This window comes from Pedobacter segetis, from assembly GCF_016623585.1.
Lineage (GTDB): Bacteria > Bacteroidota > Bacteroidia > Sphingobacteriales > Sphingobacteriaceae > Pseudopedobacter > Pseudopedobacter segetis.
On record NZ_JAEHFY010000001.1, the window covers coordinates 230,687 to 288,357 of the forward strand.

Annotated in this window: 54 protein-coding genes and 1 pseudogene (2 of these 55 running past the window's edge); 18 read left to right on the forward strand and 37 right to left on the reverse strand. The window is 36.6% G+C overall.

Translation table 11 applies throughout. From position 1 onward, the window contains the following. Positions 1-873 carry the 3' portion of an ABC transporter substrate-binding protein gene (locus tag I5M32_RS00995; protein ID WP_317193081.1) on the forward strand. It extends 771 nt beyond the left edge of the window, so the window shows 873 of its 1,644 coding nt (coding positions 772-1,644); its start codon lies beyond the left edge, outside the window; the stop codon is at positions 871-873. Positions 874-1,037: 164 nt separating this feature from the next. Here I5M32_RS00995 and cysS read toward each other — a convergent pair whose 3' ends face one another. The 5 genes from cysS to mutL form a co-directional block, all read right to left on the reverse strand. Continuing rightward, entirely contained in the window at positions 1,038-2,498 is a 1,461-nt protein-coding gene (gene cysS / locus I5M32_RS01000; RefSeq protein WP_200584052.1) for a cysteine--tRNA ligase, read from the reverse strand. Positions 2,499-2,536: 38 nt separating this feature from the next. Continuing rightward, complete coding sequence (locus tag I5M32_RS01005) at positions 2,537-3,652, reverse strand: endonuclease/exonuclease/phosphatase family protein (RefSeq protein WP_200584055.1); 1,116 nt, start codon at positions 3,650-3,652, stop codon at positions 2,537-2,539. Further along, positions 3,633-4,490, reverse strand: a complete 858-nt coding sequence (locus tag I5M32_RS01010) for a rhomboid family intramembrane serine protease (RefSeq protein ID WP_234461822.1) — start codon at positions 4,488-4,490, stop codon at positions 3,633-3,635. Before I5M32_RS01010 ends, I5M32_RS01005 begins: the two co-directional genes overlap by 20 nt. Positions 4,491-4,606: 116 nt before the next feature. Next, positions 4,607-5,428, reverse strand: coding sequence for a rhomboid family intramembrane serine protease (locus tag I5M32_RS01015; RefSeq protein WP_200584061.1), 822 nt, complete (start codon positions 5,426-5,428; stop codon positions 4,607-4,609). 6 nt (positions 5,429-5,434) lie between these two features. Next, positions 5,435-7,309: a DNA mismatch repair endonuclease MutL gene (mutL, locus tag I5M32_RS01020; protein WP_200584064.1), complete on the reverse strand. Its 1,875-nt coding sequence runs from the start codon at positions 7,307-7,309 to the stop codon at positions 5,435-5,437. A gap of 476 nt (positions 7,310-7,785) precedes the next feature. Here mutL and I5M32_RS01025 point away from each other — a divergent pair, with 476 nt between their 5' ends. Next, a complete protein-coding gene (locus tag I5M32_RS01025) occupies positions 7,786-8,964 on the forward strand; it encodes an ATP-binding protein (RefSeq protein ID WP_200584067.1) in 1,179 nt (392 codons plus the stop codon). A 20-nt stretch (positions 8,965-8,984) separates the two neighbouring features. On the opposite strand, the gene I5M32_RS01030 is transcribed toward I5M32_RS01025, so the two are convergent. The 3 genes from I5M32_RS01030 to I5M32_RS01040 form a co-directional block, all read right to left on the reverse strand. After that, complete coding sequence (locus tag I5M32_RS01030) at positions 8,985-9,728, reverse strand: lysophospholipid acyltransferase family protein (RefSeq protein WP_200584070.1); 744 nt, start codon at positions 9,726-9,728, stop codon at positions 8,985-8,987. 14 nt (positions 9,729-9,742) lie between these two features. After that, a complete protein-coding gene (locus I5M32_RS01035; RefSeq protein ID WP_200584072.1) occupies positions 9,743-10,291 on the reverse strand; it encodes an NUDIX domain-containing protein in 549 nt (182 codons plus the stop codon). Positions 10,292-10,557: 266 nt separating this feature from the next. Then, entirely contained in the window at positions 10,558-11,046 is a 489-nt protein-coding gene (locus I5M32_RS01040) for a hypothetical protein (RefSeq protein ID WP_200584075.1), read from the reverse strand. 381 nt (positions 11,047-11,427) lie between these two features. Between I5M32_RS01040 and I5M32_RS01045 the strand changes: the two genes are divergently transcribed. The 3 genes from I5M32_RS01045 to I5M32_RS01055 all read left to right on the forward strand — a co-directional run bounded on the left by I5M32_RS01045 (position 11,428) and on the right by I5M32_RS01055 (position 13,680). Continuing rightward, complete coding sequence (locus tag I5M32_RS01045) at positions 11,428-12,723, forward strand: DEAD/DEAH box helicase (protein ID WP_200584078.1); 1,296 nt, start codon at positions 11,428-11,430, stop codon at positions 12,721-12,723. 63 nt (positions 12,724-12,786) lie between these two features. After that, positions 12,787-13,224, forward strand: coding sequence for a low molecular weight protein-tyrosine-phosphatase (locus I5M32_RS01050; protein ID WP_200584082.1), 438 nt, complete (start codon positions 12,787-12,789; stop codon positions 13,222-13,224). A gap of 33 nt (positions 13,225-13,257) precedes the next feature. Beyond that, on the forward strand, positions 13,258-13,680 hold the full coding sequence (locus tag I5M32_RS01055; RefSeq protein WP_200584085.1) for a hypothetical protein: 423 nt from the start codon (positions 13,258-13,260) through the stop codon (positions 13,678-13,680). Positions 13,681-13,684: 4 nt separating this feature from the next. Here the strand turns inward: I5M32_RS01055 and I5M32_RS01060 are convergent, their stop codons facing one another. The 13 genes from I5M32_RS01060 to I5M32_RS01120 all read right to left on the reverse strand — a co-directional run bounded on the left by I5M32_RS01060 (position 13,685) and on the right by I5M32_RS01120 (position 26,254). Further along, positions 13,685-14,818, reverse strand: a complete 1,134-nt coding sequence (locus I5M32_RS01060) for a Fic family protein (RefSeq protein ID WP_200584088.1) — start codon at positions 14,816-14,818, stop codon at positions 13,685-13,687. Between the two features lie 247 nt (positions 14,819-15,065). Continuing rightward, entirely contained in the window at positions 15,066-15,875 is an 810-nt protein-coding gene (locus I5M32_RS01065) for a hypothetical protein (protein ID WP_200584091.1), read from the reverse strand. A 101-nt stretch (positions 15,876-15,976) separates the two neighbouring features. Next, positions 15,977-16,801, reverse strand: coding sequence for a menaquinone biosynthesis family protein (locus tag I5M32_RS01070; RefSeq protein WP_200584094.1), 825 nt, complete (start codon positions 16,799-16,801; stop codon positions 15,977-15,979). A 1-nt stretch (position 16,802) separates the two neighbouring features. Beyond that, on the reverse strand, positions 16,803-17,444 hold the full coding sequence (gene mqnB / locus I5M32_RS01075; protein ID WP_200584097.1) for a futalosine hydrolase: 642 nt from the start codon (positions 17,442-17,444) through the stop codon (positions 16,803-16,805). 237 nt (positions 17,445-17,681) lie between these two features. Then, positions 17,682-19,070, reverse strand: a complete 1,389-nt coding sequence (locus I5M32_RS01080) for a cytochrome b N-terminal domain-containing protein (RefSeq protein ID WP_200584101.1) — start codon at positions 19,068-19,070, stop codon at positions 17,682-17,684. 1 nt (position 19,071) lies between these two features. Continuing rightward, positions 19,072-19,581: a QcrA and Rieske domain-containing protein gene (locus I5M32_RS01085; protein WP_200584103.1), complete on the reverse strand. Its 510-nt coding sequence runs from the start codon at positions 19,579-19,581 to the stop codon at positions 19,072-19,074. Further along, entirely contained in the window at positions 19,559-19,786 is a 228-nt protein-coding gene (locus tag I5M32_RS01090; protein WP_200584106.1) for a hypothetical protein, read from the reverse strand. The genes I5M32_RS01085 and I5M32_RS01090 overlap by 23 nt, the downstream gene beginning before the upstream one ends. Beyond that, complete coding sequence (locus I5M32_RS01095) at positions 19,783-20,607, reverse strand: cytochrome c oxidase assembly protein (protein WP_200584109.1); 825 nt, start codon at positions 20,605-20,607, stop codon at positions 19,783-19,785. Before I5M32_RS01095 ends, I5M32_RS01090 begins: the two co-directional genes overlap by 4 nt. A 2-nt stretch (positions 20,608-20,609) precedes the next feature. Continuing rightward, positions 20,610-21,164, reverse strand: a complete 555-nt coding sequence (locus I5M32_RS01100; protein ID WP_200584112.1) for a cytochrome c oxidase subunit 3 — start codon at positions 21,162-21,164, stop codon at positions 20,610-20,612. After that, positions 21,154-22,812: a cytochrome c oxidase subunit I gene (ctaD, locus tag I5M32_RS01105; protein WP_200584115.1), complete on the reverse strand. Its 1,659-nt coding sequence runs from the start codon at positions 22,810-22,812 to the stop codon at positions 21,154-21,156. The genes I5M32_RS01100 and ctaD overlap by 11 nt, the downstream gene beginning before the upstream one ends. Further along, positions 22,812-23,756 carry a cytochrome c oxidase subunit II gene (gene coxB, locus I5M32_RS01110; RefSeq protein ID WP_200584117.1) on the reverse strand — a complete coding sequence of 315 codons (945 nt, stop codon included), beginning with the start codon at positions 23,754-23,756 and terminating at the stop codon, positions 22,812-22,814. Before coxB ends, ctaD begins: the two co-directional genes overlap by 1 nt. Positions 23,757-24,137: 381 nt before the next feature. Next, positions 24,138-24,845, reverse strand: a complete 708-nt coding sequence (locus tag I5M32_RS01115) for an SDR family oxidoreductase (RefSeq protein WP_200584119.1) — start codon at positions 24,843-24,845, stop codon at positions 24,138-24,140. Between the two features lie 152 nt (positions 24,846-24,997). Continuing rightward, the gene (locus I5M32_RS01120) at positions 24,998-26,254 is read right to left on the reverse strand and encodes a polysaccharide deacetylase family protein (RefSeq protein WP_200584121.1); all 1,257 of its coding nucleotides are present in this window, start codon (positions 26,252-26,254) and stop codon (positions 24,998-25,000) included. A gap of 388 nt (positions 26,255-26,642) precedes the next feature. On the opposite strand from I5M32_RS01120, the gene uvrB reads away from it, so the two are divergent. The 3 genes from uvrB (at position 26,643) to I5M32_RS01135 (ending at position 30,055) form a co-directional block, all read left to right on the forward strand. Next, complete coding sequence (gene uvrB / locus I5M32_RS01125) at positions 26,643-28,676, forward strand: excinuclease ABC subunit UvrB (protein ID WP_317193082.1); 2,034 nt, start codon at positions 26,643-26,645, stop codon at positions 28,674-28,676. Between the two features lie 53 nt (positions 28,677-28,729). Beyond that, positions 28,730-29,008 (forward strand): DUF4834 family protein, encoded by a 279-nt coding sequence (locus I5M32_RS01130; protein WP_200584123.1) that lies wholly within the window; start codon positions 28,730-28,732, stop codon positions 29,006-29,008. A gap of 474 nt (positions 29,009-29,482) precedes the next feature. Next, complete coding sequence (locus tag I5M32_RS01135) at positions 29,483-30,055, forward strand: 5-formyltetrahydrofolate cyclo-ligase (protein WP_234461823.1); 573 nt, start codon at positions 29,483-29,485, stop codon at positions 30,053-30,055. 31 nt (positions 30,056-30,086) lie between these two features. Here I5M32_RS01135 and I5M32_RS01140 read toward each other — a convergent pair whose 3' ends face one another. Beyond that, the gene (locus I5M32_RS01140; RefSeq protein ID WP_200584125.1) at positions 30,087-31,043 is read right to left on the reverse strand and encodes an acetyl-CoA carboxylase carboxyltransferase subunit alpha; all 957 of its coding nucleotides are present in this window, start codon (positions 31,041-31,043) and stop codon (positions 30,087-30,089) included. 270 nt (positions 31,044-31,313) lie between these two features. Between I5M32_RS01140 and I5M32_RS01145 the strand changes: the two genes are divergently transcribed. Continuing rightward, positions 31,314-31,727 carry a response regulator gene (locus I5M32_RS01145; RefSeq protein WP_200584128.1) on the forward strand — a complete coding sequence of 138 codons (414 nt, stop codon included), beginning with the start codon at positions 31,314-31,316 and terminating at the stop codon, positions 31,725-31,727. Here I5M32_RS01145 and I5M32_RS01150 read toward each other — a convergent pair. Continuing rightward, entirely contained in the window at positions 31,717-32,493 is a 777-nt protein-coding gene (locus I5M32_RS01150) for an MBL fold metallo-hydrolase (RefSeq protein WP_200584131.1), read from the reverse strand. The genes I5M32_RS01145 and I5M32_RS01150 overlap by 11 nt on opposite strands. Positions 32,494-32,595: 102 nt before the next feature. Between I5M32_RS01150 and recJ the strand changes: the two genes are divergently transcribed. From recJ to I5M32_RS01170, 4 genes are all read left to right on the forward strand, one after another. Beyond that, positions 32,596-34,296, forward strand: a complete 1,701-nt coding sequence (recJ, locus tag I5M32_RS01155) for a single-stranded-DNA-specific exonuclease RecJ (RefSeq protein ID WP_200584134.1) — start codon at positions 32,596-32,598, stop codon at positions 34,294-34,296. A 4-nt stretch (positions 34,297-34,300) separates the two neighbouring features. Further along, positions 34,301-35,035 (forward strand): LPS export ABC transporter ATP-binding protein, encoded by a 735-nt coding sequence (gene lptB / locus I5M32_RS01160; RefSeq protein WP_200584137.1) that lies wholly within the window; start codon positions 34,301-34,303, stop codon positions 35,033-35,035. A 183-nt stretch (positions 35,036-35,218) separates the two neighbouring features. Beyond that, positions 35,219-36,730 carry a GH3 auxin-responsive promoter family protein gene (locus tag I5M32_RS01165; protein WP_200584140.1) on the forward strand — a complete coding sequence of 504 codons (1,512 nt, stop codon included), beginning with the start codon at positions 35,219-35,221 and terminating at the stop codon, positions 36,728-36,730. 12 nt (positions 36,731-36,742) lie between these two features. Beyond that, on the forward strand, positions 36,743-37,666 hold the full coding sequence (locus I5M32_RS01170) for a hypothetical protein (RefSeq protein ID WP_200584143.1): 924 nt from the start codon (positions 36,743-36,745) through the stop codon (positions 37,664-37,666). Here the strand turns inward: I5M32_RS01170 and I5M32_RS01175 are convergent. Next, a complete protein-coding gene (locus I5M32_RS01175; RefSeq protein ID WP_200584145.1) occupies positions 37,663-37,950 on the reverse strand; it encodes a YtxH domain-containing protein in 288 nt (95 codons plus the stop codon). The genes I5M32_RS01170 and I5M32_RS01175 overlap by 4 nt on opposite strands. A 413-nt stretch (positions 37,951-38,363) precedes the next feature. Between I5M32_RS01175 and trhO the strand changes: the two genes are divergently transcribed. Next, positions 38,364-39,293 carry an oxygen-dependent tRNA uridine(34) hydroxylase TrhO gene (gene trhO, locus I5M32_RS01180; protein WP_200584148.1) on the forward strand — a complete coding sequence of 310 codons (930 nt, stop codon included), beginning with the start codon at positions 38,364-38,366 and terminating at the stop codon, positions 39,291-39,293. Positions 39,294-39,332: 39 nt separating this feature from the next. On the opposite strand, the gene I5M32_RS01185 is transcribed toward trhO, so the two are convergent. Both I5M32_RS01185 and I5M32_RS01190 read right to left on the reverse strand, forming a co-directional pair. Next, positions 39,333-40,976, reverse strand: coding sequence for a PspC domain-containing protein (locus I5M32_RS01185; protein WP_200584150.1), 1,644 nt, complete (start codon positions 40,974-40,976; stop codon positions 39,333-39,335). 11 nt (positions 40,977-40,987) lie between these two features. Next, positions 40,988-41,332, reverse strand: a complete 345-nt coding sequence (locus I5M32_RS01190; protein ID WP_200584152.1) for a PadR family transcriptional regulator — start codon at positions 41,330-41,332, stop codon at positions 40,988-40,990. Positions 41,333-41,693: 361 nt separating this feature from the next. Here I5M32_RS01190 and I5M32_RS01195 point away from each other — a divergent pair, with 361 nt between their 5' ends. The 3 genes from I5M32_RS01195 to I5M32_RS01205 are packed head-to-tail and all read left to right on the forward strand — an operon-like array spanning position 41,694 to position 47,020. Then, positions 41,694-44,771, forward strand: coding sequence for a SusC/RagA family TonB-linked outer membrane protein (locus I5M32_RS01195; RefSeq protein ID WP_200584155.1), 3,078 nt, complete (start codon positions 41,694-41,696; stop codon positions 44,769-44,771). Positions 44,772-44,783: 12 nt separating this feature from the next. Beyond that, the gene (locus tag I5M32_RS01200) at positions 44,784-46,187 is read left to right on the forward strand and encodes a RagB/SusD family nutrient uptake outer membrane protein (RefSeq protein ID WP_200584158.1); all 1,404 of its coding nucleotides are present in this window, start codon (positions 44,784-44,786) and stop codon (positions 46,185-46,187) included. Positions 46,188-46,198: 11 nt separating this feature from the next. After that, positions 46,199-47,020, forward strand: a complete 822-nt coding sequence (locus tag I5M32_RS01205) for a hypothetical protein (protein WP_200584161.1) — start codon at positions 46,199-46,201, stop codon at positions 47,018-47,020. A 111-nt stretch (positions 47,021-47,131) separates the two neighbouring features. On the opposite strand, the pseudogene I5M32_RS17055 reads toward I5M32_RS01205, so the two are convergent. From I5M32_RS17055 to I5M32_RS01250, 10 genes and pseudogenes are all read right to left on the reverse strand, one after another. Next, positions 47,132-47,535: pseudogene (locus I5M32_RS17055) on the reverse strand (IS1634 family transposase); the annotation flags it as partial. 13 nt (positions 47,536-47,548) lie between these two features. Further along, on the reverse strand, positions 47,549-47,794 hold the full coding sequence (locus I5M32_RS01210) for a hypothetical protein (protein ID WP_200584164.1): 246 nt from the start codon (positions 47,792-47,794) through the stop codon (positions 47,549-47,551). 589 nt (positions 47,795-48,383) lie between these two features. Continuing rightward, positions 48,384-50,060, reverse strand: coding sequence for a tetratricopeptide repeat protein (locus I5M32_RS01215; RefSeq protein ID WP_200584167.1), 1,677 nt, complete (start codon positions 50,058-50,060; stop codon positions 48,384-48,386). Positions 50,061-50,082: 22 nt separating this feature from the next. Next, positions 50,083-50,976, reverse strand: a complete 894-nt coding sequence (locus I5M32_RS01220; RefSeq protein WP_200584169.1) for a PstS family phosphate ABC transporter substrate-binding protein — start codon at positions 50,974-50,976, stop codon at positions 50,083-50,085. 238 nt (positions 50,977-51,214) lie between these two features. Beyond that, positions 51,215-52,036 carry an energy transducer TonB gene (locus tag I5M32_RS01225; RefSeq protein ID WP_200584172.1) on the reverse strand — a complete coding sequence of 274 codons (822 nt, stop codon included), beginning with the start codon at positions 52,034-52,036 and terminating at the stop codon, positions 51,215-51,217. A 47-nt stretch (positions 52,037-52,083) separates the two neighbouring features. Then, a complete protein-coding gene (locus tag I5M32_RS01230; RefSeq protein ID WP_200584175.1) occupies positions 52,084-52,632 on the reverse strand; it encodes an ExbD/TolR family protein in 549 nt (182 codons plus the stop codon). An 18-nt stretch (positions 52,633-52,650) separates the two neighbouring features. Continuing rightward, a complete protein-coding gene (locus I5M32_RS01235) occupies positions 52,651-53,262 on the reverse strand; it encodes an ExbD/TolR family protein (protein ID WP_200584178.1) in 612 nt (203 codons plus the stop codon). 79 nt (positions 53,263-53,341) lie between these two features. Next, on the reverse strand, positions 53,342-54,166 hold the full coding sequence (locus I5M32_RS01240; protein WP_200584181.1) for a MotA/TolQ/ExbB proton channel family protein: 825 nt from the start codon (positions 54,164-54,166) through the stop codon (positions 53,342-53,344). 348 nt (positions 54,167-54,514) lie between these two features. Then, positions 54,515-54,874: a translation initiation factor gene (locus I5M32_RS01245; protein ID WP_200584184.1), complete on the reverse strand. Its 360-nt coding sequence runs from the start codon at positions 54,872-54,874 to the stop codon at positions 54,515-54,517. Between the two features lie 10 nt (positions 54,875-54,884). Next, the gene (locus I5M32_RS01250) at positions 54,885-55,757 is read right to left on the reverse strand and encodes a diacylglycerol/lipid kinase family protein (RefSeq protein ID WP_200584187.1); all 873 of its coding nucleotides are present in this window, start codon (positions 55,755-55,757) and stop codon (positions 54,885-54,887) included. Between the two features lie 200 nt (positions 55,758-55,957). Here I5M32_RS01250 and metK point away from each other — a divergent pair, with 200 nt between their 5' ends. Beyond that, a complete protein-coding gene (gene metK, locus I5M32_RS01255; protein ID WP_200584190.1) occupies positions 55,958-57,211 on the forward strand; it encodes a methionine adenosyltransferase in 1,254 nt (417 codons plus the stop codon). Positions 57,212-57,343: 132 nt separating this feature from the next. Here the strand turns inward: metK and I5M32_RS01260 are convergent, their stop codons facing one another. After that, positions 57,344-57,671, reverse strand: partial view of a nucleoside-triphosphatase gene (locus I5M32_RS01260; RefSeq protein WP_200584193.1) — the 3' portion only. Its footprint extends 173 nt past the window's final position; 328 of the gene's 501 nt are visible here — the last part of the coding sequence; its start codon lies off the right edge, out of view; it ends in the stop codon at positions 57,344-57,346.

Sequence of the window (57,671 nt, forward strand, 5' to 3'; positions counted from 1 at the left end):
AAAGACTTAGATTATTTTAATAGTATAGACGGCAGCTACCGAGATGATATATTGACCAAAAGCGGCAACATGACCTCTAAATACAAAGGTAAATTTAAGTTGGTAAAGGGCCCTTATTTGAATACCGAATATTTAGGGATGTTGGTAGATAGCAATTTAGCGATTGTAAAAGACTCGCCCTTAAAATACAAAAAAGTAAGGCAAGCAATTAATTACGCTATCAATAGAGAAAAATTGGTAAAATATTTACGAAACGGGATAGGTATCCCCGGAACAGCTGGTTTTATACCTGCCGGGATGCCCGGTTTTGATGCCAAGACGGTAAAAGGGTACGATTATAACCCTGAGAAGGCCAAAGAACTATTAAAAGAAGCGGGTTTCCCGAACGGAAACGGTATGAAAGAATTGACGTTAAGCACCACTACTACTTATAAAGATTTGATCGAATTTATACAGGGCGAATTGAATAACGTTGGCATTAAATCTAAGATTGAGGTAAACCAAAGCGCCTCTTTAAGGGAAACGATCGCAAAACGCCAAACCAATTTTTTTAGGGGAAATTGGATCGCCGATTACGCAGATGGCGAAATTTATCTTTCTATGTTCTATTCTAAAAATTATGTGCCGATAGGGCCAAATTATACCAATTTTAACAAGCCAGAATTCGATAAAATGTTTGAGCAGCTCAACTATGTTAAAGATGATAAAGAACGTTATAGGCTTTATCAGAAAATGGATCAATTAGTGATGGCCGAAGCGCCGGTTGTTGTTTTGTTTTACGATCAATCGGTTAATCTTATCCAAAATAATATTAGCGGTTTGGGGCACAATGCCCAAAATTTATTGGTGTTAAAGTACGTAAGGAAGAAGTAAGTTTTTTTTTGGCACAAACACACTAGATATATACTTTAGCTAACGCACATCCATCTTCTGTTTCAATTATCTTTAACATAGTTGGTTTCTTTAATGTTAAAGTTTTCATTTTCAGGATGAGTAACGCCCAAAATATAAAATTGATTTAAGATAGCGATTAGATCCTACTCTTTCGCCCAGCTGCTTCCTTCTTTTCCGTCTTTAACTTGAAACCCTATTTCGTTTAAACCAATCCTAATTTTATCTGAGGTAACATAATCCTTGTTCGCTTTGGCTTCGGTCCTTATTTTAAGTATAAAATCCATCACGGGTGCCAAATCATCGGTGGCCTGTAAATCATTTTTTAGGCCTAAAACATTTAGTATAAAAGCGTTCATCACATCTTTTAAAGAATCTAAAGATGATTGATCTATTTTTGTTTTGCCATCATAGATAGAATTGATGATTTTTGAGGCTTCAAAAAGCTCTGCAATTAAAACGGAGGTGTTAAAATCATCATCCATGGCGGCCCTAAACCTAGCTTCTAATTCTGCAACATCAACCTCAGAAGTATCGCTCGTTTTTAATTTCTCTAAAAGCTCAAAGGCGTTCATTAACCTTTTAAAACCTTTTTCACTTGCCTCTAAGGCATCATTAGAAAAATCTAGGGTGCTTCTGTAATGTGCTTGTAACATAAAAAAACGGATCACCATTGGGCTATGGCCCTTATTTAACAAAGGATGCTCGCCAGAAAAAAGCTCATGGGGTAAAAAGCTGTTCCCTAAAGATTTAGACATTTTTTGCCCGTTAACCGTTAGCATGTTGGTATGTATCCAAAAGGTTGCGGGTTGTTTTCCGCAGCAAGCTATATTTTGGGCAATTTCATTGGTGTGGTGTGTTGGCACTAGATCTATCCCACCCCCGTGGATATCAAATTGTTCGCCCAGGTATTTATTGCTCATGGCAGAACATTCTAAATGCCAGCCCGGAAATCCTTTTCCCCATGGCGAGGGCCATTGCATCAAATGTTCTGGATTGGCTTTTATCCAAAGCGCAAAGTCTAACTTGCCTTTTTTCTGTTGCTGCCCGCCAAGATCACGGGTGTTATTGATCAAATCTTCTAGTTTCCTGCCGTTTAAAACGCCGTAGTTCTGTGTTTCGTTATATTTCTCTACGTCAAAATAAATACTACCATCTACTTCATAGGCATAACCGCTTTTTAAAATGACTTTTATCATCTCTATCTGTTCTATGATGTGACCAGTTGCGGTTGGTTCTATACTTGGTGGCAATGCGTTAAAAGCTTGCATCATCTGATGAAAATCTACACTATATTTTTGTACGATTTCCATTGGCTCTAAAGCCGCAAGTTTTGCTTTTTTAGAGATTTTGTCCTCGCCTTGATCACCGTCATCCTCTAAATGCCCGGCATCTGTAATGTTTCTAACATATCTTACTTTATAGCCCAAATAAGTTAGGTACCTAAAAACCACATCAAAAGAAACAAAAGTGCGGGCATTGCCTAAATGCGCATTGCTATACACCGTTGGGCCGCAAACATACATCCCTACGTAGGGTGGGTTTAAGGCTTTAAAAACTTCTTTTTTTTTACTTAATGTGTTATATATGGATAGCGAATGTTGCATGGCGCAAATTACAAATTTTGATGATCGTTTTTAATGGGCTAGTTAACCAAGCATACGTTTGATCTTATTGGATAATGATCAGACAAAGACTTTTTGATGATTTGGTAACTATTGATATTGAATTGGGGGCTTGCTAATATGTAATCTATCTGAAAATTTGGGAAATCTCCGTTGTATGTAATTGCCAATCCCCTACCTTTTTCTTGAAAGGCGTTTTTTAGGCCTTTATTCATCTGGGTTAAGGCAAATGAAGCCGGGGTATCATTAAAATCGCCCATAACTATGTAAGGGGTTTTACAATTATTCATGTGCTGCTTAATTATTTTTACCTGATTACTTCTTTTGATAAATGCGGTTTTTAATTTTTTCACGATCCTTTTAGACGATATTACATCCTTACTTGATTTTATATCAGACTTAACCTCATTCAAGAAATTATAATCTTCTGGCTGGAAAGAAATGGAGGCTAAATGGACGGCATAAACCCTAAAAACTTTCTCGCCTTTCTTAACATCGGCAAAAACACCTTGATTTCCGGTATCCAAGCTATCCAAAACAATATCGCCTGTTTTTATTATCGGGTATTTGCTAAATATGGCAACCCCGGTAGATTCATAATCGTTATCAACCGCTGTGCTATAATAAAATTCTTTGGTGTTTAAAATCTTTAAAAGAGAATCCTTAAGGTCGTACTTTCCTTTCTTTCTGGTAAAAAACTCTTCAAAACCGATTATATCTGGCTGTTGTTCTTTTATTAACCTAAGTACTTTAGAACGGGTTGTGGTATCTAGATCATAACCGAACTTTTTAAAGTAATGCACATTATAAGACATCAATTTAATGGTATTGGTATCCATATCAAAGGTTTCAGATTTGCTTAACCTAAAACCAAAAGTGCGGGTAAGTGGTTGGTAACCAATTAAAATAAAGATTAAAGAATACATAAAATACCATCTTTTTAAAAGTAGCCAGATTAAAAAGAACAATAAATTGCTAAGTAAGATAAAAGGGTAGGCAAGGCCAAAAAGCGTAAAATACCAAAGTTTCTCTGGATCCACAATGGTTGCTAAATAGCTTAAGACGAGGCAGAATATAGCTAGAAAATTAAAAAAAAGAATTGCTTTTTGCAGCAAGCTATTTCCCTTTTTCTTCATTGCTTTTACTGGCGTTAAATAAAATGTTTTTCTCTTTGGCAGTAAGATTGTTGTAGCCAGATTGTGAAATCTTATCTAAAATTTGATCAATTACTTCTTGGTTTGGCACTTCATTCCTTTGGCGAATATTAACGTTTTGGTTTTTAGAAACCACTTTTAATTTCGGTTTTGGTTTAAAAATGTTTTCAAAAGGCTTGCACCAATCATTACCGCTTTGTAAGGCTTTAACAAAGAAGAAGCCAAATATACCGCCGCCCAAATGCGATAGATAGCCACCAGAATTTGGGCCGGCCACGTTAATCAAATCTAGTATAATGAAGGCCAATACCAGCCATTTTAGTTTTACCGGGCCTATAAACAATAGCCCCATTGTATAATTTGGTAAAAGTGTTGCCGTTGCAACCATTATTGCGGTAACAGATGCGGATGCGCCAACGGCCACAGAGGCTAGTTTTGCCTCTTCAAAAGCCGGGAAAATATTATAACAAAAAATATAAAATGCAGCTCCGGCTAAACCGCCAGCTAAATAGACAAAGGTAAATTTTTTAGCGTTTAAATATTCCTCAAAAATTTGCCCCATCCAGTATAGCCATAACATGTTAAATAAGATATGGAAAAAGCCCGCATGAAGAAACATATAAGTAAAGGGTGTCCAGAAGCGATAAAGCAGTTGGGGCAGATAAGTTGGCACCGCAAAATAATTGGTTACAAGGGCATCAATATCAAAGGGTAACCTAAACAAGAATACGAACAGGCTTAGTAAGCCCGTTAGCACAAAAATAAATACGTTGATGCCTATAAATAGCATTACCCTACTTCCAGAGCTGAACATTTTCATTTTTATCTCGTCAAAAAACCCCATTCTACCTTTAATGTATCGTTAGAAAAAAATGTAAATCAATTACAAATATCAATTTTGCTTTAGTTTTTAATTTTTTGCTCTCGGCCTAAAAGCTAACCAAACTGATTTGGTCTTTTAATATCCCAAATCTTCAATAAGATAAATCCTATCAACATCCCCCCCAAATGTGCAAAATGCGCTACATTATCTCCGGGGTTGTTTGCCACACCATTGTATAACTCAAATGCCCCATACAATATTACCAAGTATTTGGCTTTCATTGGGAAAAAGAAATAAATATAGATCAACGCGTTTGGGAAAAGCATCCCAAAGGCCAGTAAAATCCCAAAAACAGCACCAGAAGCACCCAACGTTGCAGAATCTACTTTGCTATCGGCATAAAAGTTAACCGCTTTTATACTTGCAGATTTAGCCTCAGGGTCATCAGGATGGTTTTTATAGTAGCTCAGCATATCGTTGTACTGCGGCTGGTTATTCTCATCAACGTCTTTACTCACAAAATTATCGAAAGCTTGGTATCTTGGGTTTGCCTCATATAATTCGGCATGTTGTTGTACGGGGTTTATCTGCAAATATTGTACGCCCATAAACAAAACGGAAGCAAAAATACCGGTTAATAAATAATACTGCAAAAACCGCTTTGATCCCATGTAATTTTCTATGATTGCCCCAAACATCCACAAAGCAAACATATTAGAAAATATGTGCATAATGTTGGCATGCATAAATAAATGGGTAACCAATTGCCAGATCCTAAACTTTGGCGAACCAAAATAATACAAGTCTAAATATTGGTTTAGGTCAATCCTGCTTTGAAATACATAAGTGGCAAAAAACATGATCCCGTTAATGATCAAAAGGTTTTTTACAACCGGGGGGAAAAGGGTGTTGCCTAAAGGTCTAAATTCTTTCATTCGTTTTTAAAAAGTTCCGTTTTTATTAAACCTATCGGCCAATTCTAACAGGGTTATTTTAGTGATAATTTGTTTGCCATTAATTGCCGCATTTGGCATTTCGCAGGCAAAAAGTTGATCGATCAAATTGTTCATTTCATCAATCTCTAATGTTGTGCCAGCTTTAATCGCGGCGTTTTTGGCTAAAGTTTTAGCTAAATTATCCCGTTTATCAAGCTTTAAAATGGTATGGTTGTTCTTAAAACCCTCTATCAATTCTTCTAGCATGGTGGCTAAATCGTTGTTTTCTGGGATGTCTGCCGGTACGCCTTCAATCACAAGGGTGTTTTTCCCAAAATCCCTTATCTGAAAACCCAAGGCATGAAAATATGGCAGCAACTCGTTAGCCAAGGCAAAATCGGTAGTGTTAAGCGTAACCGTTTGTGGAAACAAACTTTGCTGGCTGGCACCTTTATTTTGATCCAGCTGTTTTAAGAATCTTTCGTACAAAATACGCTCATGGGCCGCTTGCTGATCTACCAGCATTAAGCCTTGTTTTATTTGTGTGATGATATATTTTTGGTGCAACTGAAAAACCTGCCTACCTCCCAGGTTCTCTAGTTTATCATCATCAATAGAAACACTGCTTGCCTTATTTAGTTCAAAAGTGCTTTGTTCATTTTCTCTCTTGTGCGCAATTTGATAAAGCGTATCCCAATTCTGTGGAATTCCTTGTTGCTTTTCACCAACGTTACGTAAATAGGGGATTTCCTTGGTTGCTGCCCTCCCTTCAAAAAACGGGTTAAAACTTGGGTTAAAATTAATAGAAGGCGGCGTAATCTCATCCAAGGGTTTTTGGCTTAACATCGCTTCAAAAGCAGTTTCTTGATCAAAATCTAAAGTAGGGGTAATGTTGTACTTGCCCAAAGACCTTTTTACAGCCGATCTAATAATGGCATAAATGGCTTTTTCATCCTGATATTTAATCTCCGTTTTAGTTGGGTGAACGTTGATATCAATTTTTGCGGGATCAATCTCGATAAACAAAACATAAAGCGGGAAACAATCTTCGGGCAATAATTGCTCATAAGCGATCATCACGGCATGGTTCAAATAACCATCTTTTATAAAACGATTGTTCACAAAAAAGAACTGATCGCCACGTGTTTTTTTGGCAAAGGCGGGCTTGCCAATAAATCCTTTTACCTGTATAATACTAGTTTCTTCATCTAAGGGCACCAATCTTTCGTTATAATTATTGCCCAATAAATGGATGATCCTTTGCTTTAATTGCGCCGGTGGTAAATGATAAACCTCTTGCCCATCGTGGTGCAGGGTAAAATGAATCTCTGGATGCGCCAACGCCACACGCTGAAATTCATCAATGATATGCCTGGTTTCTACGGGGTTGCTTTTTAAGAAATTACGCCGGGCCGGGATATTGTAAAAAAGATTCTTTACGCTAATAGAGCTGCCAGAAGCGGTAGAGCAAGGCTCCTGGCCTATCACCTCTGAAGCCTCGATCTCTAATCTTGTACCAAGCTCGTCCTCATGCCTTTTGGTTTTCAGTTCTACCTGCGCAATAGCGGCGATAGAAGCCATCGCTTCGCCCCTAAAACCCATTGTTCTAATGGCAAAAAGATCCTCTGCTTTATTTATTTTAGAGGTTGCATGGCGTTCAAAGCACATCCTTGCATCTGTTGCGCTCATCCCACAACCATTATCTATAACTTGGATAAGGGCTTTTCCCGCATCTTTTATGATCAACTGAATTTTATCGGCACCAGCATCTATGGCATTCTCTAACAGTTCTTTAACGGCAGAAGCAGGCCTTTGCACTACCTCGCCGGCCGCAATTTGGTTGGCAACAGAATCTGGCAAAAGTTTAATTATATCTGGCATCAGCTACAAAAGTAGCAAAATTTCAAGGGCAAAACAGACGCGGTTTACAATTTAACCTTGTTGTGATTTTTAATTTATAGGCAGTTAAGGGATATAGGTTTTATGGCAACCTTAATGGCTCTTTTCTTTAAGCTTTTTGCATTTGGTTTCTTACAACAACAACAATGATGGCGCTCCTTTTCCCAAAGCACAAATCCAACACACAGGTCAGGCTGCTTCGGGGTGCCGTAATTTTGGTTAGTGAAAAAAAGCACTAACCAAAATGTACCAAGCCCTGCGCATCCTTAGCGCAAAACCTGTGCTATTTATATGGTTTTCTGCAAAAGCCCATTTAACTAACCAAGCATAAAAGCATAAACCAAAATTATGCAAATTGGTAATAGAACTTATGTATATTGTAAATATAATCTATGTAAATTGGCAATGAAAATTATGTAAATTGTAAATAGAAATAATTATTTTATTACATTTGTAGCATGAGTAGTTTAATAAAACGGCGCATTACCAGTTTGGTAGCCTCTCAAAAGACTAAATTCCCGATATTGGCCTTAACCGGCCCAAGGCAATCTGGTAAAACAACTTTATTGAAAGAAATTTTTGAAAATTACCAATACGTAAGTTTAGAAAACCCCAACAACAGGCTATTTGCTAAAGAAGACCCGCTCGGTTTTTTAAACCAATATCATGAAAAAGTGATACTAGATGAAGTGCAAAGAGTCCCTGAGCTTTTTTCTTATTTGCAAGAAAGGGTGGATAACTCAAAAATAATGGGACAATATATTTTATCGGGCTCTCAAAACTTTCATCTTTTAAACAGCATTACGCAAAGTTTAGCAGGCAGGGTTGCGCTATTTAAACTTTTACCTTTAGATTTTTCAGAGCTAAAAGAAGCTAACCTACTTCCAGAAACCTATATCGCAGCCGCAAAAAAAGGCTTTTATCCTGCAATTTATGATAGGGATATAGAACCTAACATATTCTATAAAAACTACATCCAAACCTATATAGAGAAAGATGTTACCGAACTCTTGAACATCAAAGATCTAAAGCTTTTTCGTACATTTTTAAGTTTGTGCGCAGGCAGGGCAGGGCAACTGTTAAATTTTAGCGCATTGGCAAACGAATGTGATATTTCCCGCAATACCGCAAAAGCTTGGTTATCTATTTTAGAAAGCAGTTATATTGTTTTTCTTTTACAACCTTATCACAATAACTTTAACAAAAGAGTGGTTAAGAGCCCTAAGGTATATTTTTATGATACGGGTTTGTTAAACTATTTATTGGGGATCAAAACCGAAGAAGCATTAATTGAGAATAGGTTAAAAGGAAATATTTTTGAGAATATGATCATTGCCGAATACCAAAAGATGAACCATCATTTATATTTAGATCAAGAATATTATTTTTGGCAAGATAGCAATAGAAACGAGGTGGATATGCTAATGAAAAACGACAGTGGTTTTTCTATATTTGAAGTAAAGGCTACACAAACCGTAACCAGCAAATTATTTGAGAAGATGGATTTGTTTGAGAAAGTTGCTGCCCCTGCAAAAATTGGGAAAACATTAATTTATGGTGGTAAGAAAGACGAAAATAGAACTAAATATAATGTAACAAGCTGGAAAAATATTTTTGAGGATGAGGAGAACAAATAAATCTTTAAATGGCTATATTTTTAATCTAAATCTTTCTCAACTACATTCTTAACCGCTATTTCTAATTCTTTTACCAGCTCAACTATATCTTTGCCAGCAGGTTCTATTGGTGTTAGAACCGTAAATTTTAATGGTATAAAGGCATTGAGCCAAAACAATCCGTAGCGCACCATTTTCCAAGAGTTTTCAATCGCTATTGGGACAATTAAAGCATTAGGAGCTTTTTTTAAGATAGTAGCTATGCCCCCAATCTGAAATTCTTTCATCTTACCCGTTTTAGATCGGGTACCTTCTGGGAAAATAACGGTACTCCAATTGTTGTCCCTCATCCTTTGGCCAAGCTTCATGATCTCTCCCAAAGATTGCTTTTTATCGCTTCTGTCAATATTTGCACCTCCGCCATATTTCAAGTTAAAAGAAATAGAAGGGATGTTTTTTGTCAGTTCTATTTTAGAGATAAATTTAGCATGGTATTTTCTCAAAAAATAGATCAACGGCGGGATATCGTACATACTCTGATGGTTAGCAACAAAAATAATTGGTCTATCGATTGGTAAATTTTGTTCATTTTTAAAACTGATAAAATCAAACACAAAATAATAAGGGATCAAGAGAAAAAAATTCATGATATCTACGGATGATTTGTGCGCTTTGTACCCTCCAAGCTTATAGCAAAGCCACTGTATGGGCTGAAAGATGATCAAAACCAAAAAAAAACCAAGGTGGTGCAAGGGGCTAAAAATATGTCCGATGATTCTTTTCATTGCGCAAATATAAATCAAAAACCTTCTCTCATCAATTTAACCCTCATAAGCCCTGCAACGGTTAAAGAATCGGTAATTTTACCATTTATAACCATTTGGTAGGCATCTTCAAAAGGCATTTTTTTCACTTCCAGTTGTTCCGTTTCTTCTGGCTGGGCTTCAAACTGTTCAAAATCTTTTGCTAAATACAAAATCCCCAATTCATCGCTAACAGAATTAGAAAGGTGCATGCGCAAAACCTCTTTCCATTCTTTGGCAACCAAACCGGTTTCTTCCAACAATTCTCTCTTCGCAGAACCTAATGGTTCTCCATCCAAAGGGCCGCCACCTTCGGGCAATTCCCAAGTATATTGTTTAAGCGGAAAGCGGTATTGGCCTACCAGAAAAATCATATCGTCCTCATCAATAGCGATAATCCCTATGGCATAATTCTTAAAATGGATCTCTCCATAGATCCCTTTTCCGCCAGATGGATTGATCACCTGGTGCTCTGTTAAACCGATCCATGGGTTATCGTATATTTTTTTACTGCTAAGGGTTTTCCAAGGGTTTTCTTGATCCATTATTATAAAGAATAAAGCCTGTTAAAGGCTGATACTAATTTTTTTGCTTCACTTGGTTTTACTTTCTCCATAGCGTTAATTTGTTCTTTGTAACCCGGGCCCATGGCAGCAAAATATTGGCTTTAGAGATTTCTTGCATACTTGTTTTATTTCGTTTATAGGGATAAAATTGATAGTAAGGGCTTCTTGAAGTATATCTAAACATCTCGAGGATTGTTTTTTTTGAGGAAATAGTTTAAAAAATTGATAAGTATTATTGTAAAGCTTCAAAACGTGATTTTTAAGACTAACCCGTTATCAGATATGTTAAAATTATAGATTGGTTTATTTATGCTTGTTTGCATTAAGCCCTCATTATAAATTAAAACGGCTTTTTTAACGTGTTTGGCTCTTCCAATCTCAAATGGGATAGATAATCCGGCTAGAGCAGTTGCAGCACTAAGCGCTACCCAATCTGGGGATGACCTACTATACCTAGTTGCAATTTGATTCCCGAAAATATATCCTGATGCGCCACCAAATATTGCGGCGAAAACCCAATTGGTTCTTATAATTGTTATTTCTGGGTAGTTTTTTGGGTTTGAGCTTAATAGGCGATGTAATTTTCTTCCGTTGTTAATGCTTTTTCCATCTTTTAAATAGATAGTACCAAATGTGCTTTTTTTTATTTTAATGGTATCTATGGCTGTTTGCGCATAAGCTATCCTTATGGCAACAATTAAAAAAAACAATAATATTGGTAAAACTTTTTTCACGGCGTAAATTTGATCGGAGCGTAAATATATCCAAAATTTTTTATGGATAAATTATTTTCGATTTGTAGTGTTTGCGCTAGGGATGCGGAGGGCTTGGTACATTTATTAAGCCTGTAAAACGGCTTAATAAATTACGGAACCCCAAAGCAGCCCGCAGCCAATTGCGTCGGGGTTTGTGTTTTGGGAAATTGGCAGAGCGCCCATGTTATTGATGGAATATAATCTTAAAAGGCTTAAGGGCAAGGTTTTAAAATGTAAAATAAGTAGGGTGCCATATTAAAAAAATCCCCAAAATAAATAAACGTACCTTTGCACAAATTTACAGAGGTTTGCTTTGCTTTCTAGTTGAAATGATATATGCTTTCCTCAAAAAAAACATATATGACATTTTCTGAATTAGAATTAATTGAGCCCATACAAAAGGCTCTAAAACTGCAAGGTTACGTAAAACCCACCCCTATACAGGCGCAAGCCATTCCGTTATTGTTGCAAGAAAAAGATTTACTGGGCTGCGCACAAACCGGTACTGGTAAAACGGCGGCTTTTGCTATCCCAATTTTGCAATTATTGCATTTAAGGGGCGCACAAAGCAAAGGGTCTAGGAAAATAAAGACTTTGATCGTTACGCCCACAAGAGAATTGGCGATACAAATTGGAGAAAGCTTTGCCGATTATGGCAAGTTTTTGCACTTAAACCATACCGTTATATTTGGCGGTGTGGGGCAAAAAGCGCAAACTGATGCTTTGCACAAAGGTGTAGATATTTTGATCGCAACACCGGGAAGGCTTCTGGATCTGATGAACCAGGGCTTCATCAGTTTAAAAGACGTAGAATTTTTTGTTTTAGATGAAGCCGATAGGATGTTGGACATGGGTTTTATCCATGATGTGAAGAAATTGATCGCTGCATTGCCGAAGCAAAGGCAATCTTTGTTTTTCTCTGCCACTATGCCGCCGGCTATTACCCAGTTGGCCAATACCATTTTGAAAAACCCGGTAAGGGTAGAGGTTACGCCGGTTTCTTCTACTGCAGAAACCATCAACCAGTTTTTATACTATGTAGATAGGAATAATAAATACGATTTATTGCTCCATCTGTTAGAGAGCAAAGAAATCAAAACAGCTTTGGTTTTTACAAGGACCAAGCATGGGGCCGATAAAGTGGTTAAAGTTTTGGCAAAAGAAGGGATTAAAGCAGCCGCCATCCACGGGAATAAATCTCAAAACGCCCGTCAGAATGCCTTAGAAAACTTTAAAAACCAAAGTATTAGGGTTTTGGTTGCCACCGATATTGCTGCCAGGGGAATTGATATTGATGAGTTGGCACATGTGATCAACTTTGAAATCCCCAACATTTCTGAAACGTACGTACACCGTATAGGCAGGACGGGTAGGGCCGGCGCAAATGGTACGGCTATTTCTTTTTGCGATGCAGAGGAAAAAGACTTTTTAAAGGATATCCATAAACTGATCAACAAGGATATTCCCGTAATCGAAGATCATCCGTTCCCTTTCCAAGGAACCAGATACGAGAAAAAACCTAACGATCAACGCGGCAGAAGAAACAACCATGGCGGTGGAGATAGAAAACCAAAAAGCGGCAACGCTAAAGGAGATGGCAGGCAAGGCGGAGAAAAGCCCAAGAAGAAATATTTTAAACAAAAGGAGAATCGTTAAGAAGTAATTTTAGCAAAAAGCTGAAGGCGATTTAATTTTGCTAATGATCGATACAAATCTTTTATGAAAATTTTGATGGTTTGTTTGGGTAATATATGCCGTTCGCCTTTGGCGGAAGGCATTTTACAACATTTAGCTAATGAACAAGGTTTAGATTGGCAGGTAGATTCTGCAGGCACAGGGAATTATCATATTGGCGGTAAGCCAGACCCCCGCTCTGTTAAAGTGGCTAAACAACACGGAATTGACATCAGCCGGCAAAGAGCTAGGCAGATTACCAGAGAAGATTTATCTGACTTTGACCATATTTATGTAATGGATAAAAGCAATTATAAAAATGTGGTTGCTTTGGCCAGTTCTGCCGATGAAAAGGAAAAAATAAAACTGCTCATTACTGGCGATGTTGTGCCAGATCCATATTATGACGATGCGTTATTTGAGCCAGTTTTTGATATGATTTATGCAGAATGTGGAAAACTATTAACATTCTTAAAAAAGTAAAAAGATAGCTTTATTCATCAAATCTTAAAACAGATGAAAAAGTTAATTACACTATTATTAGTTTGCTTTGCAGTTAGTGCATTTGCGCAAAAACAAGTTAAAGACCTAAAATATTATTACTACTACGCCAATCAGGATAAAGATTTTAACGCTTATTTGGCTGCTAGAAAAAGCTTCGACAATAAGAAATTCGATTTTAAATTGCCGGCATCTAAAGAAGCCGTTGCAGAATTACAAACAAACGAATCTAAAATTTTTAAGAACGAAAGAACCTATGCCGAGTTTTTGAAGCGCTATGGGATGAAAAACGCTGGGGATTATGCAAAACTTTGGTTTAACCAAATGGAAACATTAAAAGTTTTTATCAAGAAAAACCCAGAGTTTTATAGCCTAAGCCCAAAAGAACGCCAGAACGTGATTGATAAATGGTATTTTTCTGAGATTGCGGCTAATTAGGGGCTTAAGATTGATCTGTTTTAAATAAGGCTAAATAATCTTTAAAAACAAAAAGCCTATTTCTTTGCGCACCAGAGATTTCTGTGAGTATTTCTAATTTTTCTAAATCACTAATTAGCTTGTAAGATGTTACGTTAGATTTTCCTATCAGCACTTCTACCTTAGAAATATCGATAATAGGTTGTGTATAAAGATAATCGATGATGATTTTTGCATCACCACTTCTATTGCGTAATGTTTGCACTTTAGACTCTAGCTGTTTTTGTAGCTGTAAAATTCCATCAAAGGTGGCCACTCCTTTTTTTGCGGTTTCTATAACGCCCGTTAAGAAAAATTTTAGCCATTGATTGATGTTATTATTAGTTCTAGCTTGCATCAGGTTATCATAATATAGTTGTCTGTGGTTTTCAAAAAAATCTGACAAGTATAAGATGGGCTGTTTTAAAAGTCTTTTATTAACCAAATAAAGCGTTATCAATAAACGCCCAACCCTCCCATTACCATCTAAAAAAGGGTGTATGGTTTCAAATTGATAATGTATGATGGCAATCTTGATTAAATCTGGTAAGGGATTAATCTCGTCATTTGCAAACTTTTCTAAATCCGACATTAAATCATTAATGGAAGTATGCACCGGGGGTACAAAAGCCGCATCATTTAACGTTGCCCCACCAATCCAATTTTGACTGCTTCTATATTCTCCAGGCAATTTATTTTTTCCCCTTACACCCTGCAATAATATTTTGTGTGTTTGTTTAATTAAGCGAGAAGAAAAAGGTAAAGAGTGAAGCAATTTTACTGCCTCATTCATGGCGCTGATATAGTTTTGTACCTCTTCCCAATCGTCTCTCTTTTCTATTCCTATTTCTTCTTTCCTCAAAAAAGCTTCCTCCATATTGGTTTGAGTTCCTTCTATTTTTGATGATTGCGTAGCTTCTTTGGCAATATGCATCCTGATATATAAATCGATGTTTACATAATTAGAATACATATCCAACCTACCCAATTGCCTATCCGCTTTGCTCAACATCTGAATAATTTCCATATTATCCAATTGCCAACTCCTATTGATTTCGCTTGGCTGAAAGCTTTTGTAATAACCTTGATTAAGGTACTCGCCTGATTTATAATTGTTCATTTTATTTAGAAAACTTAAATAAAGATAACCTTATTTAAGAAAAACAGCAAAAAACTTAAATAAGGAATTTATTATTTAAGAAAAACAGCAAAAAACTTAAATAAGACAGGAAGTATTATTATAACAATACATCTATAGCATTGCATTAGGGGGGGGAAATAAAGAATTGTGAAAATTTTAATATCCTAACAAAAAAGCCTCACAAAGACCTAGGTCTTTGCGAGGCTTTTTTAGCGAACTCTAACCGTTACTGTTTTAAGGTAACGGTTCTTTCTACCATTGTATTGTCTCCGCTAACATCTTTTCCGTTAGCATCTTGTAATTGAATCTTTAATTTTAACTCGCCCATTGGTGCGTTTTTGATAAAATATGGTTGCCATTTATCAACTGTAAAAGTGGTATCCCCAACATCAACTTTAACTTTATAGCCATCAGAGGCTAAAGTTGCATTTTTAACATAAAAATCTAACAATAAATTTTGGGTGTCTTTACCGGCATATTCTCCTTTAGGTCTGCTGTAAAATAGCATCGGGGCCTTAGATTCTTCTAATTTTACATAATTTCCCTTTTCATCAATTTTAAAATGAACCAGCACAGCGGCGTTGGGAGATTTAACCGATAAATGATAAGATCGGGAAAGGAAACACAATAAATAATGTTCAGAATTTAAAGGTAGGGTAACCGTGTTTTCTGGTTTGTACAGAGCTTGGTAGGGCTTATTGTCCATAATAAAATGGATGTGCTGGCCTTTATCAGAATTAGCGCACTCACCAGAATTCATATCCATGGTCTGTTTAGTAAGTTCGTAATTGGCCACATCAAAATTGATCATCATTTTGGCAGAATCTGTACCCACCATTTCAGTTGATACATCTTTAACCGTTAATTTGGCCGTAGGGAAATCATCGGCTTCGGCCAATGGTGCAATGCTCATTTTTTTGTTAATGGTGCTATCAGCGTTGCTATCGGCGGTTTTGGTATTCTGGTTACAAGCGCCTAGGCTTGCTAAGGCAATTAAGCCAGAAAAAACTAAAGGGTAAGAAAATTTTAATTTCATGATTTTTAATGTTTTGTGTAAAATTTAAAAGCTAATTTATCTATTATCAATAAATAATTTTGATCTCTATTTTTTCCTCACAAATAATGCCATCTAATTATTTAGAGAAACAAATTTTTATTTACTTGGGGGATAATGCTGTTTTCTTGGGCTTGATCAAACAAAGTTTCCACTGCTTTTTTACCATCGGCACCTAAGCCAATGGAATATTTGTTAACATATAGATCTATGTGTTTGTACATTACGCTTTCTTCCATTTCTTGTGCATGGGATTTTATAAATGGCAAGGCCGATTTTGGATTGGCAAAAGCATATTCTACAGATTCCCTGATCAGCTGGTTTACCGTTTTTTTAATGGCTAAAGGTAAGTCCCTTTTAATTACGATACCCCCCAAGGGAATGGCGCAATTATTTTTTTCTTCCCAAAATTGCCCTAGGTCTTTCACTTTTTTTAAGCCTTTATCTTGGTAGGTAAACCTATTTTCATGGATGATCAAACCCAAATCTATTTCCCCATCAATCAGCATTTGTTCAATATCAGAAAAAACCATTTCTACCTTATTTTTTAGATGGGGATAGGCCAAGCCCAACAGAAAATTTGCAGTGGTAAACTTGCCGGGAATCCCAACTTTTAAATTTGGATCGCTTAGGTCTTGGTCTGTTTTACAGATCAGCATTGGGCCAACGCCAAAACCCAAGGCACTACCGGCATCTAAAAGCACATAATTATTAGTGCAATAAGCATAGGCATGGTAGCTTAGTTTTGTAATGTCTAAAACGGCACCAAATGCTTTTTGGTTGAGCGTTTCTACATCATCAAAAACAACTTCAAACGCTAGGCCTTGCGTATCTATTTTATTGTGGATGAGCGCATCGAAAATAAATGTATCGTTTGGGCAAGGAGAAAAACCTAAGGAAAGCTTCATTTCAAATATATTTTAAGCTGTTGATCAGCCAATCATTTAAGTTTTTAACAGCTAAACCCAAGTTCCAGTTTTCACGATTTCTCTTTTCTACGTAATTTGATATTGATCTTATCTGTAAAGCCTCTACTTGTGCTTCTTCGCAGGCATAGAAAAACGCTGCGCCTTCCATGGTTTCTATGGTTGGGTTTACCCTTTCCCTTATCTGTACAATGCTATCTTCATTGCCGTGAACGGTGTTTACGGTAATTGCGGTTACTTTTCTAAAACCCTCTCTTAAGATTATTTTTTCTGATGCCCTAAATTCTACATTTCCCATTTCTAGTTCTTCTAAAGAAATAAATTCCTCATCGTCTTCTGCGCCCAGTTCTGATAAAATATCTTCCCTAACCTCTACCAGCTGCCCTAGTTTTATGTTTCTGTAAAAACTGCCGGCAATACCAACGTTTAAAGCTAAATCAAAGGTTTCTAATGCCAAAATTTTACCCAAAGCATAGGCCGTTGAAACCATTCCCACCCCAGTAATCATAATTTTTATTTGATGATTATCAATTTCTATCAATTCATCGGTATTAAATTTTGGAGCATACTTTTTTATAAAAGGCTCTATTTCTTGGTAAGTAGCGGCCACTAATAATATTTTCATTGATTTTTCTTTTTCTTGATTTTTTGGGTTAGTGATAAAATCTGATTTTTTTTTATTACCGGGGCTTTATTGCCACTAGCTGAACCGAAGCCACCGATGAAGGATTGTGTAAAAAAGGGATACCCATCATTTGGTAGCGTTTGAATTAAAGTAATAAAACGTACAAATCATTATTAACCATTTAAAACAAAATTTTGATCATCCCCTTCCTTAAATCTTAGGGGTTTACCGTTACCATCAACGCAATGCCGCCAAATAATTTACCAATTGGTTTAACTCATCTTTGGTTAAAATGGAACCATAAGCGGGCATATTTTTATTGCCATTGATGATTTGTACTTTAAGCTGGTTTTTATCCCATGTTCTACCGATCAATGTTAGATCTGGGCCCTTCATCCCGCCATGCCCTTTTATTTGATGGCAATATTGGCAACCTTTTTTATAAAACAAAACCATTCCTTTTTCCATATCGGGGTTGTTGGTTTTTATTTGCTTGTAAATGGGTTTAGTATCAAACTTTGGCGACCAAGGTGCTTTTAAACCAATGTACAGGAGCGAAAAAACGAAGATCAAAACCAAGAATGTCCCAAAAACAGCCCAAGGCCTTCTCAACGGGCTACGTTCCCCGCTGTTTGATAAAAAGGGTAAAGCAAGCAATGCGAAAATAGTAACTAAAGGGCCAATCACAATTATATACGATTCTATTTTCGGGGGCATTAAAGCAAAAAGGGCAAAAATAGGAATCATGTACCAATCTGGTGATGGTGTGGTGGTGATAATAGATGGGTCTGGCGGTTGTGTTAATTTTGGTGCGCCAAAAAATATGGCCAAGCCCACAATACAGATTACTACAACTGCACCAAAAAGCGCATCTCGCCATGCGGCATTTGGCCAAAATGGAACACCTTTTTTAGCCAATAAATGTTGGTACCATTTTCTGTAAGTTTTAGGATCTACCAACCTGCCAGGTTTTGGTGGCTCAGAAATACCGTTTCTAAAAACCAAGAATAAATGAAAACCAACCAAAATAAACATCATTGCGGGAATGATAAAAACATGGTAAGAGAAAAACCGATTTAAAGTATGTTCTCCAATCGCTTGTCCTCCCAAAAGAACATCGGCAATGTATGTTCCAATAATAGGAACCCTGCTCAACTGTTCTGCGGCAACCACAGAAGACCAAACACCGTTAGCGTCCCATCGCAAAAGTTGGCCGGTAAATCCCATGGCAATGGTTAAAAACAAAAGGATAACCCCGCTTATCCAATTCATCTCCCTCGGGAATTTATAAGATGCGGTAATATAAACCCTGATCATGTGGATACCCACAAAAAGTATCATCCCAGAAGCACCAAAATAGTGTATGCCACGCAAAACGTTACCTAAGAACGCTTGGTTGGTAATATATTCTAAAGAATGATAAGCATTTTGTGAAGAAGGCTGGTACAATAAGCTTAACCCTATGCCGGTAGCAACCTGTAATATGAAACAGAACAAGGTTGCGCTCCCAAACACATAACTCCATTTGCTAGCAGGCGGCACTAAATGCTTCGCCAAAGGCATAATTGTTTCTGAAATACCAGAGCGATCATCAATCCAATTCCATATTTTTTTAAAAAAGCCCATATTATGCGGTGATTTTAGTTAGTGGGATAGGGGCGGTTTTAACTTCTACATTACCTTTATTTACCCTCACACTATATTGGGTTAAGCTTTTTGGAGGCGGACCGGCGGCTACGGTACCATCTTTATAATAAACCCCGCCATGGCATGGGCACATAAAAAGCTCCGCATCTTTTTCCCACCTTACTGGGCAACCCAGATGCGTACAGTTGGCAGAAAAGCATTCAAACTCTCCGTTTTCTTTATGGCGCAGCCAACCTGCTGATTTTGCACTAACTCCCGCCCAGGCATCTTCCTCTGCATTTCTAAATTTTATTAATTGGGTTTCTCCTTTGGCAAAGTCTGTAAGTTTACCAACCACACGCCATTTTTGTTCTCCTTTTTTAATGAGCGGCTGAAATAAAGCTCCTAAAATTGGGATACCCGCTAACAATGCGGCAATTCCTCCTAATCCTAAACTAAATTTCATTAAAAAGTTGCGCCTAGATTCGCTAATTTCTTTCTCTTGCTTCATTTCTTAAAATATTAATCCACATAAATAAAGAATATACCAATACTACAAAACCCGCAATAGATATTAGCCAGCTGGTTACAATTCCCCACATTAAAAAGGTTAAGCCCAAAGCAAAGAAAAATGGCCAATATGTAGGTTTTGGTAATTTCTTAGGCTTTGCAAAATTGCCTTTTTCAATTTCTATTTGATCATGATGTTCTTTCATGAATATCTCCTTTCCAACTTGTTATTTTCTATAACGATAGGTTTTTCTTTGGCGTTGATGTATTTAAAAAACAGCATCATGCAGCCGCTCAAGTAAATAAAACAGCAAGGCACCCACATCATTAAACCTGCCATTTGTTGATCCATTGCCCTATCAATTCCCCAATTATGTTTAATGGTAGAAGCAAAGCCAAAAGTATCTGCCATAAAATAATGATGGTACAGCGTAGGGGGGGCAAATGTGAGAAATAAGCCCAATATTGAACAACCCACACAGGCAGAAGCTAGATAAACCAGGCCAACCAAAGGATGCGCCCTTAATTCTTTATGTGGGCCTAAAATGGGCCAAGCGAAAAATATACCCGCCAAAAGTAAGGTTAACATGTGTAAAAACGCCAGTGGATAAAAGCCGAATAAACTTTGGCTTTTTGGAAAAGCGGCATCAAATATTTTTGGAATGTGCCAAAACCACATTAAACCAATACCTGCCAACCAGCCCATCCATGGGTAATTAAAAAAGAATACGGAGGTTTTTTTGATAGATGTATTGGGCGTTTCTTTCGGGATACCCATCAAAATGAAAGGCCCACAAATTAAAAGCAGCAAAATGTGCATTACCATATAAGCACTTAATAAATAGTGCATCCCAATAAAATGCAGTGGCGATAAACTTAAAACCAGCATTAAAAAGCAGCCAAAAAAATAAAAAGCAGCCCCCATTTTTAGTTTTCCTTTGGTAAGATAAAAGTAAAAAGTAATTAATAATATAAAGAGTAGGCTTGCGCCGAGGTTAAATTTCCATTGTGAAAATATGGTTTCCATAGCTATTTTAATAAATAAGGTAAAACATAAACCAATGTAAACACCAAGATCCAAACGATATCTACAAAATGCCAATACATCCCGATACTGCTCAAAGCGGTAGAATTGGGTCGGTCAAAATCGCCCGCAAGGGTTAAAATAAAAACAATGATCAACAATATTAACCCGATGATGACATGGAAAGCGTGAAAACCCGTTAACGTAAAAAAATTGGTGCTAAAAACATCTAAGCTGATATTAAAGTGATTATTCAATAATTTGAAATACTCTTTTGCTTGCCCAAAAAGAAAAACGCTGCCTAATACAATGGTTGCAAAAAGCCAAATTTTTAATTTTTTTATCTTGCCTTCGCTATAATTTTTTTCTGCTTGTACCAAAGTAAAACTGCTAGAAAAAAGCAAAACAGAAAAAATCCCGGTGCTTTTAATATCGAGATAATTAATGGATTGTTTGGTAAATCCCACGCTTAAATCAAAATAAACATAGGTAATCATCAAGGATATAAATAATATCGCTTCAGTAGCAATTACCAAACGCATCATCAATTTATTTTCCATGTTTGTTGTTTTTGGCGTTCTCTTTCAAATCCCTAAAAGCTCGGTAAGAATATATGGGTGGTAATTCTGTAAAATTCCTGATTTTTGGCGGTGAGGATACGGTCCATTCTAGAGTATAAGCGTCCCAAGGATCGTTGCCGGCTGGTTTCCCGATTTTATAGCTTTTATGGAGGATGTAAAACAGTAGCAAAAAGGAAAGGCTCATCAAAAATCCACCAATGGTAGAAAGCATATTCATCCATGTGTAACCCGGCAGATCAGGGTAGGTGTAAACCCTACGGGGCATCCCTTTTATCCCTAAAATATGTTGGATAAAAAATGTCATGTTAAAACCGATGACGAATAGCCAAAAGAACCATTTTCCTAATTTCTCACTTATCATTTTCCCGCTCATTTTCGGGTACCAATAAAACAAGCCCGCCATAAGGCCAAACAAACTGCCGCCCACAAAAACATAATGTAAATGGGCCACTACAAAATAGCTATCGGTTAATTGCCAATCTATGGGCACAATGGCAAAAGCAACGCCGCTTAGGCCGCCAATGGTAAACTCTACCAAAAAAGCCATTGCAAAAAGCATTGAAGTGGTAAACCTTAAAGAACCGCCCCACATGGTGCCCAACCAATTAAAAACCTTAACGCCCGTTGGCACACCAATAAGCATACTGCTTGCAGCAAAATAACTGTAAACCGTTAGCCCTAAACCAACGGCAAACATATGATGTACCCAAACACCAAATGCCAATAAAGCAATGGCAATACCCGATCCTACAATAAAACTATAGCCAAAAATAGGTTTGCGAGAATAAACCTGAAAAACCTCGGACAATATCCCAAAAGAAGGTAGTATTAAAATATAAACCTCGGGATGCCCAAAGCTCCAAAACAAATGCTGCCAAACAATTGGCGAGCCACCGCTAGTGTTATTAAAAAAATGGGTTTGTAGTTGCCTATCTAACAAAAGCATACTTAATGCGGCGTTTAAAGGCGGGAATGCGGCAACAATCAAAAAAGAGTTGATCAAGATCATCCAAACAAAAACAGGGAGTTTTCTCAAGCTCATACCTTTTGCCCGATAATAAATAATGGTAACGATCAGATTGATTGATGTGCCAACAGTGCCTATCCCAACCAATAACAAACCGATACAGTAATAATCTATCCCAGAACTTTGGGAATATGCCCTTTGGTTCAGCGGAGCGTAATTGAACCAACCGGCATCGGGTGCGCCACCAGCTAAAAAGCTAAAATAGAGCAACATTCCGCCAAATAAGCCAATCCATAAGCTAAAAGCGTTCATTCTTGGGAAAGCCAAATCATTTGCACCGATCATCAAGGGCACAAAATAGACCGAGAAGCCCAAAATAGCAGGTGTCATTACCAAAAACACCATTGTGGTGCCATGCATGGTAAAAAGCTGGTTATACATCTCTGGGCTTAAAAAATTGTTGTTTGGCACCGATAGTTGAACCCGGATGAGTAAAGCGGCAACTCCTCCTAAGAGCAGAAACAAAACCGACATTAATAGGTATAAAATCCCAATCTGTTTGTGATCAACCGTACTGATCCACTGCAAAAGACCTTGATCATTGCTGATGCTGGTGCTTGGAAGGCTTTCTTCTGGTTCTGGTACGTTAACGGTTTCCATTATTTTAAGCTATGCAAATAAGTAACTAGTGCTTTTAAACTATCTTGTTGTAAGAAAAAGCGGGGCATGTTAACACCGGGCTTTATTTTATTTGGATTATCGATAAAGCGATAAAGATTTTCTGTTGTGTTTTTTACCGTACCGGATAAAATGGTTTGCCTGCTTGCCAAATGTGTAAGATCTGGCCCAACATTTCCATTTGCCATTGTTCCCCTTATTTGATGGCAACCCGCACAGCTTGCTTTTTGGAAAATCGCAGCACCTTTTATCAGGCTAGAATCTATGGCTATATTTGCTGTTTTAGCATTTTCGGTAAGCCATTTTTGATAATTTTCTTGTGTTTGGGCAATTACCCTAATTCTCATTTTAGAATGTTGCTTCCCGCAAAATTCGCTACAAGCACCTTCGTAAATCCCTGGTTTATCAATCTTTAACCAAAGGTAATTTACTAACCCGGGGATCATATCCATCTTTGGCCCAAAAGAAGGTACCCACCAATCATGGATAACGTCTGAAGCGGTTAGTTTTAATAGCACTTTTTTATTTGCTGGTAAATGAATTTCGTTTGCCGTTACCACAGAAGTGCCAGGATAGCTCACTTGCCACCACCATTGCCGTCCGTTTATTTCTACCGTTGGTGTTTCATTATGGGTTATGGGCTCTGTTTCTTTCATGGTTTTTATCGTGAGATAAAAGAAAAAAGATACCATTATAAAGGGAATCCCTATCATCAAAGCCTCTATCAATTTATTGTTTTTTATCTGCTTTGGTTCGGCATCATTGGGTTTTGCCCTAAATTTTAAAGCAATATAAATTAACAGGCCAATTACCAATAATAGGATAAAAGAAGACGCGATTATAAAATAAATATCCAAATGGTATAGCCGCCAACCAGATTCTGATTGAGGGTTAAAAATGGATATATCCATCACGGGCTTAAACATTTTCTATGTTTTTATACATAGGTAATTTTATAAACCCTTTATTTGTTTGAAAAGCATTTAGAGTGCGAACATCTAAATTTGTGAAACATAAAGTATTTAAAACAGCGGTTTTTTTATTCACGATGCGGATGGTTATAAAAACTAATGACGTACCAAAATAATGCCATTAGTGGATGTTTGCTTCGTCAAAAATCACAAAATGAAGACTTTGCTGTATTAAAAACCCCAGGGTTTAAGAAAATCGATTGCTCTAAAAATCTTGGAAAACTGTTATTTTGGTTAAAAAGGCGAATCTAATTTTTAGATGGAAAAGAACCGCACAAATAAAAACCAATTGTTTGTTTGTGCGGCTTTATAATGCGTTAAACCAAAAAAATAATATTAATTAGAGGTTTTGGTTGGCCTAACTTCAATTTTACTTGGCAGTGTTCTAGGGTTCATGTTTAACAGATCACACACCATTTGCCCAATATCCTCTGGCTGTATTTTCCACGCATCTTTGTTTTTATCTGGTTCATGATCGTTAAAATGAGTGGCAACAGAGCCGGGCATAATTGTGCTAACTTTAACCCCATGGTTTCTTAAATCTAACATGATAGATTGGCTAAAGCCTGTTAACCCAAACTTACTTGCATTGTATGCGCTCCCGCCGGCAAAGAAATTTGTTCCGGCCAAGCTAGAAATGGTAATAATATAGCCCTTAGATTTTTTTAATGCAGGGAGTGCCGCTTTTACACTTAAAAAAACCCCTGTTAAATTAGTGTCAATCACATTATGCCAATCGTTTTCATCCATTTCATCAATCGGGGCAAAATGGCCAACGCCGGCATTAGCGATCAAAAAATCTATCGAACCAAATTTTTTGATGGTTTCATCAACCGCTTCTTGCTGAGATTTTGCGCTTTTAACATCAGATGCCAAGGCCAAAACTTCTCCGCCTAACTTTTTAGCTGCTTCATCTGCGCTTTCTTGCGATCTGCTGGTTATGGCAACTTTTACCCCTAATTTTAACAGTGCTTGGGCAATGCCATAGCCAATTCCTTTACTTGCGCCTGTAATTAAGGCAACTTTATCCTTTAAATTTTGCATGTGGTTTTGTTTTATAATTATTTAAACAAGTGTAATCGTCTATGTTGTCTCAACAATTATTTATCCAAAGAATAAGCCGCACCATATTGTTACTTTAAAATGATTTTTTGAGGTTTTGAAATCCCTCTCTCATTTTATGAAATGTTTTTTGATCAGTTCCCGCTCCCCATTTCCAACATTTCAACATAAACGGTTTGCCAACCTTTCCAATGGGCAAAATCTCCAATAGACTCGTTATGCCAAAGACTGATGAAATCTCCATTTACATTTTTTACGTTTTGCATCAATTCTTTTATCTCTTTTAAAGCTTCATCGGGCGTAAGCCCCATATACCTTCTTAAGGTCTGGTCCATTGCCGTTGTAGGATGCAGCAATAAATCAAAAGCTTGCTCTTTTTCTAGATCGTACCAAAAAAAAGGGGTACAAGTGCCTGCCCTAAAGCCGGTAACATCGGCGTAGGCCATGGTATAATCTTCTTTTATACCAGCAGAAATTAAATCTCTGTATGTTTTTGGTAAACTTAAAAGCAAATAGTGCTGCCTGCTAATGCTAATTTTTCTTTGGGATATTTTGATGATCAGGTTTCTTTCCCTTTTAACCTCAGCGTCTTTTAGGTGTGCATAATAAGATGGGTGGATCCCAACCGGGTGATTCTCTGATATATCTTTGATCAGCTTTCTAAAAAGCTGGTTCTCTGTTGATGGTGCCGTATCGTTTTCATGTTGGTTGCCCAGCAGAAAAAAGTAAACAGTTTTTAACCCATATTTTTGGTCCCAATTTGCTACTTGGTAATAAATATCAAAGGGATCGCTTTTCAGCTGATATTTGATCTTTTTTACTTTTTGTTTAAGGTAAGGATCGTTTAAATAATAATATGGGCGGTCAATATCTAAAGTGGGCCGCAACAAGAATTTCCTTTCTTGCGCCATAAAATCGGGGTAATGTTTTCTGATCTGTGCAACAATTTCATACGCCCACTCATCAATAACCGGGTGTTTTAAAAACCCATGCTGATACGCTAAAGAAGATTTGCCTTCAAAACGACCATGCTCATCCCTTTCTTTATGGATATATTCTTCATAACGGCTCAGTAAATAAAAAGAGGCAGCAAAAACATCAAACGGGAAAACAGAATTGGGGGTTTTAAAAGGTATTTTATAAGATCGGTAATCGGCGAAAGCCAAATGTTGTTCTTTAATATTTTGTTCTAAAATAAAAGGATGCTGCCTATAGTTTAAAAAACCGCCAATATCATGGTTGCAGTAAGAGATTTTAGGCCCCGTAAATTGGTTAAACTGCGTCTCATTTTTAGTAAAAGCAATGCTGATGCCTAAAATATTTTCGAAGATGTGCTGAAAAATATATTCTATGCGGTTGTTTAAACTAGAGATGTAGATCAATAAAGCCATGGAAAAGTAAAAATGCGATTATATATCCAAACCACTAAACCAAAACGTATTTATTTTAGTTAATGGTATTGAGCATTAGATGTTCATGTATAAGGTTTGACGAGGGGAATTTGTCTGAAAGGACAGATTCCCTTTTTTTGTTTAATTGGTGCTCACATAGATTTTTAGTGGAGATAAAGAATTATTTTTCTTTTTTACGTTAGGGATAGTAGTGAAAATCCTTTTTTTTGTCATGCTGGGGCAGAGCAGGAGATTGATAAAAAAAGATTGTAACGAATAGCCCGACCTTTGCGAAGCTTAGGGAACGCCCATATAATTGTTGTTCTTTCACAGGGATTATTAAAATTAACAAACAAACCCAAGCTTTAAATCTTTGTTATATTTGACTATGGACTTTAAAATCTCTTCTGAATATCAACCAACGGGCGATCAGCCAACGGCCATTAAACAATTGGTAGAGGGGGTGCAGTCTGGAGAAAACTATCAGACTTTATTGGGCGTTACCGGATCTGGTAAAACCTTTACCGTGGCTAACGTGATAGAACAAACACAAAAGCCTACCTTAATTTTAAGCCACAACAAAACCTTGGCGGCGCAACTTTATGGCGAGTTCAAACAGTTTTTCCCAGAAAATTCTGTTAATTACTTTGTTTCTTATTATGATTATTATCAGCCAGAAGCGTTTCTGCCAACTACAAATACATATATAGAAAAAGACCTTCAGATCAATGAAGAGATCGAGAAATTAAGGTTACGCACCACGTCTTCTTTAATGAGCGGCCGGCGTGATGTGATCGTGGTCTCATCCATTTCTTGCATTTATGGTATGGGCAATCCCGAGGATTTTTCCAACTCTGTTTTTAGGTTTGGCGTAGGGACAAGGATCAGCAGGAATGCTTTTTTACACCGTTTGGTAGAAATTTTATACTCTAGAACCACGGCCGATTTTAAACGAGGGACCTTTAGGGTAAAAGGCGATACCGTTGATATTTACCCCGCTTATTTGGACCTTGCGTATCGTATTTCTTTTTTTGGGGATGATATTGAGGAAATGAGCGTAATTGATCCCGCAACAGGAAAAACGATAGAAAAAATGGATCAAGTGGCGGTTTTCCCTGCCAATCTGTTTGTAACACCAAGGGATCGTTTTACCAGCGTAATGCACCAAATTGGCGAAGACATGGTAGATCGTAAAGCACAATTTGAAAGCGAAAGCCGCTTTTTGGAAGCCAAACGACTAGAAGAACGTACAAATTTTGATATGGAAATGATGCGTGAACTGGGCTATTGTTCTGGTATAGAGAACTACTCCCGTTATTTTGATGGGAGAAAGCCCGGGGCAAGGCCTTTCTGTTTGCTAGATTATTTCCCTGATGATTATCTGATGGTTATCGATGAAAGCCATGTAACCGTTCCTCAAATTAGGGCAATGTACGGCGGCGATAGATCAAGAAAGCTTTCTTTGGTAGAATATGGTTTCCGCTTGCCTGCAGCTTTAGATAACAGGCCTTTAAATTTTAACGAGTTTGAAAGTTTAGCACCACAAACTATTTATGTAAGCGCCACTCCCGGCGATTATGAGCTAGAAAAAACAGAAGGTGTTTTTGTAGAGCAAGTTATCCGCCCAACCGGTTTATTAGATCCTGTAATCGATATTCGGCCGGTGGGAAACCAGGTTGACGATCTTTTGGACGAGATTGACAAGACCATTAAAATGGGCGATAGAATTTTAGTTACTACGCTTACCAAAAGAATGGCAGAAGAGCTGGCAAAATATATGGCTCGGTTAAATATTAAGGTAAGGTACATCCACTCTGAGGTAAAAACCTTAGAGCGTGTAGAAATTTTACGCGATCTACGGTTAGGGGCCTTTGATGTTTTAATTGGGATAAACTTATTGAGGGAAGGGTTGGATCTGCCAGAGGTTTCATTGGTGGCCATTTTAGATGCAGATAAAGAAGGCTTTTTGCGCTCTGAAAGATCTTTGATACAAACCATTGGCAGGGCCGCCAGAAACGATAGGGGAAGGGTAATTATGTATGCAGATAAAATTACCGATTCTATGCGTATTACCATAGAGGAGACAGATAGAAGAAGAGAAAAGCAGATAAAATATAACGAAGAGCATGGCATTACACCTCGCACCGTTGGTAAAAGCAAAGAAGAGATCATAGAGCAAACATCTGTGATGGATTTTAAAGGAGGGGTCCAAAAAATCTATCAAGATGATACGGCTGAAGCAACTTTGGCCGCTGATCCTATTGTGCAGTATATGAGCAAGCCCCAACTTCAAAAATCTTTAGAAAACACCAGAAAAGAGATGCTTGCCGCTGCCAAAGACATGAATTTTTTACAGGCCGCCAAACTGCGTGACGAGATGTTTGCGCTAGAAAAAATGATGGAAGAGAAGCTTGGACAGTAACATTACGCAAGAATTATAGTCAAATTGCGTTAAAGAATTATATTTGCATACAAATGGGATTATTACGTTTTTTAATTATCGCAATTTGCGTTTTATATTTGGTGAGGGCCTTGGCCCGCATATTCTTACCTTTTTTGTTCAAAAAAGTGGTAAACAATATGCACCAAAAAATGAATAACCAACAAACTGGTTATTCGCAAAATACTTATCAAAAATCTCAAAAACCAGAAGGTACCATTTCTGTTGATTTTGTTCCTCCTGCGGCTAAAAAGAAACCAAAATTAGATAATGCGGGAGATTTTGTGGATTATGAGGAGGTAAAAGAAAAGTAGGCCGCTTCTTCAATAATTAAAAATCACAAAGGGTTTTTTAATTAGATAATCTTTCTTTATCAAAATATGGTACAACAACCCCCACTTTTAGACGTTTTAGTTGTGTTTTCTAGTAATTAAATTTTCATTAATTCATCCTTTACACAGCAAACTAAACAATGCTAGCATAACAATTTGGTTACAAATATCTGTTTAGAGCATTTTTAAAGGCTCTTATTGAAATAATCCTTACCTTTCAAAAAGGATTAAAATATTTTTTAATAGCTATTTGTTTTATCAGAAAATAATAGCACCTTTGCGCTCCCTTAAACAACAAACATATTTACGTTTAAGGATTAAAGAGTTTTTTCATAAGTTTAGGTTTAGGTTGATAGAGCGGTCTTAATTTCTTAGTTGAAATTAAGGCCGTTTGTATTTTATGCGTTTTCTATATTTGGGGAATTAAAACATCAAAAACTTTAAATTAGATAGGTTTTGGAGAAAAAAGAAATAAGAAAGGAAATGATTACAAAAAGGATTGCATTAACCCGGGGGCAATACTGGGCTTTAAATGACGATTTTTTTGAGGAATTTAAAAAGTTTGGATGGGAGGATTTTGGCTGTGTTCACCTTTTTTTACCCATTACAGAGAGAAAAGAAGTAGATACCTATCAAATTTTGGCTTATTTTAAAGAAGCGCTTCCCTATCTAAAAATTGTGGTAAACAAAACCGATATAGAGAAAAAACAGATTATCCCAATAGTTTTTGATCACGAGCATACCGTTTTGATCAAAAATAAATATCAAATACCAGAGCCATTATATGGGAAGCAATGTAATTTGGATGAAATTGAGGTGGTACTGATACCTTTATTGGCTTTTGATCTGTCTGGCAATAGGGTTGGTTACGGCGCTGGCTATTACGATAAGTTTTTAGCCAATTGTAAATCTTCATCGCTAAAGATTGGTCTTTCGCTCTTTGCGCCTATCCAAAAAATTGATGATGTTAACTCGTTTGATGTAAAGTTGACTCATTGCATAACCCCAGAAAAAACATATATTTTTTAGTTGGGTTTAAAATTTTAGAAAAAAACGGATTTTATTCTTCCACAACCACACCCATGGCACAAAACTTATCTATTCTCTCGGTAATCAATTGATCAATATTTTTGGCTTTCAATTCTTTTAAATCTGCAATTATTTTTTCTTTGATGGTATCTGCCATCATTTTAGGGTCTTGATGTGCCCCGCCAAGTGGTTCTTTGATAATGCCATCGATTAATCCATTAGCATACATATTATCAGCGGTGAGCTTTAAACATTCTGCCGCCTTTTCTTTAAAATCCCAACTCCTCCATAAAATGGATGAGCAAGATTCTGGCGAGATTACAGAATACCAAGTATGTTCTAACATATAAACGCGGTCTCCAATGCCAATTCCCAAAGCGCCCCCGCTTGCGCCCTCGCCAACAACCATACAAATGATAGGAACCCTTAAAACAGACATTTCCATCAGGTTTTTCGCTATTGCTTCTCCTTGGCCCCTTTCTTCTGCTTCTAAACCTGGGTAAGCGCCCGGCGTATCAATAAAAGTAACCACGGGCTTGTTAAACTTTTCTGCCAATTTCATTAACCTCAAGGCTTTTCTGTAGCCTTCTGGGTTGGCCATCCCAAAATTTCTATATTGTCTAAGCTTGGTATTTACCCCTTTTTGATGGCCAATGAACATTACCGTCTCGCCGTTTATAGAACCAAAGCCCCCAACAATTGCTTTATCGTCTTTTACGGTTCTATCTCCATGCATTTCAATAAAATCATCACAAATGGTTTCTATATACTCTAAAGTGTAAGGGCGTTCTGGGTGGCGAGAGATCTGCACTTGTTGCCAACCGCTTAAATTGGTATATATATCGTTTTTGGCGTTTTCTATTTTCTCTTCCAATTCTTTTAATGTGGCAGACATATCTACTTTTGTTTTCTCTGCAACCTGTTGCACTTTTTCTACCTGAGATTGTAAATCTGCAATTGGTTTGTCAAAATCGAAAGACGTTTTCATAATTTCCGTGTAATTAATGAGGGGTCTAAGTTATCGTTTTTTATTAAAAATTTAAAAACCCAACATTTTGTAACAAAAGCACCTTAATTGTAAGAAATTTAAAAAATCCACGTTCCTTTACCTTGTAACAATCGATTTTATTGCAATTTTTAACATTTTTACTGCTTATCTTTATCGCTTCTATCACATTTAGAGGGCTTTATCTTTGTTGTTTTAATTTATGATCGATTGGAAACCTTATTGGCTGTTTTAACGTAAAAAAGCAAACACATGGAGCAAAATATTACACAAATATTAATCATAGATGATGATGAGATCAACAATTTCATTGCAGCAAAACTTATTGGGAAAGTACAGGAACATACGGTTGTAAATACCTGTCTTAACGGCTTAGAAGGGATTAATTACATCAAAGCCAAACTAAACGATGAAGCAAATTTCCCCGATATTATTTTTTTGGATATTAATATGCCGGTAATGAACGGGTGGGAATTTTTGGCGCTCTATGATCAATTAGACTCTCCATTAAAGAAAAAGGCATCCATATACATGCTTTCATCTTCGGTATATAACGAAGATATTGAAAAGGCTTCTGTTTATCCGGTGGTAAATAAATTTATCTCTAAACCTTTAACGGTAGAAAAAATAAAAGATTTATTTAGCGAGTTAAAAATCAACCCTTAACCTCTTCAATAAAAATGGCATCCCCTTTTTTCAACACTTTTGAGATTGCCTTTGCTTTGGCGTGGTAAAACAAACAGATCCAATTATTTAATATTGCTTTTTCCCCATATTCTGTCCTCAATTCCATCGCCTTTCTTCCGTCAAGGTCATATTTTGCAATAAATTTGCGCTGTAATTGCTCTGGTTCCGGAGCAATGTCGGCACCAAAAAACACCTGCTCTCCATCTTCTTGGATCAAAAAAACCTGATGAAATTGTGTATGGCCACCGGTTACCTCATAGCCGATCCAATCATTAATTTTCCCATCGCCCTCTAAAAAATGAATTTGCCCAGATCTTTGCAAAACATCAAAAATCTCTGTTTTATACGATGTTGACTTCTTGCTGTATGCGGTTTCCCATTCGCCCCTTTGTATATAGTATTCGGCATTGGCAAAACTCACTTCTAGTTTGCCGCCCTTATCCAAAACCATCCCTCCGCTATGGTCATAATGTAAATGAGACATTAAAACCTTGGTTACATCACTAGGTTGATAACCCGCATTTATTATATTTTGATGTAAAATAGATGCCCCTTTCTCATCATTATAGCCCAACCCGGTATCCAATAAAATCAAATCTTCTTTTGTTTCGACCAAAAAAGGCTGTATAAAAATGAAAAGAGAAGCCGGCCTATCGCTCGCTTTATCAACAAGGGGATCAAAAGGAATAAATTTTTTAGAGACATCTACAGAATAAGAGCCTTCATGTAAAGCGGTAACTTTCAAATCGATAAAATTATAATAGATAAATCCGTAAAATTTCTATGGCGATGCTTGTACCAACAAATCTTTTAAAATGTATATTTACGGGTGATTTAAAGCAAATATATGGAAAAAAGGTGGGTGAAGCAGGAAAAAGCAGATGCACAAAAGGTAGAAAAACTATCAAAAGAATTAAAAGTAAGTAAAATTTTAGCAGGGATGATGATAAGAAGAGGGTTAGAATCTTTTAATGAGGCTAAAAACTTTTTCAGGCCAAACATCCTCCATCTTCATGATCCTTTTTTGATGAAAGATATGCCAGGGGCAATCACCCGGATTGAAAAAGCCATCAAAAACAAAGAAAATATTTTGATTTATGGGGATTATGATGTTGATGGAACCACTTCTGTTGCGCTTACTTATAGTTTTTTCAAAAACCTACATCCACAGATAGATTATTATATCCCCGATAGATACAAAGAAGGCTACGGGATTTCTACACAAGGCATAGATTACGCATCAGATAATGCCATAACCTTGATTATTGCCCTAGATTGTGGCATAAAATCTGTTGATAAGGTGGATTATGCAAAAGAAAAAGGGATAGATTTTATCATTTGCGATCATCATTTACCAGGAGATGAGCTGCCCTCCGCCGTCGCGGTTTTAGACCCAAAGAGAAAAGACTGTGATTATCCTTATAAAGAACTTTCTGGCTGTGGCTTGGGGTTTAAATTAATTCAGGCTTACGCCGATAAGAACAACATCGGTTTTAGCGAGATAGAGAAATATTTGGATTTAGTAGTGGTAAGCATCGCGTCTGATATTGTGCCAATTACCGGCGAAAACCGAGTTTTGGCGTATTATGGATTGCGAAAACTGAATGAAAACCCTTGCAAAGGATTTAAGGCGTTAAAAGAATTGTCTGGCAAAAAGGATGATTTTACCATTACCGATATTGTATTTTCTATTGGCCCAAGAATTAATGCCGCCGGTAGGATAGATGATGCCAAGAACGCCGTAAAATTACTGATTGCAGATTCTGTTGAAAGCGCAGAAGATGCAGGTTTCATCGTTAACCTAAAAAATGACGAACGCCGTGATTTTGATGTAAACATTACAGAACAAGCTTTGGGCATGATATTAAATTCCCCAGAAATGGAATCTATGAAATCTACGGTGGTATATCATCAAAGTTGGCATAAAGGCGTTATTGGCATTGTTGCCTCCCGTTTAACAGAGAAATATTACCGCCCAACCGTTGTTTTAACACAATCTAACGGTTATGTTGCAGGCTCGGCAAGATCTGTTTTAGGATATGATCTTTATGAGGCATTGTGTGAATGTAGCGATTTATTAGAACAATTTGGCGGCCACAAATATGCGGCAGGTTTAACCATGAAAACAGAAAATGTCCCTGCTTTTATCAAAAGATTTGAAGAGGTTGTTTGCGCCACAATTACAGATGATTTGCTGACCCAAGAATTATTGATCGAAGATGAAATACTTTTAGCAGATATTGATGCAAAGTTTTTTAGGATATTGCAGCAGTTTTCGCCTTTTGGCCCTCAAAATATGTCGCCTATTTTTATGAGCAGAAATGTATCTTCGTACGGTTACGGCAACATTGTTGGTAATAACCATTTAAAAATGACGGTTAAACAACCCAATAGCCCAATTTTTAATACCATCGCATTTGGTTTGGGCCAATACTTAGAAGAGGTAAATATGGGCAAGCCCTTTGATATTTGTTATACAATTGATCAAAACATCTATAAAGAAAAAAAAACCATACAATTAAACATCAAAGGCATTAAAACATATTAATCAGATGATTTTAAAAGCAGAAAACCTCATAAAAAAATATAAACAAAGGGTTGTTGTAAACAATGTTTCTTTCCATGTTAACCAAGGAGAGATTGTTGGTCTTTTGGGCCCGAACGGTGCGGGGAAAACAACTTCTTTTTATATGATCGTAGGTTTGATACGTCCAAACGAAGGCAAGGTTTTCTTAGATGATGAGGAAATCACAGAATTTCCGATGTATAAAAGGGCGCAAAAAGGAATCGGTTATTTAGCACAAGAAGCCTCGGTTTTTAGAAAATTGAGCGTAGAAGACAACATTATGGCTGTTTTGGAAATGTCAAAGCTCTCTAACGAAGAACAAAAAGATAAATTAGAGACCTTAATAGACGAGTTTAGCCTAAACAAAGTGAGAAAGAACAGGGGCGATCTTCTTTCGGGCGGCGAGAGAAGAAGAACAGAAATAGCCCGGGCTTTGGCAGCAGACCCTAGTTTTATTTTACTAGACGAACCTTTTGCCGGCGTAGATCCAATTGCGGTAGAAGAAATACAAATGATCGTTGCCCGTTTAAAACATAGAAATATCGGGATATTGATTACAGATCACAACGTTAACGAAACACTTTCCATTACAGATAGGGCTTATCTTTTGGCAGAAGGAAACATTATGTTAACGGGCACCCCACAAGAAATTGCTGATGACGAAATGGCCAGAAAGTTTTACCTAGGCCAGCATTTTGAGTTAAAGATCAAGAGGTTTTAGGTTTTATAAAAGCGTTCATTGGTCATTGATCATTAGTTCATTAGGTATAGTTTGGGGGAAACATTAAACTATAAATAACTAAAATTTAACATAATTATTAATGAACCGATGACTGATAAACTAATAGCAAGCCACGCAAACACCAATAAACCAATGTCTAAAAAAACTATTGATTAAAAACAAATGACCATCGTAAACTCCTTCTTAAACTGGTACATGAAAAAGCGGATGCACCAGATCGCACTTTTTATGAAATATCCAGAAGAAGTGCAAGAAGAATGGTTTGGTTGTTTAATAAACGATGCAATTGGATCAGAATGGGGTAAAAGGTATGATTACCGTTCCATAGAAAATGCCAACCAATTTAAAGAAAGAATCCCTGTACAAAACTACGAATCGCTTAAGCCCTACATAGAGCGCATGCTTAAGGGCGAGCAAAATTTGCTTTGGCCCTCAGAGATCAAATGGTTTGCAAAATCATCAGGCACAACCAGCGATCGCAGCAAATTTATCCCAGTTAGCCAAGAGTCTTTAGAAGAGTGCCATTTTAAAGGCGGTAAAGATATGTTGGCCATTTATTGCAACAATAGGCCAGACGCCAAAATGTTTACCGGCAAAAGTTTGGTGTTGGGGGGCAGCCATCAAATAAACCAGCTAAGTCCCGATTCCTTTTACGGCGATCTTTCTGCCGTAATCATCAAAAACCTGCCTTTTTGGGCAGAAATGTTGCGCACTCCAGATATGTCTATCGCTTTGATGGATAATTATGAAGAGAAAATCGAGAAGATGGCACATGCCACCATCCAAGAAAACGTAACCAATATTGCAGGTGTGCCAACATGGACCATCGTTTTGGCAAAACGGATCTTAGAAATAACAGGCAAAAAAAATCTTTTAGAAGTTTGGCCCAACTTAGAGCTTTACGTTCATGGGGCGGTAAACTTTGAACCTTACCGCGAACAGTTCAATCGCCTTGCGCCAAAAGAAGACATGTACTATCTCGAAACTTACAATGCTTCTGAGGGGTTTTTCGGCATACAAGATCAAAGCGATTCCCCTGATCTGTTATTGATGCTAGATTATGGGATTTATTATGAATTTATCCCAATGGAAGAATTTGACAAAGAATTTCCCATCACGGTTTCTTTGGGCGAAGTAGAACTGGAAAAAAACTATGCAATCGTTATCTCTACCAATGCAGGCCTATGGCGTTATATGATCGGCGATACCGTAAAGTTTACCTCAAAATCTCCTTATCGTTTAAGGATAACAGGCCGCACAAAACATTTTATCAATGCTTTTGGTGAAGAAGTAATTATAGATAATGCAGAAAAAGCTTTAAATAAGGCTTGCGCCGATACAGGGGCACAAATAAAAGATTATACAGCTTGCCCAATTTATTTTGACAAACAAGAACCCGGCGCACATGAATGGATCATTGAGTTTGAAAAAAAACCCAAAGAATTTGAACGTTTTGTTGATATTTTGGATAATACTTTACGTGAGGTAAACTCAGATTATGATGCCAAACGCTTTAAAGATATGGCGTTAAAACGGCCAAAAGTTCACATCGCACCTCAACATTTATTTTACGATTGGTTAAAAGCTAAAGGAAAACTTGGCGGGCAGCATAAAGTACCACGTTTAGCAAATGAGCGTAAATACGTTGATGAACTTTTAAAAATGATGAATTAACTTTTTGCAAGAATGCTTTTTAAAAAACAGTTTCTCTTTGTTTATGCCTTGCTGGCTTTGGTTGCCTGCAACCAAAAAAACCCAAAGCAAAACCCAAAAGACAGAAAATTCCAGTTTGAGCAGATCAAGAACATAAAATACTATGAAGTAAGGCGAACTTTCGCCAACGGTATCGCATTTAACGAAATAGGTTTCCAACAAAAACCAGAATGGGAAATACGCTTTTTATCAGACACAACCGTACAGGCATATAGCCCAACCATCAATAAGATGCTAAATTTCGATTTAATTTTTAGTCATGAAGGCGTTTATAATTTTGCCAGAGAATGGTTTAGGGTAAAAAGCATCAGTAAAGATAGTTTGCTGTTGCAGCGCCTAGAGGTTAACGCAAAACGCATTGCAAACGATGTCCGTTCAGAGGTTTTTATGAAATTTTACTCAGAAGCGTACATCAAAAAACTAAAAACCACCGTTAATGAATTAAGAAAACCCAGAAAAACCGACAGTATTTATGTGCAAGAAAGAGCAAGGCTTATCAACACAAATATTTACGATAGCACCAAATTCTTTGCAGCCACACACCCCGTACAATTCGTTTCTAAGAGTAAAATCATCAGCATAAAAAAAGTTTCTGTAGTTAGTGATTTAGAGAACAAAACCGCTTCTTACGATTATCTATACCCAGAATACGAAGTAAATATAAATCCCGCATACAAAGATTTTGTTCATACCATATCTGCTATTGTAGATCAAAAAGGGAATATCTTTGTTTATAAATTTACCGCTACAGATGATTATCGAGAAAACAGAAAGAAAGTTTTACAAGGTATTTTAGATGTTTATCTCAAAAAACTGGTAAAAATAAAGCCCGGCAGTACGCTAGGCTTCGATCACAGTTCTGTAATTGTATTAGATCTAATAGGCAAAAGCAACTAGCTTACCCTTTCTGCTTGTTTTTTGGCCGTTTCTGCTAACTGAGAAGATATTTCTGAGGCTTTACTCATAATTTTTGAAGATGCTTCTGTGGCTTGGCTCACTAATTTAGAAGATTGGTCCAAGGCCGTTTCTTTAGCTTTATCGCTAAAATCCTTTACGGCATCAAGTATATCGCTAAATTGTTGCTTTCCGTTCTCGTTGGTCATAAAATAATACACCGCCGCACCGGCAGCAACGCCTAATATTAAGCCCAAAGTTATTTTTGATTTTGTTGATTTCTCCATGATGATTAAATTTTTTGTTATAAACCTAAATAAGCCAATACCTTGCCAAAACCTAAATTCCAGTACCAAGGCGGTAAAAATTTTTAGAAAAGCAAAACCCATGCTCAAAACTCCCGATAGTCGGGTCGTCCGCACTCGCTTTTTTAATGAAGAAAAATCATTAAAAAGAGCTCAAACAAATGCTCCCACCCCGTTTATTTAACCATGGTAATTTCAAAATAACTCAAACTTTCTTCTTAAATATCCAAGGGCTTTTTTTTGACAATCAGTATTTAAAGTTAATTACTTTGATTTTCAAACTTTCTCTGGGGCCTTAATTTAGCTGGCAAATCGCTTCGCGGCCTTTTACCTTCAGCGCATTTTATATATATTTGCCACTCATTTAACACTGTTTACAGCAGTATCAATGAGTTATGAAAGCATACCAAACACTCCTTTATTATTGCTATAGCCACATCCAGGATGCAGAGCAATACGCAGCACAACACCTTAAATTTTGTAAATCTTTAGGCTTAACAGGCCGGATAATTATAGCAGACGAGGGCATTAACGGAACGGTTTCTGGCAAAGCCGACGCTTGTAAAACCTATATGGATTATTTACATGCCGATACAAGGTTTGCCGCAATAGAATTTAAGATTGATGAGGTTGATGAACCTTCGTTCATCAAGATGCACTGCCGTTACAAATCAGAGATCGTGTATTCGGGTTTAAAAGACCCTTCTTTTATTGACCCTACCAAAGAAACCGGGAAGCATTTGGAGCCAAAGGAATTTGCCGAAATGATCGATCAGAAAGATGTGGTAATTTTGGATGTCCGCTCCAATTATGAGCACAGCATGGGCAAATTTAAAAATGCGGTTACTTTAGATATAGATAATTTTAGGGATTTCCCGGCAATGATAAACAAGCTGGCCCAATACAAAGATAAAAAGATTCTCACTTATTGTACCGGGGGGATAAAATGCGAAAAAGCCTCTGCTTTACTATTGAAAGAGGGTTTTAAAGATGTTTATCAATTGCATGGAGGTATCATCAAATACGGAAAAGAAGCAGACGGGAAAGATTTTGAAGGGAAATGCTACGTTTTTGATAACCGTATCGCAGTTGATGTAAACAAGGTTAATCCCGTGGTTATCTCTACTTGCAGAAACTGCGGTAAAACAACCACCAAGATGATCAACTGTGCCAATCCAGAATGTAACGAGCATTTTACCCAATGTGATGATTGTGGAACCGCACTTGATGGCGCTTGTTCAGAAAACTGTAAGGCACACCCAAGAAAAAGACCTTATGATGGTACGGGATATTATGTAAAGGTGCCTCAGCCCGTTCTCAAATAGTAAAGAGAGGCTGCTAGTGCAGCCCTTCTTTATTTACGGTCAATTAAAAAGCACCTCATTATTTAAAGGCTCCTTAATATCGTTCTCCTCATTATACTGTTTTTCCCTTTCTATGGCGTTGGCCGATTTTTTGCAACTAAAACCCTCTTTTGTAGCCCTCACTAAAATATATTTGCTTTCCCCGTCCTCAATGCAATCATTCATTTGATTTCTGAAAAAGTGCCTTGCCAAATCCCTATCTATATATAAAACACTATTTACCGGAATGTTTAATTTAATATTAACCTCTTGATCTCGCCACAGGCTCTGCCCTTTTAAACCAGATTGATAATCAAAAGTGATTAAAGAATCTTTTTGAAACAGATAGTATTCGATATCATGAGCGCTTTTAATGGCCGCATCAAAATTTCTTCCCCTGGCAGAATAAGTTTTAATCAAAGAGGGCAAATCATTGTCGGCAATTTTTAAACTGATATTTACCCTGTTTGGTGTGTCAAAATCCTTGTCGTTTCTGGTTATGGTTACAATTCTATCACTTCCGTTGATGTTAGAGATATCCTCTTGTAATGTGCGCTCTTCGCCCCCTTGTAAGTAATAAACCTTATTAGGGTTGTTTTTTAAACCGATAGATTCGCTGTAACTGGCTTGTTCTTTAAAATCAGTTGCGTTTTTGGCAATAAAGAAAATGCCGGTTCCCAAAGCTAAAATCCAAATCATCAACATACTAAAACTAACAGATTTGGAAACCTTATGATTATTAAAGAAAACTCTAAGGGTAAAAATTATCAATCCTAAAAGGGGGATAAATACAACTAGAAAGGCAGAAACAAAAATTACTGGTCTCAAAGTTTCTCTTAAAGCATTTAGAGGGTATATGGTGTTTATATCAGCACTTCCAGCGTACCCTAAAAAGATTAATAGGGCAACAAAGGCAGAAATTAAAACGATACTGGCAAAAACTATGATAAAAAAACCAATTACTTTTATGATTATTTTACCTGTTGTACCCGCAAATTTTAATAATTGTGAAATTACATCTCTGATAAAAGAGCCTAAACGATTTAGGCCGGGTCTCGCATTATTAGTTGCGTTGATAAAATTACTTTTCACGGCGTTCAACTCTTCCTCCACATTCTTTTGGAAAGATTGAAGGTTGATTTTTTCTCCTTTCATTTCCATTCTCTCTGTTCTGGTGCCAGCTTTAGGGATCAGCACCCAAAATATGATATAAGGGATTAGCCCAAAGCCATAAAAAACGAATAATATAAAAAACGCGACCCTTATCCATCTCGCCTCAATATCGAAGTAATGACCAATCCCAGCGCAAACGCCGCCGATTACCCGATCATCCATATCTCTAAAAAGTTTTCTCTCTCTTAAACTCCTCGCGTCTATGGGTTGCTTTTCTGTTTCCTCCTCTGTCTCAAAATCAGCCGGGTTGCCCATCCTAGAGGTAACCAAAGCTACATCACCGATCACTATAACCTGCTTTGAATCTGCGATCAATAAATCATTAAACATTTCTGCAACCCTATTTTCTATATCGGTAATGATTTCAAAATTATCCCGATAGGACGCAAAATGCCTTTTCACATCGTTGATGTAATTTTTAAGAGCTTCATAGGCATCTTCTTCAATATGAAAAATAACCCCGCTTATATTGATGATGATAGTTTTGTTCATGGTTAAAATCTTTAGTTTTTGTTAAGGTTCCTTTTTTTGATGGTTGATTCTATGGCATAAGATAAATCTGCCCATGTTAGGTCTAATTGGTTTAGCACCGTTGTACCGGCTTCAGATAAAGAATAATATTTTCTGGGCGGCCCAGATGTTGACTCTTGCCAATTGTATGTTAAAAGCCCATTATTTTTTAACCGGGTAAGCAAAGGATACAAAGTGCCCTCTACCACAAGTAGCTTTGCCGCCTTTAGTTCTTCGATAATATCCGAAGCATATATTTCTCCTCTGGATATGATAGAAAGGATGCAATATTCTAAAATGCCCTTCCTCATCTGCGTTTGTGTATTATCCGAAATCATATTGCAAAGATATATGTAATATTTGGTATTATGCAATACAAAGTACTAAAAAAATTAAAATTTGATAAAATCAATCAACTAGGGGGCAATTTTTTACTATGTTAGCATAGTAAAATTATAAAAAATGAAGATTTATTAAAAAACAAACTATTTTTTTGATAAGATCATAACCATAGAGCAAAAAGGCTTAAAAAACTCATAAAATTAAACCTAAAAAATTGATTAAAATTTAATATACTGTAAATCAACATATTAATAAAAATTGTTAAATTTTGTTAAATCATTTTTTGCTATTAACAATTTAATTGCTTTATATTTAGGATTAATTAACACTATAATTTAACTAAATTTTAAAAATTGTATGAAAAAACTTGTACAAAGTTTGTTCGTAATGCTATTGATCGCAACCAGCGTTTTAGCTCAGGACAAAAAAGTAACAGGAAAGGTTACGGCCAAAGACGATGGAATGCCTTTACCCGGAGTTTCTGTGAAAGTAACCGGAACTAATATAGGTACCCAAACTAACGTTGATGGTAAGTATTCAATTACTATTCCATTAAATTCAAGAACAATCGAAGTCTCCTACGTTGGCTTTTCTACGCAAAAACTTGTAGTGGGAGATAATACCGTAATTAATGTTTCACTAGCTTCTGATGCGAAGGCTCTAAGTGAAGTAATTGTAAATGGTATTGTTCCTATTAAGAGAAAAGAATTTGCTGGTGCCGCAACCAGTATCAGCTCAGAGAATCTGGGTAATAAGCCTGTTGCTTCATTTGATCAATTATTACAAGGAAGGGTACCAGGCCTGTCTGCTTTAACAAGTAGTGGGGCTCCGGGGTCATCAACTAATATAATAATTAGAGGTTCTAGTTCTCTAGCAGGTGGTAGTACTCCGCTATATATTGTAGATGGTGTGCCAATAGAACAAAATACTTTTCAAGGTTTAAACTCTAACGATTTTGAATCTGTTGAAGTTTTAAGAGATGCTAGTGCTTCTGCATTGTATGGTTCACGTGGTGCAAATGGGGTAATCGTTATTTCCACTAAAAGAGGTAAGGCTGGAAAGCTAACTATTGGTTTTGATAGCCAGTTTGGAGTTAAAACACCTCCTTCTTTTGCTTTTACTCCTCAAAGCACTAAGCAATTATTACAAACGCAAGAAAATTATGGTTTATTAGCAGACCCAAATGGTTCTGTATTAACTAATGCTAATAATTTGCCAGGTTGGGTGTACTCTCCTAAAAACCCAGGAAATGCAGGTCTTACCCCCGCCCAGAAAGCAAGATATGCCAGTATATTAGATTCTATATCACAAATAAATACTAATTGGCATGATGTAACTTTTAAAAACGGAACTTTCTCTAATAATCAAGTTACCTTGTCTGGAGGTGGAGAAAAAGTTAGGTCTTTCACTAGCTTAGGTTTATATAATGAAAAAGGAACAACTGCAAGGTCTAGCTTTGATAGGGTAACTTTAAGAAATAACATTGACATAACCGATAATAAGTTTAAAGCACAAATTTCTAGCAGCTTGGCTTATGTCTCAAGAAGTAATCAACAGTCTACTACCACAAATAGTACTGGAAACCCATTTTTATCATTCGCAATTACGCCACCCTATTCAGTACCTACATTGCCTGATGGTAATTATTATACGGGAACAGGAGCGAAATTTGTTGGAGGTAATCAATTACAACTCACGGCTTTAGATATTAATAAAAATAATCAATTAAAAGCGTTACTTTCTGGTACTGCTTCTTATGAAATTACCAATCACTTATCTGCAGCTATAACCTCAGGCATAGATTATAGAGAAACCCAAGGTAGTAATTATGGCAATAAATTGGCTTATGTTAGAATAACATCTACTACACCAACAGGAAAAGCGGGATTTCAATCAGAATCTTTAACCCGTTTTTTAACTGCGAATGTGAGGCCTTCTTTTACTTATCAGAACTTGTTTAACAATAAGCATTCTGTAAATTTTTCTGTTTTGGGAGAATATGTTGGCGAGTTTGCTAAAAGTTTAAGCCTTACGGGTTATGGTATTGATCCAAGAACACCTAATACACCTGCCGCTATTACTCAAGCTACTGCAAGTAACCAATTATTTGGTAATTTAGGAGGTGGCAAGTCGCAAAATACCTTACTGTCAGCAATGATTATTGGCAACTATACCTATGATGGGAAGTATACTCTTAATGCTTCGTATAGAAATGATGGATCTTCAAAGCTTCCTGAAAAAAATAGATGGGTTGGTTTTTATTCAATTAGTGGGGTTTGGAATGCTAAACAAGAAAACTTCTTAAAAGATGTCGATTTTGTTAATTCTTTAAGATTTAAGGCTAGTTATGGTGGCTCTGGTAATAATGGTAACGACAATTTTGCTTACGGAGATTTTGGATATTTGCCACAGTTTAGTTTAGGAACAACACTAACAGGAAACCGAACATTGTTTCCGAGTAACGTAGGTAATCCAGATTTGACTTGGGAAAAAGTCTATCAAACCAATATTGGTATAGATTTCGATATTTTCAGAGGAAAAATATTTGGAGAGTTAAACGTTTACAATAAAGTAACAAAAGATTTATTTGTGCAAAAAACCTTATCTGCAACCAGCGGTTTAGGGGTTGGAGGTAGCATCATCGTAAACGCTGGTCAGTTACAAAATAGAGGGTTTGAGTGGGATATTAATTACCGCCCGATAGATAAAAATGATTTTATTTGGACAATTTATGCAAATGGCGCTTACAATCAAAATAAAATCACAAGTTTAGGAGGAGAGCAGTCTTATGAATCGGGTACTGGTAAAATTACAGAGGGACTACCAAGTAGCGCACAATACACGGTTAGATGGGGAGGTGTAGATGCCGCTACAGGTGCTCCTTTATACTACACCAAGGACGGAAAACTTACAACTAACTATAGTTCAAATGATCAGGTTCAAACATTTGGTCAATCAGAAGCACCTTGGAAAGGCGGTTTTGGTACAGAATTGAGGTATAAGCAATTTGGTTTTTCTACATTATTTAGTTTTCAACAAGGAGCTACTAAATCAGATAATTTAGAGTATTTTGTTGAGAACACCAGTTTTATAAGGAATGGGTATAACCAATCAACTTCATTAGATTTTTGGCAAAAACCTGGTGATATTGCTTCAACACCAAGTCCAGTTTACAGCAGTAATTTCTCGTCTAAAATTCTTCATGATGCCTCTTTTATAAGACTAAGAGATGTTACAATATCTTATTTTTTGCCTAAAAGCATATTAACAAAATCTAAATTTATATCTTCTGCTAAATTATATGTACAAGGCACCAATTTAATAATGTTTACTAAATGGAGAGGACCAGACCCAGAAGCAGGTGCTCCAAACATCAACTTGAGTGAATATCCAAATCCGACTGCGTTTACTGCTGGTTTAAATTTCACGTTTTAAATATTTACGACAATGATAAAATATAAATATATTGGCTTATTTCTGTTAGGGGCCACTTTTACATTAAGTTCTTGTAAAAATACATTAGACTTAGTGCCAACAGATTCGTTCAGTAATGCGAATGCATTTAGAACTACGGATGATTTGCAACAAGGTTTAAACACGGCTTATAATCAGTTTACTGCATATTCTAACAATGTATATGTTAGTGCACTTATTTCTGATGAAGCTAAACTTGGAGCAGATAACTCTGGTCAAGGAACGTTAACTTACCAATACCAATATAGTGCTGATGCAACAACCGGGGGAGATGTAACTAATGCTTGGGGAGGATATTATTCTTTAATTGATCAAGCAAACAGGATTTTGGCAGCTACTCCTGCAGTAGCTGGAGACATTAATGTTAAAAATAACATTAAGGCTCAATTATTAGGATTAAGAGGAATTTCTCATTTTGAGTTGTTGAGAATGTACAGTAAAAACTTTTCTGCAAGCGATCCATTGGGGGTTCCATATCTAACAGCATCTAATGTATTAGGTAAACCATCCAGAAATACGCAAGCAGAAGATATGACTATGTTAGAGAAAGATTTAGCAGATTCCTATTCTTTACTTCCTGCAGTAACAACCTCAAATTTTACCGATACTGCAATCAATAAGGTTAATATTGATGCTTACAGAGCTAGGATTTCCCTTTATAAAGGTGATTATCAGAAAGCTATAGATTATGCGACTACTGTAATTAATAGTGGTATAAGACCAATTAGTTCTGGTAGTGCTTTTCAGGGCATCTGGACAGACTCTAATAATGAAGAAGTTTTATTTAGAATTAGATACGCAAACAATACTAGCTTTGGTTCTTTATTTACTACTACAAGCGGGAATATATATTTAGCTCCATCTAGTAAATTAACCAGTCTTTACGCAACTAGCGACATTAGAAAAGCAACTTACATTGGTTCTAACGGTTCAGGATTGCCTTTTGTAAAGAAATACGAAAAATCTACTGCTCGTGGTGGTAGAGCTGTTGATTTAAAAGTAATTAGAATTTCTGAGATGTATTTAATTAGAGCTGAAGCATATGCAAAGCTTACTTCACCTAATGTATTATTAGGAGCTCAAGACTTAAATACTGTTAGAAAGAACAGAATTACAGGATATACAGATCAAATTTATACGGATAAAGATGTTTTACTTGCTGACGTTATTGAAGAAAGGTTAAAAGAATTAGCTTTTGAAGGGCAGAGATTTTTTGATTTGAAAAGAAATAATTTGCCAGTCAACAGGTCAACAAATGATGCAGCACCATCATATTTAAATCTTGCTGCTAATAGTTATAGATTCGTTTTGCCAATTCCCTCTTCAGAGATTTTGGCTAATCCAAATATTGTTCAAAATAGTGGATACAATAATTAAAATAAATTATCATGAAAAAATTTATAAAACTTTTTGCATTTGTTTTTGTGTGTGCTTTCATCACTACTACATTTTCTGGTTGTAGCAATAAAGATAATTATCCAGTAACAAATCCCCCATTACAGGCATCCTTTACAGGATTGAGTACAGCTAATTTCGGAGTTTCTAACACTGTTCCGGTACCTACCTATAAATTGCCTATTGGTTTAACAACCACTTCTAATAGTGATACAAAGATAACAGTTAGTGTTACCTCTCCGACAGGTGCTGTAGAGGGAACTCAATATAAAATTGCCAGTAAGACTCTAACGTTACCCGCTGGGTCGGTATTGGGATATTTAGATATCACTTCTAGCTACGATGCTTACAAAAACGATCGTGTGGATACATTGGTAATTAAAATTACTAGTGCGGACGGTGTTACTCCATCTGATTATAACAATACTATTAAATTGGTCATAAATAAGTTTTGTCCTTTTAATGCAGATTTATTAAGTGGTGATTTTACTGTTATTACAGATGAATGGGCTGATTATGCTCCTGGTTCTACCATTACGGTTACAAAGGTAGATGCCGGCACTGTTTCCTTTAAATATGGAGCAAATAATGCAAAACCAATTTTAATAAAAGTGAATTCTAAAAATGTAACTTCGGTGACAAAGCAAGAATACGGTGATTATGGATCAGCCAATGGAGGACCATTTTCTGTTCAATCAGTCAACAGTTCTAAAAATGTTGCAGCTCCTTGCGAGGGTACAATTAGCGTTTTACTAAATCATACTAATAGCAGAGGAGATTATGGAAACTATCTTATAGTGCTTAAAAAGAAATAATCGTCTTTTATTCTAAATTTAGAACCTGTCTCCTATGTTTGTTGCAAGCAAATGTGGGAGACATTTTTTTGTTTATAGATTTTACGTAGTGAGAGTAAATAGTTGTCCAAATTAGGTTAGCAAATTTAACTTTTCTATTACTTCTACGATTTTGATTTTAGAATCCATGATTTTGGTATTTGAATCGGCTCTTATCTTGATTTCCTTTCCTGTAATTTTACTTTTTAACCGAGCATCTGTAATTTTTTTGCATTCATGAATTGAGCTTTTAATGGGGGTTTGGCTATAGGTTTGGAGATAACTAAGGTTATGTAGATTAGCAGATGAAGCTTTATAAGTTGCTCTTTATAATGGAATGTGAATCTTATCTGTAAACCACTTTTAGATTTCCTAAAGGCCTATTCTATTCTATAGAGTTCACAGTAGTTTTGTATAATAGTTTGGTTGCTAGTAACTGACTCTGGAAGATTCGTATAATATCCCTTAATTCCAAGAAGTTTATGGGTTTGCTGCAGCTCTTCCGCTCTCCTAAAACAGCTTCCTGCTTCTGGTATTCTGGATGTTCTTTGGGAAGTTTCTATTAATGTAGTTCAGCTTTACCCTTGCTTTCTTGTTGATGTCTCTCTTGCTTCCTAGCACCTCAGTGAGCTTGGCTATCGTTTTCTCTACGTTATCTTTGCTGATAACAGTCAGCTCGGGCGGTTCTGGCAGATCATCGTTGGCATCGATTACGCTCTGGGCATACTGCCATATCTGCTTTAGCTGCGTCTTCATATTTTCCTTGTTGGTCTGGATGGCTTTTTTCCAGACAGAAAGTATATCTGTTGGCATTGGTCTCTATCTTGGTCCCATCGGGATAAGCTTATTCTATGCTCAACAACCCTTTTTTTGCCAGTAAAGTGATGATTTGCTAAAATACTTTTCTCAAAACGTCCTTCAGTCTCTGGAACGGTTGACGGATAAAATCCCGGACGGTTCATGGCACTTGGATACGTAAAATAGATATTCTCTTTACAGGGCGTTTTGAGAACACGGGAAGATTAGATGTTGTTTACATATCCATATACCAGAACTTTCACTAGCACCACGGGATGATAAGGGGGTATTGCTTTTGTATGATAAGCTGGAAGCAGAGGCTCTAGATTGATTCTATCGATGAAATTATTTACAACTCTTACAACATGCTTATCAGCTGCTCTCCTAAAGATGAATGAGCACCATCATCTGATACTGGTCATAGGGCTTGAACGAAGGTGTCTTGTTTGCTATTGTACTTTTTAAGCCTGGATGTAAGGAAATCAGATTTTTATAAAAAAGGCTGCCTTTTTGAGACAGCCTCTTTATAATCAATTAAAAAATTGCTTTATTTACCAGCCTTTAAAGCCGCAACTGCATCTTTTACCTGTTGGTTATTTGGATCAATCTCTAATGCTTTATTAAAGCTTTCTAAAGATTTTTGTTTATCCGTTTTGATGTAGTAAGCACCGATAGAAGAATAGGCCTCAACCAAGTTCTTTTTATCTGCTGCGGTTTGTTCTGTTTTGGCTAAGGTAAGCTCTATCAGCTTTTCATAAGCGGCTTTTACTTTATCGTTTTCGTTAACCGGGTTTAAATAATATTCTACCCGGGCTAAATATAAATAAGCATCTATATTGTTTGCCGTAACTGCTACATAATTGAAAGCACTATCTGCAGCTAATAAAGTGTTCTTCATCGCTAAAGAATCTTTAGAGTTTTCTCTAACCATGCCAGCGTAAGAAAAGTAGTTAGAATAACCTAAGTAAAACCAATCTTTTAAAGACGCTTTTGGTAGCTTAGATAATTTATTATAATAGTTTGCAGCCTTATCGTATTTTTTACTAGAAAAATAGGTAGATGCAATGGTGCCCAATACTTCGGTATTAGCCGTATCTAATTTAGAAGCTTTAATATAATTTAAAATGGCTAAAGAATCTTGGCTTAAATCGGCGTAAGCCTTACCAATTTTCAAATAATCATCTGCTATTACCCTATTGCTATCAATCTCACTAACAAATGATGTTAAGGCATCTAAACCAGCTTGCGTGTCTTTATTTTCTATGGCGGCATAACCTTTAAATCTTTTGGCTAGGATATAGTTTTTGTTATATGCAGGAGAATTTATAAAATCTGTGGCTGCTTTTTCTAAACCTGTATAATCTTCGGCATTGAACAAGAAAATCAAATAGCGGTATTGCGACTCGGCAGATCTATCGGTTAAATCTAGATATTTAGAATAATTGTCTTTAGCTTTTGGCAAAAGCTCGGCTCTTTTTGCTGGAAAAGCCGAAGCCCAACGGTAATAATTTTCAGCTAAAGCCCTGTAAGCGGGGCCAAAATTCGCATCTTTTGAAATCACGCCTTTTAGGGTGCTTTCAGATAATTCAAAATTGTAAGCTTGTGTCCAGATTTCTCCAATATTAACCTCTACGGCCAATAGATTATCTTTTAAGGTTAAGGCCCTTTGATATTCTGCAACAGCTTCGCTATTTTTCTTTTCGGTTTTGTAGGCGTTACCCATTGCAATGTGCAGCTCGGGGTCTTTTTCGCCATTTTCTTTTGCTTTTTCAAACCATTCAAAAGCTTTTGGCAAATCTCTAGATGGTTCATAAGTATAAGCCTCACCTATATAGATATATTCTAGGTAATCTTTTCTTCTCATATCTGCGGTTGCCTTGGCAAAATTTTTCTGGGCGGCCACAGTATCTTTCTTAAAAAGATCAACAGTACCCAATCCTACATAATTTAAACTGAATTTACCTTTATCATCGGCAGCAATTCCTTTTTGAAAAACAGTTTTTGCAGAATCTGGCATATTTAATCTTAGGTAAAGATCGCCGTAATAAAAGTAATTTTCTGGGCTGGGTTGGTTTTTTACCAAATTGCCAAATAATGATTTTGCCTTTTGATATTGCTCTGCTGTAACCGCTTTTCTGGCATCCTCTAAACTTTGGGCCATCGTTATAGAACCTATAAACACTAAGCCTATGGTTCCTATCGCTATTTTCTTAACTATATTCATAATTCAATTATATAAAAAAAATTTAATTTCTAATTTTAATTTGTCGGCTAGGTAAAGAATCGGGAGCCAATCCTGACTTTAATATGATCCTTTGTCCTAACTCGCTAGCCACAAAAGCTGCAAACCCTGTGCCTAACCCGGCCCTTCCCTGACAATTGATAATGTATAGATCCCTAATCAATGGATAATTATCGACTTTTAAATTGCTTTGGGTTGGCTTTTCATAAGTTTTACCTTCTCCTTTAACCGCAATAAACCGTGTTTTTTCAACATCGGCGGCTATGTCTTGCGTTGGTCTTTTCATCCAGGCCACGCTTACTATTCCAATCGCATTTGGATTTTTTACTATATACTTAATTACTTCTTTATTAGATTTTAAAGCATACACGTTTTTTGGAAAAGTTTTAACGCCAGTTAATGACATTAAGTATTCTACAGTGCTAGATTTTGGGTTATCAAACACAATAGGGGTGTTTTTTTTTGAGTTCCCGGATAGCGCATCTTTTAATTCTGTTACGGTAATTAATGAATCGGGATTGTTTTTTCCGGTTATTAGGGCAATACCATCAATAGCGAATTTTGTATATCTAATAATGATGTTTTTATCTAGATAGCTCTTGGCTTCCTTTTCGGATAGTTTCCTTGGTAAAATCGCAACATCAATGCTATCGCTAGTAAATAAATCTAAAGCATCTGTAAGCGGTTTATAAATGATATTTATATTGGCCCTTTTATAATCATTAGAAAAGATTTGGTACTCATCATCTACAATGGGATAGAGTGATTCATCTGCCACCATTGTTGCGTTTCCGTAAGTGATCTCATCCGTATTATCAGAAACCGTTTGTTGCCTACAGGCAAACATGATGAGTAAAGAGAACATGAATACAAAAGGGAGAAATCCTTTTTTAATCATCTTATTGATTTTTAATTAATCTTACAAACCTGAAAAAAGAATAGGAAATAAGTAAAACACCCAAGGCAACTTTCCACCATATATTAACGCCGATCATTAGTGGAAACTTATCCCAAAAAATAATTGCGATGCCCATTGCCAAATACACAAGAAACATCACTAGCCCTAAAATAAGCAGAAATCGCTTTGCGGGCGATTTCTGTCTATCTCTAAATTTCTGGTATGCCATTAGCACATATTAATTTTGAAGTTGGAAGAAAATCGGGACGGTATAGGATACACGAACCGGTCTTCCGTTTTGAATACCAGGACTCCATTTAGGAGAGGTTTTTAACACCCTTATCGCTTCTTCATCGCATCCTCCACCAATACCTCTTACCACTTTAATATCGGTAAGGGAACCGTCTTTTTCTACCACAAATTGGCAATATACCCTACCTTGAATGCCAGCTTCTTTAGCTACGGGAGGGTATCTTAAATTTTTACCAAGATATTTACCAAAAGCATCTAAACCACCCGGAAATGCAGGTAAAACCTCAACATTTTGGAAAATCTCGTTTGTATCTTCGGTTTTCTCTTGGTTAACAGGGCCGTTTCCAACGGGTGTATTAATTACAATCTCTGCGTTGGGGTCTCCTTTAATGGTTTTAGCGCCAGGGTCTGCTTTAGCCAATTCCTTTACGGTTGGCGGTTCTTCTTCAACAACCTCTTTATCGGGCTTTACAACGGGCGGAGGAAATTTAATTTGATCCACTTTTGGTGGTGGCGGTTCTACCGGTGGCGGTGGAGGAGGAAGTTTTTTATCAATAGGCGGTGGCGAAGCCAAAACAACCTCTGTTAATTTATCCTTCTTTACAGGCTCGTCGGGTACAAACCCGCTTAAATACTTAATAATTATTGGTGATGAAATTGCCAATGAAAATAACAAACAACCAATAATAATAGCCTTATTGGTGCTTTTGTTATTTTCTTTACGTAACTGGTAAGCTCCGTAATCTTGGTTTCTACCCGCAAAAACTATATCGATCCAATTTTTATTTAGGATATCTAGCTTAGACATATTGTTTTTATTTTAGGGTGTAAATAAATTTATGAACATTGTTAAAACTATTTGTTGTATGCTCCTTGTTCTTTCATTAAGCTGATCTCTGCCTTCTCGATTTTGTTGTTAACGCCGTAGGAAGGTACTGAAGCAATTTTTATCTCGTCTAGAATATCAACAAAGTTTTTATAGTTAGACAAATCCGTTGGTTTAACAATAACCATTAATCCTTTCTCCGGATTACCGGTTGTGGCTATAACCTTTTTATTGTTTTCTACTAAAGATTGACGAATCCCGTTTTTACCGAAATTATCTACCGTTGGCGGGTTGTCTCCAATTACGCCCATGTACCAAACTATTTTATTGTCGGAGCCCAACAATACCGTCATTGTTCTGGAAGCTTTAACGTCTAATTCCTCATTTTTTTTGCTCTTATCAGGCATGAACATATCCATAGCCTGAGGTTTGGCCAGGGTAGTGGTAAGCATAAAGAACGTAATCAATAAAAAAGCTAAATCTACCATTGCAGTTAGATCTACCCTGGTTGATTGTTTTTTACTTCTTACCTTCCCGCCTTTCTTACTACCCCCGCCGGAGGTATCTAATTCTGCCATTTCTTTCGAGTTTTTAAATTATTTTACTCCTTCTAAAGAAGTAATCAAACTAAATTTATTAATTTTTTGATCCTGTAAGATATCGATTACTTTTCTAATCGTTGGATATTCTTCTTTAGAGTCTCCTTTAATAGAGAATCTCAAATCGGTATTGTGCAGCTCTTTGGTAGCATACCTTGCTTGTAATATCCATTGCTTTAGCTCATTGTTGGCGCCAGAATCACATGGGATACCAGGTTGGTTTATTTTCATCCTTTCTGTATTATCCATTGCGATAAATTGCTTTAAACTAGCAACGGGAACACCAAAATTCTCAATTACAGAAAAACGTTTCTTCTCTTCGTCTGTGAATTTGATATTATATTGTTCTCCTATGCGCTGTAAAGTGTTTATTCTCACATCTTGTCCTACAACTCCAAAAAATACTTTGTCTTTACCCACGGTAAGGGTAGATATGTCAGTATCGGGCAGCTTAACAGTTACGCTAGAAGATGGTATTTCTACCTCTAAAGCTTCTGGTTGCCTAGCAGTTGCCGTAAGGATAAAGAAAGTGAGCAGCAAAAAAGCCACGTCGCACATTGCGGTCATATCCGTAGTTGTGCTTTTTCTTTTGATTTTTACTTTTGGCATCTTATTATTTTTTTACAATTAAACTAACTTAACTTTCCCATTTTAATGTGTTAAACGGGCAATATAACTACTCTAAATATTAGTGGGTAGCAGCGTAAGTTTGTACAATCGAGAAACCTGCCTCATCAATTGAATAGGTTAAACTATCAATTTTTGAAGTGAAAAAGTTGTAAGAAATAACCGCTAATAATGAGGTAGATATACCCGTTGCGGTATTGATTAATGCTTCTGATATACCATTTGCCAATTGGGCTTGATCTGGAGCGCCAGCAGTGGCCAAACCAGCAAAGGCCTTGATCATACCAGTAACCGTACCCAATAAACCACCCAATGTACCAACAGATACCAAGGTAGCGATAATGGTTAAGTTTTGTTCTAACATCGGCATTTCTAATGCTGTTGCTTCTTCAATGTCTTTTTGGATCGCTAAACATTTTTGTTCCGTATCCATTACAGTATCGGTTTCTACTTCTTTATATTTTAAAAGGCCAGATTTTATAACTGCCGCAACAGAGCCTTTTTGCTTATCGCACTCACTGATCGCTCCTTCTACATTTCTAGAAGTTAATAAAGTTTGTACTTTTCTAACAAAAGCATCAACGTTGCCAGATCCAGCGGCTTTGCTGATAACGAAAAAACGTTCGATTGAAAATACGACAACCATCAAGAACATAGACATTAAGAAAGGTACGATGTAACCCCCTTTATAAATCATGGCGAAGTAGTTTCCGGGTAGTGGGTGGCCTGTGTTGTCTCCGCCCTCAAAGTTGGAGCCATTACCCATTACAAATAAAAATAAAGTCCATCCCACTATAATACAGATTATGATAGCTAATCCTGCGAAAATCCCAGAACCTTTAGAGTTCTCTTTCTTAGCCGTGGTAGGTTTTGGTGCGTTTGCCATTGTTTTTTAGTTTTTAGTTTTAAATTTAATTAATGTGTGTTTATTATCAGTTTGTTTTTTTTATGCGAATAACAAATTTATGATTTATCCTTTAATATCAAAATTTTGTGAAATTCTTGAAAAAGACAAATATTATAAGTAGATATTAATTTTATGTTAACAATAAACGTTAAAATAAAAAAAGATTGCCCCGCATAGGCAATCTTTTACAATGAAAACTATTTTAGTTTTAAAAAGCAAATTATAGCAGATTTTTTTTTGTTCAATTGGACCATTGTTCTAAATTTTTTGTTGTTAATGCTTTTAGATTCTAAATATCGTTAAAAACCTTGGATTCTTTATAGCAATTTACCCGCCAATTCTTTTTGCCCTGTAACCTTCTGAAAGCAGTAAAGTCATAATTTTTGTTATAAAATCTCCTTGGATCAATATTTCTCCGTTTTTAACAGATCCACCAACTCCGCATTTTGTTTTTAATTTTTTCCCCAATTCTTTCAATTCTTCCTCTGGGCCAATAAAACCTGTAACTAAGGTTACGGCTTTACCCCCCCTTTGTTTTTTATCTAGCTGTATCCTTAAATCCTGGTTTTTGGGCACTATGGACTCTACTTCGCTATCTTCTTGAAAATCTAAATTTTGATCTGGGTTTGTAGAATAGATTAAGCCATCAAAACTGCTGATTTTCTTATTGGTCTTTTTATTGGGCATTGCAATTGGTTTAAACAATTAAATTTAATGCTAGATGTTTAATCTCGATGTTCAAATTTTTGCCTTTGATCAAAGGTTCGCCATCTATATGTATCGGGCCTTCTTTTTCTCTAACTAAAGTAGCTTCTTTTACTTTTAAGATTTCTACATATTTAGATTGGTGTGCGGTTTTTGAGAACATCCTAAACCCTAAAATAGGGAAAACTGATAAAGGAAAGGGTTTTATAATGCAAATATCTAATAAATTATCGGTTAATGAAGCCCCAGGAGCTATATGGGCATTATTGCCATACTGTGATGAATTGGCGATACTTAGCATAAATGCCTCTCTTTCAATAGTTTTTTCTACGGTTTTTATTTGATAGCGCTGAGGTTTATAACTACGTAATTCTGCCAAGGTTGATTTGATGTAGTTTTTAAACCCCCTTTGTTTGCTATTTGCAAAATGTGTGCTTATATGGGCATCAAAACCCATACCTGCCATGTTGATGAATTTTTCCCCATCAATTATACCAACGTCTATCTTAATGGTTTTAAATTGGTTTATTTTTTCAATAGCTTTTACGTGGTTTAATGGGATTTTTAAGGTTCTGGCCAAGCCGTTGCCAGATCCACACGGGATAATTCCCATCGTTTTACCCGAAGATTCTAAAACAGAGGCAATTTCATTTATAGTCCCATCGCCGCCAACGGCAACAACAATATCAAACTGATTTAACAGGGCTTGTTTGGCGAGCAGTTTTGCATGGTTGATATAATCGGTATAGATTATTTCTGCATCAAAAATGCCCAAATTTAGGTGCCGATCTATTAAACTTGGGAAAAAAGTTTTGTTTAAACCACCAGAAATAGGATTTACGATGAAGAGGATCTTCTGTTTCAAAAAAAATAGATTTATATTTTGCAAAGTAATTCTATTTTTCTCAAAAAATAAAAATTGTTATACCTTTGCACCATAATTAAGTGGAATGATTTGAAATGATTGCAACCACGTAAAAAAAATGCTAAACCATTATGCGTTAAGCCCCATCTATTGCAATCCTTCAAAATTTCCCACAGTCTTAACAGTTTAAATTTTTAAATATGTCATATTTATTCACGTCCGAATCGGTTTCTGAAGGACACCCAGACAAAGTTGCGGATCAGATCTCTGATGCTTTAATCGATAATTTCTTAGCTTTTGATAAGGATTCTAAGGTTGCCTGCGAAACATTGGTAACCACGGGCCAGGTTGTTTTGGCCGGCGAAGTGAAGTCTAAAACTTATTTAGACGTACAAAAAATTGCTAGGGATGTAATCAGAAAAATTGGTTATACCAAGTCTGAGTATATGTTTGAGGCAAATTCTTGTGGTATTCTATCGGCCATACATGATCAGTCCCAAGATATTAACCAAGGGGTTGACCGTAGCAACCCAGAAGAGCAAGGGGCGGGTGATCAAGGGATGATGTTTGGTTATGCCACCAATGAAACCGATAATTATATGCCTTTGGCTTTAGATTTGGCGCATAAATTATTGATCGAACTTGCTGCTTTAAGAAGGGAAAACAAAGAGATTAAATATTTAAGGCCCGATGCAAAATCACAGGTAACCATAGAGTATGATGATAGCCATCAGCCCGTTAGGATAGATAGCGTAGTAATTTCTACCCAGCATGATGATTTTGACGAAGAAGCAACTATGTTGGCTAAAATTAAAAAAGACATCATTAATATATTAATCCCTAGGGTTAAAGCAGCTACAAAACCAGAGTTGCAAAAACTGTTCAACAATCAGATCAAATATCATATTAACCCAACGGGTAAATTCGTTATTGGGGGCCCTCATGGGGACACTGGTTTAACGGGCAGAAAAATTATTGTGGATACTTACGGAGGTAAAGGCGCACACGGCGGCGGTGCTTTTTCTGGAAAGGACCCTTCTAAAGTAGATCGTTCGGCAGCGTATGCAACCCGGCATATCGCAAAAAATTTAGTGGCAGCGGGTGTTGCGGATGAGGTTTTGGTTCAAGTTTCTTATGCTATTGGTGTTGCCGAGCCATGTGGTATTTTTATTGATACCAAAGGAACTGCAAAAGTGGGTTTAACAGACGGAGAGATTGCCAAAAAGGTAGAAAAGATTTTTGATATGCGCCCTTATTTTATAGAGCAACGCTTAAAACTAAGAAACCCAATTTATTCTGAAACTGCCGCTTACGGGCATATGGGGCGTAACAATGAAGTGGTAAGCAAGAAATTTTACGCTGCCAACGGCGAAGAAAAAACCGTTGAGGTAGAGTTGTTTACTTGGGAAAAACTTGATTTTGTAGATAAGGTTAAAACCGAGTTTGGGATTTGATCTTTGATCAATAAAAATTTAGAAATCAGCACCGTAATAAATAGGGTGCTGATTTTTTTGTTTTAAGGGCATTGGTAATTTTGGCAATCGTTAAATAAATTTTATATAAAAAATCTTATGGTAGGAGTTCTATTAGGGATACTTATTTTCTCTAAAAAACCCAACATTAACTATCTCAGCATCTTTAAACCCGTATTTTTTTATGGTGGCATCCAACAGGTAATCTCTTACTATAATAATGATCTTTGTTTCTGGAGAATTTGCACTAAAGTTTTCCAAAACCAAAGAAAGAGCGGGTTCTAAACCTTTATCAGCTAATTCTAATTTTCCTATTTCATCAATAATTAACCATTCTGTTTTTCTTCGGAGCGCTTCGTAAAAAATAGCTATCGCTTTTTTAAAAGCACTTTTTAAAAAAACAAACCTTCCAATTACCTCTACTTCCCTTAATTCGTTCACA

Excerpts from the sequence above, each read along its gene's own strand:
- I5M32_RS01060 (WP_200584088.1), bottom strand. The coding sequence starts at position 14,818 with ATGAACAATTATAAATCAGGCGAGTACCTTAATCAAGGTTATTACAAA.
- I5M32_RS01205 (WP_200584161.1), top strand. The coding sequence starts at position 46,199 with ATGAAAAAATTTATAAAACTTTTTGCATTTGTTTTTGTGTGTGCTTTC.
- I5M32_RS01085 (WP_200584103.1), bottom strand. The coding sequence starts at position 19,581 with ATGAAGCAAGAGAAAGAAATTAGCGAATCTAGGCGCAACTTTTTAATG.
- I5M32_RS01030 (WP_200584070.1), bottom strand. The coding sequence starts at position 9,728 with ATGAAAAGAATCATCGGACATATTTTTAGCCCCTTGCACCACCTTGGT.
- I5M32_RS01175 (WP_200584145.1), bottom strand. The coding sequence starts at position 37,950 with ATGGAGAAATCAACAAAATCAAAAATAACTTTGGGCTTAATATTAGGC.
- I5M32_RS01230 (WP_200584175.1), bottom strand. The coding sequence starts at position 52,632 with ATGGCAGAATTAGATACCTCCGGCGGGGGTAGTAAGAAAGGCGGGAAG.
- I5M32_RS01170 (WP_200584143.1), top strand. The coding sequence starts at position 36,743 with ATGCTTTTTAAAAAACAGTTTCTCTTTGTTTATGCCTTGCTGGCTTTG.
- I5M32_RS01185 (WP_200584150.1), bottom strand. The coding sequence starts at position 40,976 with ATGAACAAAACTATCATCATCAATATAAGCGGGGTTATTTTTCATATT.
- uvrB (WP_317193082.1), top strand. The coding sequence starts at position 26,643 with ATGGACTTTAAAATCTCTTCTGAATATCAACCAACGGGCGATCAGCCA.
- ctaD (WP_200584115.1), bottom strand. The coding sequence starts at position 22,812 with ATGGAAACCGTTAACGTACCAGAACCAGAAGAAAGCCTTCCAAGCACC.
- I5M32_RS01200 (WP_200584158.1), top strand. The coding sequence starts at position 44,784 with ATGATAAAATATAAATATATTGGCTTATTTCTGTTAGGGGCCACTTTT.
- I5M32_RS01145 (WP_200584128.1), top strand. The coding sequence starts at position 31,314 with ATGGAGCAAAATATTACACAAATATTAATCATAGATGATGATGAGATC.
- cysS (WP_200584052.1), bottom strand. The coding sequence starts at position 2,498 with ATGCAACATTCGCTATCCATATATAACACATTAAGTAAAAAAAAAGAA.
- I5M32_RS01240 (WP_200584181.1), bottom strand. The coding sequence starts at position 54,166 with ATGGCAAACGCACCAAAACCTACCACGGCTAAGAAAGAGAACTCTAAA.
- I5M32_RS01215 (WP_200584167.1), bottom strand. The coding sequence starts at position 50,060 with ATGAATATAGTTAAGAAAATAGCGATAGGAACCATAGGCTTAGTGTTT.
- I5M32_RS01035 (WP_200584072.1), bottom strand. The coding sequence starts at position 10,291 with ATGGATCAAGAAAACCCTTGGAAAACCCTTAGCAGTAAAAAAATATAC.
- I5M32_RS01225 (WP_200584172.1), bottom strand. The coding sequence starts at position 52,036 with ATGTCTAAGCTAGATATCCTAAATAAAAATTGGATCGATATAGTTTTT.
- I5M32_RS01235 (WP_200584178.1), bottom strand. The coding sequence starts at position 53,262 with ATGCCAAAAGTAAAAATCAAAAGAAAAAGCACAACTACGGATATGACC.
- lptB (WP_200584137.1), top strand. The coding sequence starts at position 34,301 with ATGATTTTAAAAGCAGAAAACCTCATAAAAAAATATAAACAAAGGGTT.
- I5M32_RS01115 (WP_200584119.1), bottom strand. The coding sequence starts at position 24,845 with ATGCAAAATTTAAAGGATAAAGTTGCCTTAATTACAGGCGCAAGTAAA.
- I5M32_RS01050 (WP_200584082.1), top strand. The coding sequence starts at position 12,787 with ATGAAAATTTTGATGGTTTGTTTGGGTAATATATGCCGTTCGCCTTTG.
- I5M32_RS01025 (WP_200584067.1), top strand. The coding sequence starts at position 7,786 with ATGAGTAGTTTAATAAAACGGCGCATTACCAGTTTGGTAGCCTCTCAA.
- I5M32_RS01130 (WP_200584123.1), top strand. The coding sequence starts at position 28,730 with ATGGGATTATTACGTTTTTTAATTATCGCAATTTGCGTTTTATATTTG.
- metK (WP_200584190.1), top strand. The coding sequence starts at position 55,958 with ATGTCATATTTATTCACGTCCGAATCGGTTTCTGAAGGACACCCAGAC.
- I5M32_RS01045 (WP_200584078.1), top strand. The coding sequence starts at position 11,428 with ATGACATTTTCTGAATTAGAATTAATTGAGCCCATACAAAAGGCTCTA.
- mqnB (WP_200584097.1), bottom strand. The coding sequence starts at position 17,444 with ATGAAAATATTATTAGTGGCCGCTACTTACCAAGAAATAGAGCCTTTT.
- I5M32_RS01070 (WP_200584094.1), bottom strand. The coding sequence starts at position 16,801 with ATGAAGCTTTCCTTAGGTTTTTCTCCTTGCCCAAACGATACATTTATT.
- I5M32_RS01120 (WP_200584121.1), bottom strand. The coding sequence starts at position 26,254 with ATGGCTTTATTGATCTACATCTCTAGTTTAAACAACCGCATAGAATAT.
- I5M32_RS01220 (WP_200584169.1), bottom strand. The coding sequence starts at position 50,976 with ATGATTAAAAAAGGATTTCTCCCTTTTGTATTCATGTTCTCTTTACTC.
- I5M32_RS01095 (WP_200584109.1), bottom strand. The coding sequence starts at position 20,607 with ATGGAAACCATATTTTCACAATGGAAATTTAACCTCGGCGCAAGCCTA.
- I5M32_RS01210 (WP_200584164.1), bottom strand. The coding sequence starts at position 47,794 with ATGAAGACGCAGCTAAAGCAGATATGGCAGTATGCCCAGAGCGTAATC.
- I5M32_RS01080 (WP_200584101.1), bottom strand. The coding sequence starts at position 19,070 with ATGGGCTTTTTTAAAAAAATATGGAATTGGATTGATGATCGCTCTGGT.
- I5M32_RS01090 (WP_200584106.1), bottom strand. The coding sequence starts at position 19,786 with ATGAAAGAACATCATGATCAAATAGAAATTGAAAAAGGCAATTTTGCA.
- I5M32_RS01100 (WP_200584112.1), bottom strand. The coding sequence starts at position 21,164 with ATGGAAAATAAATTGATGATGCGTTTGGTAATTGCTACTGAAGCGATA.
- I5M32_RS01195 (WP_200584155.1), top strand. The coding sequence starts at position 41,694 with ATGAAAAAACTTGTACAAAGTTTGTTCGTAATGCTATTGATCGCAACC.
- I5M32_RS01010 (WP_234461822.1), bottom strand. The coding sequence starts at position 4,490 with ATGAAAATGTTCAGCTCTGGAAGTAGGGTAATGCTATTTATAGGCATC.
- I5M32_RS01140 (WP_200584125.1), bottom strand. The coding sequence starts at position 31,043 with ATGAAAACGTCTTTCGATTTTGACAAACCAATTGCAGATTTACAATCT.
- recJ (WP_200584134.1), top strand. The coding sequence starts at position 32,596 with ATGGAAAAAAGGTGGGTGAAGCAGGAAAAAGCAGATGCACAAAAGGTA.
- mutL (WP_200584064.1), bottom strand. The coding sequence starts at position 7,309 with ATGCCAGATATAATTAAACTTTTGCCAGATTCTGTTGCCAACCAAATT.
- I5M32_RS01065 (WP_200584091.1), bottom strand. The coding sequence starts at position 15,875 with ATGAAATTAAAATTTTCTTACCCTTTAGTTTTTTCTGGCTTAATTGCC.
- I5M32_RS01245 (WP_200584184.1), bottom strand. The coding sequence starts at position 54,874 with ATGCCCAATAAAAAGACCAATAAGAAAATCAGCAGTTTTGATGGCTTA.
- trhO (WP_200584148.1), top strand. The coding sequence starts at position 38,364 with ATGAAAGCATACCAAACACTCCTTTATTATTGCTATAGCCACATCCAG.
- I5M32_RS01015 (WP_200584061.1), bottom strand. The coding sequence starts at position 5,428 with ATGAAAGAATTTAGACCTTTAGGCAACACCCTTTTCCCCCCGGTTGTA.
- I5M32_RS01005 (WP_200584055.1), bottom strand. The coding sequence starts at position 3,652 with ATGAAGAAAAAGGGAAATAGCTTGCTGCAAAAAGCAATTCTTTTTTTT.
- coxB (WP_200584117.1), bottom strand. The coding sequence starts at position 23,756 with ATGTTTAAGCCCGTGATGGATATATCCATTTTTAACCCTCAATCAGAA.
- I5M32_RS01055 (WP_200584085.1), top strand. The coding sequence starts at position 13,258 with ATGAAAAAGTTAATTACACTATTATTAGTTTGCTTTGCAGTTAGTGCA.
- I5M32_RS01190 (WP_200584152.1), bottom strand. The coding sequence starts at position 41,332 with ATGATTTCGGATAATACACAAACGCAGATGAGGAAGGGCATTTTAGAA.
- I5M32_RS01165 (WP_200584140.1), top strand. The coding sequence starts at position 35,219 with ATGACCATCGTAAACTCCTTCTTAAACTGGTACATGAAAAAGCGGATG.